This window comes from Streptomyces sp. TLI_146, from assembly GCF_002846415.1.
Lineage (GTDB): Bacteria > Actinomycetota > Actinomycetes > Streptomycetales > Streptomycetaceae > Streptomyces.
In genome coordinates, this window is the sequence record NZ_PJMX01000001.1 from 57,672 (window position 1) to 115,342 (window position 57,671).

A 57,671-nucleotide genomic window follows, 5' to 3' on the forward strand; every position below is an offset into this window, starting at 1 on the left:
ACTGCTCAAAATCCGCCCGCATACGCTTCGCCACAGATGCGAGAATCCTACCGAGTTTCTCTTGAGTCATAGACGAATCCTAAACCCCACCGCTGACAGCATGCTCAACACCCGGCAAAACGCGGGGAACCCGCGCCCCGGCCGGCGCAGGGCCGACGGCACGACCTCGAGAAGCCGGTACTACTGCCAGTACTCGGTGTCGTCCGCGTTGTTGGCGCTGTTGCTCCCAGGGGGGCGCCGACGACGGTGCCCAGGGTGCTGATGACGGGCGCGGTGTAGCTGACGGTCTCGAACTCGGTGTTCTCCACGGCATACCCCCACGAGTCGGTCGGTCGGGTTGGTCCGTCGGCCACACGGGGCGGTGCCGGCTCCCGTGCGGCGTCCTAGAGACGGAACGGTGGCCAGCACGTGATCAGCTCGACACGCGTGGGTGCCGGTCCGGGGAACTCTGCGTCGAGTTCGTCGACGGCCTTGCGAACCAGGGTCTCGGCGTCCTGATCGTCAAAGGCGGGGGTGGTGCGCATGTCCAGGTTCAGCTCGCACCGGTCCGGGGACACGAGAAACGCTGCCCGCCATGGATCGCGGTGACGGACAGCTTCGGCGGCAGCGGGAATCCCGAGTCCCCGGCCGCAGAGCCCGGCAGGTCAGTGGAATCGAGGAGTTGGACCAGGCGAACGGCACGGGAGATAGCGCCGAGCACGCTGCGGCTGGATCCAGAGTGCCCAGACGGCGCGTAGGCGGTGGTCGTGGCCCGCCACAGGCCACGGCCGCCGACAACGACCTCGTCCATGCCGAGGTAGCCGATCATCACCCCGGCGGGGCGGGCAGCCTCGGGGGCGGCCAGGTAGGAGGGGGCGCCCCCGAAGCCCCCCGAGTCTTCGTCGGCGTCAAGGAGAACGGCCCGGCCGTCGTGGAGCGATGCGGCGCGGGCGTGAACATCCGCAGCGATGTGCACGAAGGCCGATGCCGCCACCCGCGGACCGGCCATCCCTCACCCCACCAAGGCGCCTCGGATGGGCGGGGCATCGGCGAGCCACCTCCTTGCAAAGGAGCGGCTCGGCTGTGCCGGTTCGGCTCCTGCCTCATCCACCGCGACAACAACCCCGTCATACGGCGGCCTTCAACCGATGCCGCGCGTACGAGCGGAGATCGCGCACCGTCGCAGCGTCCCGGTGCGGTTCCAGCAACGTCCCCAGGGTGTTCCGCACCAAGTCGAGGCAGCGTGAGGCACCCGTGCCCAGGGCGGTGTCCAGTGCCGTGCGGGTGTCCGCCACCGCGGCGTCCACGTCGTGGCTGGCGAGCGCGGTGTGGGCGCGGTAGGTGAGCATGATGGCCCGGGTTCTCTCACGCACGGGGTCCAGCAGGCCCAGACCCTCGTCGAGGGCGGACGCGGCGCGTTGCGGATCGTCCAGATCCAGCCAGCAGCGGCCCGCGTCGACAGCGACGTCCGCGGGGCTCATCCATGACACCCAGGGAGGGGCCGTACCCGCGTGGCCGCGTTCCAGCTCGCGCTCGGCGTCACTTAGGGCACGGGCCGTGCCGACCTCATCGTGCAGGAGGGCGAGAGCGCGGGCGCGGCGCACGTCCAGCAGGGATCGAGCGGTCGCGTGACGGGTACGCGTGCGGGCGTGGGCGAGAATGTTCACGGCGTCACGGGGGTGGCCGAGCCAGGTGGCGGAGTAGGCGAGATCAGACAGGACCCCGGCCCCCAGGTCACGATCGTCGGCGGTGTGCGCGGCATGCAGGGCGGTGCGCCAATGGCGCTGCGCCGAGGCATGGCGGCCCTGGTCGAAGTGGAGCCAAGCGGCGCACTGCGCAGCCTGGGCGAGCACGGTGCACAGACGCCGCTCGGTGGGATCGTCATAGCGGCTGGTGTCCAGCAGGTTGATCGTGACGCGCATGGCGGCGCCTAACAGGCCGGCGCACTCCGGCGCAGAGGTGTTCGCCAGCTCTGGAAGGGTGTTGACGCTGTCCTCCAGCCACATCAGCAGACCCTCGTCCACGCGCCGCCCGGCTAGCGCTCCGACCAGACGCTCAGGCTCGACGCTCGCCCAGGCGGCCGCCATGCCGACCAGCGACCCTACAGTCAGGACCAGGAAGGTACGGCGGTCGGGTCGGTCAAGTTCCACCAGTACCTCCGAGTGGGCTGCGCGGGCGCCGGCAGGGCTGAAAGGGAACGGATGATCGTAGGCGGGCAGCCACCACGGCCACCCCATGGCTCGGACGAGCTCTGGAGCGACGCAGAGCACGTCGGCCAGCAACTCCTGGTAGAGGTCGCTCGGTACGCCGACCCTCCCGTGCTCCCAGCGGTAGATCCGGCTGCGGTCGGCGGACACGATCAGCCCGCGTCGCGCCGCGGCCACGTGCAGGTGACGAGCGAGCTTTTCCATGCTCCACCCGCGCTGTTCGCGCGTGTAGGTCAGCGGATGTGGTACGGCTTCGGTAGTCACGCACACCCCCAACTCTGGCCTTTGCACAGCACCGTAGCGACCGGCTTGGGTCAACGGGACCACATCGGGGATACAGACCGGCCGCCGCGCGCGCCTCACTGTGGAAGCTGCTCGGCCAGACGCCGGGCACTCTCGACGTCTCCGGTTTCCCTGCCTGCGCGCACGCAACCGGAGCCGCCCACCTCCCGGGAGGCACCCATGAGACGTGTGCTCGTCACCGGCGGCGCCGGCTTCATCGGCTCGCACTTCGTCAAGCGCATCATCAAGGCCGAGGACGTCACTCACGTGATCGTCCTCGACGCCCTCACCTACGCCGGTCACATCGAGAACCTGGGCACGGCCTTCCTCTCCGACAAGCTGCGGTTCGTCCACGGCAGCATCCAGGACGCCGCAGTCGTCAACGCGCTGATGGGAGCCGGCACCACCGACGTGGTGCACTTCGCGGCCGAGTCCCACGTCGACCGCTCCTACCACGCGGCCGCCGGGTTCCTGTCGACGAACGTGCTCGGCACCCAGAACCTCGTGGACGCCGCGCACCGCCACGACATCGAAAAGTTCGTCCACGTCTCGACCGACGAGGTCTACGGCCCGCTCGCACAGGGCACGGCAACCGAGGAGGCGCCGCTGCGCCCCACCGTCCCCTACGCGGTGTCCAAGGCGGCCAGCGACCTGGTCGCCCTGGGTGCCCACCAGACGCTCGGGCTCCCGGTGTGCGTGACCCGCAGCAGCAACAACTACGGGCCCTACCAGCACCCCGAGAAGATCATCCCCCTGTTCGTCACCCGGCTACTGCGCAGCCTGCCCGTCACCCTCCACGACCGCGGCCAGCACGTGCGCAACTGGCTGCACGTCGAGGACAACTGCGCCGGCATCGAGGCGGTGCTACGCCACGGCAGGCCCGGCGAGATCTACAATCTCGGCGGCGGCACCGACCTCTCCAGCAAGGAGCTCACCGGCCACCTGCTGAACCTCTGCGACGCCACCTGGGACGCGGTCACCTACATCCCCGACCGGCCGGCCAACGACGTCCGCTACTCCATCGACTGGGCCAAGGCCCGTGACCAGCTCGGCTACCGGCCGCAGCACCGCCTGGAGGACGGCCTCGCCGAGACCGCCGAGTGGTACCGCCGCAATCCGGACCGCTGGGCCCCGCTGGCGGCTGCCGGCCTGCGCACCGTCCTGTCTTCCGCCCGCCCGCTGCTCGCCCCGCTGGAGACGCCCCGTGGCCACTGACCAGATCGAGCCGCGCCGGATTCTCGTCACGGGCGTCGGCGCTAATCCCGGATTCGGCCTCACCCGCAGCCTCACCCGCCTGGGCCACCACGTCGTCGCCGCCGACGCCAGTCCGCTCGCGCCTGGCTTCCTCCTCCCCGACGTCACCCCCCACCTCATCCCGCTGGCAGACAACCCCGGCTACTGCACCCGCCTGGAGGAGCTGTGCCGGGACCTCAAGGTCGACGCGATCGTGCCCGCCATCGAGGACGACCTCCCGCCGCTGCTGTGCATGGCCGCGCGCCTGGAGGAGACAGGTGTACGCCTGTGGCTGCCCGAGCCCGCGTCCGTCCACGCGTGCATCGATAAGGGCGCCTTCCACGAGGTACTCACGGAGCACGGCGTGCCCACCCCCCGCGCCTGGTGGGGTGACGCTCTCGACCAGGTCCCCGACGACACCGAGCTGGTGGTCAAGCCCCGGCGCGGCCACGGCGCCCAGCACGTCCACTTCGTCGACAACCGGCGCCACGCCCTGCTGCTGCACGAGTTGGTGCCCGGCGCACTGGTGCAACAGCGGGTGCACGGCATCGAGTTCACCGCAGACTGCCTCGTGGACCGCTCCAAACAGGTGTCGGTGATCCTGCGCCGCCGGGACCTGGTGAAGGCCGGGCTCGCCACGGTCTCCACCACCTTCCACGACCCCGCCGTCCTCGGCCTCGTCCGGGCCACGCTGCGCGCGGTTTGCGCCGAGGGGCTGTGCTGTGTGCAGGGCTTCATCCAGGACAGCGGCGCCATCACCATCACCGAGCTGAACGTACGGGTGGCCGGCGGCTTCCCGCTGGCCGAAGCGGCCGGAGCCGACCTCGTCGGCCAGATGGTACGCGGCCTGTTCCACCTGCCGGTCGACCACGACACGCTCACCTACCGGCCCGGGATGTTCCTGACCAACTACGTCGAGACGCTGGCTATCGGTAACGCCGCTGACCTGGAGCGCATCGTCACCGCCGAGGAGGCTGGCGCATGACCGCGACCCGTCCCGACCACCGACGCAACGCCAGTCCCTTCCTCTACGGGGCAGAGGCGGCCGCCGTCGCTCGCGTGCTGGAGAGCGGCCATTACGGGCACACCGATCTCACCGAGGAGTTCGAGCGGCGGGTCGCCGCCTACCTTGGCGCGCCCGACGTGGTGGCCGTCTCCTCCGGCACGGCCGCCCTCCACAGTGCCCTGCTCGCCGTCGGCATCGGCGCCGGTGACGAGGTGGTCGTGCCGTCCATGACCTTCTGCGCCACCGTGCAGGCCGTCCTCGCCGTTGGAGCGACCCCGCGGTTCGTCGACGTCGACGCCGCCACCCTTTGCGTTACCCCGCAGCTGGTCATGGAGGCGGTCACTGACTCCACGGCCGCCGTCCTCCCGGTCTTCTTCGGCGGCCGGGCCGTCGACCTCGCCCCGATCCGCGCGGACCTCAGCGAGCGGGGCATCGTCGTCATCGAGGACGCCGCGCACGCCTTCGGTTCCCGCAACCGCACGGGCGCCGGCCTCGTTGGTGGCGACGGAACGGCCCTGACGTGCTTCTCCTTCGGGCCGATCAAGAACCTGACCTGCGGCCAAGGCGGCGCGGTCATCCCCCGCACACCCGAGGAGGCCGCGACCATCCGCCAACTCCGCCTCCTGGGGGTCGTGCAGTCGCAGAGTGAGCGCGCGGAGAGAACCGCGTACCAGGTGGCCAGTTTCGGCCTGCGCTACCAGCTCTCGGCCATCAACGCCGCCATCGGCCTGGCCCAGTTGAACGGCTTCGACACCGCGGCGGCGACCCGGCGCCACCTCTGGCGCACCTACCGGAGCGCACTCGCCGAGCTGGACGGCGTGACGCTCATCGACGTCGACCCCGACCACGCGGTGCCGCACCTGTGCCAGGTCCGCGTGCAGCGGCGCAACGAGGTCTTCGTGCACCTGCGGGCAGCGAACGTCGGGGTCGGGGTGCACTACCCGCCCAACCATCTCCAGCCCGCGTTCGCGTCCTGGCGGCGCCCCCTGCCGGTCACCGAGCAAGTCGGCGCGGAGATCCTGAGCCTGCCCTTCCACCAGCACCTCACCGGGGCCGACGTTCACCACGTCGTGAGCACCCTGCGCGATGCCCTCCAGCACGCCGGGGGCTCGTGATGCCTGCCAAGGTACTCACCGTATGCCTGGGCAACTACTGCCGCTCGCCGTTCGCCCAGCTCGCCCTTACTCGCCGGGGCGGATCGCGACTGGCGGTCCGCTCTGCCGGGCTCATCAGCAAGTGGCAGGACCAGCCAGCCAACCCAGCCATGATCAACGCGGCCCGGCGGCTGGGCTACGACCTCAGCGCCCACCGCGGCCAGCACATCACGCTGGAGATGCTGGGATGGGCGGACACCGTCCTCGCCATGGACGCTTCTGTCCTCACCGTGCTGCGGGCTGTCTTCGGTCCGGAGCACGAGAGCAAGCTGCGCCTCTACCTCGGCGACCGCGACGTCCCCGACCCGATAGGCCAGGACGACGCTGCGTTCGTCGACTGCGCGGTGATGATCGAGGCCGGAACCGCCCTGCACGGCGGCGGCCGCATCACCTGACGCCCTTGCCGCTCGGGGCGGTCACCCGGATGCTGCGGACAGGAGCACGTCTACGAGCCTGGCTGCGGCATCCGGGCGTCCGTGCGACCTGGCCGCAGCCGCCATCGCCTTCCGGCGCACCGGGTCCTCAAGGAGCGGGCCCACCGCGTCACGCAGGTGGCGGCCGGTGACCTCACCAAGGAGCGCGACCGCCGCACCGGACTCCTCCAAGTGCGCCGCGTTGTGCGCCTGCTCGTTGCCGGCTGCCGAGGCGAGCGGGAGGAAGACGGCGGGCTTGCCCAGGGCAGTCAGCTCGGCCAGCGTGCCCGCGCCGCTGCGCGAGATCACCAGATCGGCCAGCGCCAGCACATCGGGCAACTCCGGCCCGACGAACGGGGTGAGGTAATACCGGGCAGCCAGAGCCGCGGGCAGCCCGGCCGCGCGCGCGGACAGCGTCTCCCGGTGGGCAGGACCGCATTGGTGCACCACGTTCGCCCGCTCCAGCAGCCACGGCAACTCGCCGCCGACCACGTCGTTGATCTGCTGCGAGCCCTGCGCTCCGCCGGTGACATACACCGTCGGCAGGCGGCGCTCGAACTGGAGGCCCAGCGCGGTCACTGCCTTGTCAGGTTGGCCAGACAGGACCTCCGGGCGCACCGGATTGCCGGTGACCACCGCCGCGGAGCGCACACTCTGCGGAAGGAGCGGCAAGCTCGACTCCGAGGACAGCGCGATCCGTGTGGCGGAACCGGCGAGCTTGCGGTTGGCGAGGCCGAGCCTCACGGTCTGCTCGTGCAGGACCAGCGGGACCTTGCACATGCGTGCAGCCAGCCCCGTCGGCACGGCCACGTAGCCGCCCGTCGCAAGCACGACGTCCGGCCGGAAGCCCGCAACTGCCTTGCGGGCCTGGGCGACCCCAAGCGGAACACGCGCCATATCACGGACATTGGCGGGCGACACCATCTTCAACGGGTTCGACGACCGCCGGATCTTCCCCGTCGCGACCGTCGTGAACGCGATGCCCTCCGCACTCGTCACCCGTGCCTCCAGGCCCTCGGCGGTGCCGATCCACAGCACATCAAGCGGGCGGCCGTCGGCGGCCAGGCGAGCCTGCAACGTGCGGATCGCGGTGAGCGCGGGATAGGTATGACCGCCGGTACCTCCTCCCGTGACGATCAAACGGAAAGCGGCCGGAGACTGAGAAGCGCTGTTCACTTCGAGCACCTTAGTGCTTACCGGCCGGGCACGAAGCCGCTTCCCGCGTGCACCACCGGATTCCGGCCGCTGCGGGGCGCGCCATATGGGTGTGCGAAATCGAGAGAGGCTCGTCGACGGTTCTCAGCGGGCCTTTCCTTGCTTGGGCGTGGTGAGGTCTACGACGGCCCACAGGCGTGTGCCGTCCGGGGCGTGGTCGCTGCCGCAGGCGGCAACTGAAGGGCAGTCAGCGACCGTGGTCAGGGACAGCTGGGCGGTCGTGTCGTGGAGGGACTGGTGGCTGAGCACGAGGATGCAGGCACGGCCCCCTTCATCAGCCAGGTGCACGCTGATCCGCCGGCCCGCATCCGCCACCGCCGGCGCGATCAGCACGGCCGCCACCTGGCGGACCGCAGTCTCGTCGGGCCGGTAGCCCCAGGCACGGAGCTGTTCGACGATGCGGCGCTGGGCGGTGGAAGCGGTCCACAAGGCGGACTCCATCGGCCAGTTCACGCACCGGCGGTTCGACAGCCGCACGCGCGCACGCGACCCCTGCACCAGCGGTGCGGGGGCGTGCTGGGTGCCGGGTTCGGGCGGGAACGGGGACGGCGGCTTCTTCGGCGGCGGTGGGGATTTCGGCGGGAAATCCGGCCGGTGCTCCCGTGCGGCACTCTCGGAGGTCTCGGACATTGCTAGGTCCTCCTCGCCTGCCGCACGAGCCGCAACCGACTCCGTACAGCCCATGCTAGGCCTGACAGTGGCAGGCCGTCAGCGCCTCCCCCGAACGGGTGACTACACCAGCACCAGGAACCGGGCCGGTGAGCCCGCCGCCTTGGGCTGGCTACGGATGGGCGCTTGACCGTGCCCATGGGAAAGCCGCACGCGGACATGCCGCCGCTGCTGCGGTCATGCAGCCTCCAGGCGGACGGCGGCGGGTCAAGAACTCCTAACGATGCCCCCATACCGGCCGAGTGGTGGTGTGCGTGCATCATGACGGCAGTTGATGTGCGTGGGGGGGGGGAGCGAGGATGGCCGAGGACAACGCTGTGGATCTCATTTGTCTGGCCGACGGGGAGAGCTGTCTCCTGGTGCGGGTGCTGAGCCGTCACCTGCCCCGGGGTGTTGCCCCGGCACGATTTCCTCGACGCTGAGATCGTCGTCACCAGCGGGTTCGCCCGGGGACCCCTGGAGGTGTGTCTGGCCCCGGACGACTTGGACAGCTGGCAGCAGGTCTTGGACGCGCTTGCCGCCGGGCAGGGTGCCATCTGGATGGACGACGGGCGCAACCCCGAAATCCGATTCGAAATGTCCAGCCAGGCCGGGATCGTCGTGGTTGTGGTGGAGGACCTCGCTGATACGGGGACGCCCGTGCGGGTTCCGGTGCGTCTGGCTGATGGGTGGGCTGATGATCACTACGAACGGCTGCAGCGCGTCAGGGCGACGTGGCCCCAAGAAGTGGTGGAGAGAGCCCCGGGTGCCTATGAGTGGCGGCGCTAAGCCGCCGACAACCCACGCCATCAGATCAGTACGCATCCAGGGTGAGAAAGCCCTCGTGGTGTCGTCCCGGCTCTCCCAGCGGGGCCGATGCGTACCGTAGCAACCCGAACGTCGACTGCGGGGGCGACGAACGCCAAGCCGCAGCAGGTAAATCTCCCCGCAGGTCAGAGCGCGATCGGCCGGTACTTCATCGCCTCGTCCACGATCTGCTCGGCAGACGCATCCTTCAGGGCGTCCGACGGGTGGAAGACCAGGTCACTCACCCCGGGATGCGGCACGTTCGCTTCCAGGAGCCGCAGATAGTAGCTGCTCTCCGGGGAGGCCGTCAGCAGTCTGCGGACACACTCAACGAGTTCGTCGCGGGAAATGTCCGCCACTACGGGGCGGGCCGGCCGGGCCGCCTCCTTCGCGAAGTCCTCCAGGCTCCTGCTGCCGTGGTACCCCGCGAAGTCGAAAGCCTCGTAGGCGTGCCCCGTCATCGCGTTGAAGGCCGCGATCGCCTCGTCTGCCGCCTCCGGGCGCGACGTCACCAGACCATCGATGCGTTCGATCTCCGTACACAGCTCGTCCAACCACTGCCGATCCACGGGTGGGGGCAACAACTCCGGTCTCAGGTCCACAGCCCGCATTATGTCCCCCGGCACCGACACAGGCCCGCGACAGTGCGTTGCGGACCGGCCAGAGCAGCCAGAGCCGGCCAGTTGTCGTGGTGGGGCCCACCACGCCCCCCACCACGCCCCTGTGAGAGACCGGATCCCTCCAGACTGCGCAACCGGCACGTCATATGGAGTTGCGCAACACGGCGCGGCCCGGCCCACCGGGCACACGTGACCGGGTGCGCAGCCGGAGCGACGGTCCGCGCAACGACTGCGCACGCCCTCCCCTGTTGCCCCCGTCGGACGGCATCCGCGCGGCGTGGTGGGGGCGCGAGTGGGCCCACCATGGCCCCCACCACGGTTTCTGTGTCCTGTTCGTGACTGTGGTGGGGGTCTGGTGGTGGGTGGTGTGGTGGGGGCCGGAGGGTTTCCTCAAGGTCAGCAATCACCCATTCTGACCTGGGAGTTCGACCATGTCCTCTGGCATGCAGGCTTCGCCTGGCGCGGCTGCCGCTCCGACGGCGGGGGGCGCGCGGCTGGAGGTGATGCGGCGGCGTGTCCGCTTCTCGCGCCTCGCCCTGTGGGCCGCCATCGCCTCCGGTCCCATCGCCCTGGCGGTCGCCGTCGCCTCCAGCACACCCACGGTGAGGGCGGCCACCCCGGCCCAGCCCGCGCCGTCGCGCAGTACGACGGCCGCCGCTGAGGCGGCCCCGGCGGGCTATGCGCAGCTGTTCGTCAGCGCGTGGCTGCGCAGCACGACGAGTGATCCGTCGAGTGCGCAGGCGCGGCTTGCGCAGTCGATGGCGCCCAGCGTCGAGTTGCCCGAATCGGCGGGTGCGCAAGCAGGGCCCGCGTCGGTGACCGTGCTGCGCAGTGCGCGGCGGGGTAGCGGCGTGTGGTCGGTGACGGTGGCCGCGCAGTACACCGACGGCACGGTGCGCTACTACGCGGTCCCGGTTGCCGCCGGTGCCTCGGGCACCTCGTTCGCCGTGACGGGTGCGCCGGGTGTGGTTGCCGGACCAGGCCGGGCCGCGGTGGCGAAGTCGCCGTACGGCGTGTCGGTCCGGGCCGGTGATCTCACGTCCGCCATCGGGCGGTTCCTCGGCGCCTACCTCACCGGGGCCGGCGAGGTCGAGCGTTACCTCGCGCCCGGCGTGAAGCTCAGTGCTGTCTCCCCCGCCCCGTTCCAAGGGGCCACAGTGCAGCGGATATCCGCCGCCGAGACCGCAGCGGCAGCTGAGCGCGTCCCGGCCGACGGCACCACGGTCCGGGTCCTGGCCACGGTGGAGGCCCGCGACCGCGGCGGCCGGTGGCCGCTGGCGTACGAACTCGCCCTCAAGGCCCGCTCAGGCCGCTGGGAGATCACGGCGCTGGAATCCGGGGCCGCCCAGGACGGGGGTTCCCGGTGAACACGGTGCACACTCTGATGCTCGCCGGAGAGCTCAACGACCTCGGTGACAGCTGGATCAGCATGTTCAAGGAGTGGGCGACCAAGAGCCTGCAGACCGGCCTGGTTTGCTTGGTGGTCGTCATCATGATCCAGAAATTCAGTCTCAAGGCCGGGATCGGCGCGTTGCTCTTGATGATCATCGCGCTCGGGCTGTACAACTCCCGCGACAGCCTGGCGAAGATGTTCGAAGACGAGGTGAACAACCCGTCCAAGGGCGCCCCCGCCATCCCCGGCATCGTCCAACAGGTCGACCCCACGGCCTCCCTCGAGCTTGCGCCGAGCGACGGGGGTTGGCTGTGAGCGCGGCCGCGGCGCGGGTGGGCCGCTTCTACACCACGGCGCGCCGCCACCCGTGGGTGCTGGGCAAGGTCGCCGACTGGCGAATCCCCCTCGGCCCCTACACTCCCGCGCAGATAGCGGTCGTCGTCGGCGGGGGCCTGCTCCTGGTCAAGACGATCAGCTGGTGGTCGTGGATGGGACCAGTGCCGGTCGCGGCCTGGGTCCTGGCCGTCTGGACCGTACGCCGACCCACGATGAGGGGGCGCGCCCCGATCCAGGCCGCTGTGGGCTGGGCGATGCTCAGCTGGCAGCCGCGGGGCGGGCGGATCGGCGGGCGGGCCGCCCGCGACCGCGCTCCACGGGCGCTGCTCGGCGGCTTCACCATCGAGGCGGAGCCCGCACCAGTCGCTTCGGCCGCTCCGCCGTCCGCGCGGGCGCCCCGCCGGAGCAGGGCCGCCGCACGGCGTGCGTCTTCGCCCCGCCCTTCTGTCCGGACCGCTCCCGCAGCTCCGGTGGGGCCGGTGTCGGCTGTGCAGCAGCTGCTCGCACGGTCCGAGTACGGGGGTGTGCGGTGAGGGTGCCGATCCGTCACATCGCCGGGCACCTGGTGTGGTCGACGCAGGGCAGCGTCTGGGCCCTGTACCGCCTGCGCCCCGGTCCCGACGCCCAAGGACAGCACGCCGAGAGTGTCCAGGGCACCTACGTGCCCGCTGCGGTCCGCGACGAACAGCTCGCCCACATCACCCACTTGGTTCGCTCGCTGTCCGGCAGCCCGCGTCTGTTCGGGCTGTGCGCCCAGCTCGACCCGGGGGAGGTCGCCCTCAAGATGATCGAGGGCATCGAACCGGTCGAGCAGGCGTCGGGCGGGGGCCCGCATCCGTGGGTGGAGAGCGTCGATGCCGTCCTGGATCTGCTGGACCAAGAGGAGATGCACCGCCGCACCCTATGGCTGGCCGTGCCCCTGCGCACCGACGCCGCTCAGCTGCAGGTCTCGGCGCAGCTGGGCGCGGTGTGGGCGGAGATTTCCCCGAAGCTGGGCCTGCGTCCGGTGCCGGTGGCGCGGCGCGAGGTGATGGCGTATCGCGAGCAGGCCTCCCGGGTGGAGGCCGCGCTCGCCGGTGGGATCGCTTTTCGTCCGGCCCGTCCGGCGGAGGTCGTGTGGATGATCCAGCACGCCCTGCACCGCGGTCTGCCGGAGCCGCTGCTGGCCGAGGCCGAGAGCAGCGAGCTGTACAACGGGCAGATCCGCGAGGGTGTACTGCGGTCCCCCAGCTATGCCGACCTCGGCCAGGTCCGCCTGCACGAAGGGGGCATCGACCCGGCGATCGACGAGGCCGACAAGCTCACGAACGCGGGCCAGATCACCCGCACAGGCCGTGGCTCCTGGTGGCGGCTGAAGGCAAGGTCGCCGCTGGGGCGGCGGTGGCTGCAGGTCGAGTCCGAAACGGGGGCGGGCTATCAGGCGCACCTCGCGCTGGCCGAGTGCCCGCCCACGGTCAGCCAGGGTGCCGCTGATCTGTTCGCCCAGTTGGAGAGTCTCGACTTCCCCGTCGACTACACCGTCGACCTCACCCTCGTGTCCGCGGAAAAGGCGCGTCAGCAGGTACGGCGCAAGAAGACCGAGTTGATCGACCAGGCCGAGCAGTACGACGCCCGCCCCACCGGCATGCCCGCCTCCCTGCCCGACGCCGCCCGCGACCTCGGTGAGCTCGATGCGCGTCTGTCCCGGACCAGTGTCGAGGTGGAGGTGCAGTCGGTCACCGTCCTGACCGTGTGGGGGCCCACCGCCGCTATCTGCGACGCCCGGGCCCGCGCGCTCGCCGCCCTGCTGGCCGGCGCCGACTACCGGGCGGTGCGCCCTACCGGCCTGCAAGAAGCCCTCTTCACGCTCGGCCTGCCCGGCACAGCCCGGCCGGGCCTGGTACGGGAGTTCACCCAGCACCAGGTCTCCGAGGACTGGGCCCTCAACGGGGCCCTCAGCGTGAGCGAGGTCGGCGACCCGAACGGGATGTTCCTCGGCATCGACCTGGACTGCGGCACCACCCGCCCCGTCATGATCAACGTGGCCGACGCGCCCAAGGTCGACGCGTCCGCCTCGATGGGCATCGTCGGGGACCTGGGTGCTGGCAAGAGCGTGCTGCAGAAGCTGATCACGGAGGCGGTGTGGGCGCGCGGCGGCTGCGCGATCTGCATCGACCGCACCCCCGTACGTGAATGGGCGGCCTTCGCCCGCACCGCCACCGACGGCCGTGCGCAGATCATCGACGCCGCCCAGGCCGAAGTCTCCATCGACCCGCTGCGCGCGTTCGACGGCCCCGAAGGCCGCCACTACGCGCTGTCCTACCTCACCCTCCAGCTCGGCATCGGCCCCATGAGCACCAGCGGAGAGGTCCTCCACCATGCGGTCGAACAGGCCGCCGCCAGCGATTCCCCGTCCATGCAGCAGGTCGTGGACGTCCTGGAACAGATGGCCACCACGGGGGCCGGCAAGCGGCAGGACTCGGCCGCCACGCTCGCCGGGCTGATCCGCGTCGTCGCCACCAACCCGCTCGCGCGGATGGTCTTCGACCCGACGCTGGCGCCGGTGCGCCTGGACGCGTCCAGCACCACCGACATGATCGTGATCACCACGGCCGGTCTGACACTTCCCCCCAAAGCCGCCTTCGACAAGCCCGAGGTGCTCCAGCAGCAGCCGCTGGAGGCGCTGATCGGCCGCGCCGTGCTCTACCTGATCGCCGCCCTCGCCCGCCAGACCGCCTTCGCGGACCCTGATCGGTTCACCGCAGTGGTGCTCGACGAGCTGTACTGGCTCACCTCCTCCACCGAAGGCACCGCCCTGGTCCACGAGATCCTCCACGACGGCCGCAAACACGGCGCCGGCCTACTGGGCGCCTCCCACGACGCCCTCGAACTCGGCCCCGACCGCGGCCTGATGGCCTACCGGGCACTGGCCCGCACGGCCGATCGCGAACGGGCCCGCCACGGCCTGGAATTCGTCGGACTCGACCCGAACGACCCGGAGCTGCTGCGGCTGGTCACCACCGGCCTGTCCCCCGTCGGCCACCAGGGCCGCGAAGGCGAATTCCTGCTGGCCTGCCCACGCCAGAACACCGGCCGCATCAAAGCCGTCATCCCCCGCATCGCCCGCATCACCGCCTCCATCACCACCACCCCCGGAGGCCACGGCCCGAGGCCTGCCGCGCCGTCAACGCCACAGGAAGCCGACCCCCAGGCGCCCGGCCCCCACCCGAAGGCGGCCATCCGATGACCTCCTCACGCTGGGGCCGCATCCGGCAGGGCGCAGCGGCCGCGAGTATGAGCCTCGCGCTGATCACCATCGTCTGTGGTGTCATCGCCCTCGCTGCCACAGGGGGCGTGCCAGCCGGATGGTGGCCCCGCACAGGGCAAGCCTTCGACCCCGTCCCGCAGCCCGGTCGCAAAGACCCGTGCACTCTGGGCGTCGGCGCGGCCTTCGAACCGTTGGGCACGGCCGGGGCGGCTGGGGTTGGGGCGGGTGTGGCCGGCCTGGTGGGGTGCCAGGTGGGGTGCCTGCCTGGACAGGGGCGGGGCTGAGATGCTGCGTCCCCACCGTGCAACCGGGCGTTCGCTCGGCTTCGTCGTCCTGCTCACCGGGGTGTTCGTCGTGGTGAACACCCAAGTCGTCTACGCCGCCAGCAGCACCGGTGAAACGGGGGATCTGCTCGCGCCGCTGAACATCGCCTCGTCCGAGGGCGTGCCGATCGACGGGTACGAGCTGAACGCCTCCGGCGGCTCCATCGTCGCCTTCAAAAGCCAGGCCCTCGCCTTCGCCCTGTCCGGGCTGTTCACCCTGGTCCGGCTGCTGGTGGGCCTGGCCGGATGGGCAGTGGAGGTGGCCTTCCGCTTTCCGCTGCTGAAGATCCTGTCCCGTCCGGCGCAGCAGGCGGCCGACACCTACGCCAACGTCGTGGTCGACACCCTGGGGTTGAAGGGGTTGCTGCTGGCGTGGGCGTTCACTTTCGCCGCCTTCATGCTGGTACGCGGCCGCGTCGGCCGGGGGCTGGGCGAAATCTTCCTCACGCTGCTGATCGGGGCGATCGCCGCCTCCGCGCTCATCCGCCCCGACACCCTGCTCGCCGAGTCCGGGCCGCTGGGGCAGGCGCAGCAGGTCGGTGCCGAGGTCGCCCAGCAGAGCGTGAGCGCCTACAACTGGGGCGGCAAACTCGCCAGCCGCGGCCCCTGCGATGCCATGACCGGCAACGCCGAACGAACCTGCCTCGCCCAACCAGGGCATGAGCCCACCGCCGCGGTGGCAGTGGCCCGACCGCTCCAGGACTCGCTCACCAACGCTCTGATCGTCAAGCCCTTCATGCTGCTGCAGTACGGGCGCATCCTCGACCCCGGCAAAACGTCCGACCGTGCCGCGTATGCGGTGCATCTGAAGTGGGTCACCGGCGGCTACAAGCCCAGGGACGATGTACCGGGCGGGCCGTGCAGCCTGATCAAAGGCCCCGCCAAGCAGTACTGCCTGGCCGGACAAGGCGGCGCGGCACCCGACCGCCGGGACGCCCTGCCGTCGCTGACCGCAGCCGGTGACCTGCTCGATTCACCGCATCCAGTCCTGGGCGAGGACGACCAGGAGTTCGCCGCCTTCCTCACCGACCTCAAGAAGACGGGCCCGGTCGGCAAGGCCTGCGCCGCCTATGCGGAACGGCCCACCTGGTGGCGGGTCGGCGGCGCCGGACTGCTGCTGCTCGCCGCGCTGTTCATCTGCGGCATGCTCCTGTCCTCCGCGGTCGTGCTGCTCGGCACGCAGGGCGTGTGCGTGGCGGCCGCGGCCGCCGGCGGCATCACCTTCGTCGCGGGCATGCTCCCGGGGCCCGCGCGGCAGTCGGTGTGGAAATGGCTGTCTCTGTGGGGCATCGCGATCGTCGCGGTGGTCGGGATCTGCGCGTTCATCCCGTTCTTCGGGATCGCCGTCGACGCCACCGTCACAAACGGCCCCGACCTGATGGTGGAACGGATCCTGCTCATCGATGTCCTGGCCATCGCCGGGGCCGCCGGACACCGCCGCCTGCTTGGCGGCATCAGCTCGTTCGGCCGGCGGATGGCGATGCGGATGCGCTACGCCACGATCGGCGGCACCCACCTGCCGGGCGACACCTCCGAACTCGGGGCCGCCCTCGCCATGAACTCCCCCGCGGCGCTGGGCGGTTACGGCGCCGGGCTGCGCCTGTTCACCGGCACCGGCGGCCGGTACGGGATGCTCGGCACCCGCCAGCGCCTGCTGGGTGCGCTGGGCTCCCTGGCCGACGGTACGGGGATGCCGGTGGACACCGGCGCGATGCTGACCGATGCCACCGCTGAAGCCGGACGCGGACTCGCCCCCCTCACCGCGGCCGCCGCCATCGGCGGGCTCGGTGCGCGGCTCGGCGTCAGGGGCGGGCACTGGCTGCTGATCGGACGACGGCCAGACAAGGAGCAGCTGGCCAAGTGGCGCAAACCCACTGCGGATGGAGATGCGAACGGCGGCGGCCCGTCGGGTGGCGGCAGCGATGGCTCGGGCGGCACGAGTCCGCGTCGGCCCGGCGGACCACCGGACCGCTACCGCGACGCCGACGGCCAGATCATCGACCGCAACAGCGGCAAAGTACTGCACGACCAGCACACCGACCGCACCCTGCTCTCCACCCGGGCACACAACCGGCTGGTCCGCTACCGCGGCTACCGCATCCTGCACCGTGGCAGCCGGACCGCCTACGGGGCCACCGTCGGGCTCCCGGCCAACGTCCGCCGCACCCGCGCGGGCGACACCGCCGCCTCGCGCTACACCCACGACGCCCGCCAGCAGGTGCGGGTGTGGGGCAACACGGTGCGTGAGGACGGCCGCGCCTGGCACGACACCGCACGGCACGTCTCCACTGTCGTGCGGGAGAACACCGACGACCGCGGCGGCCCCGGCCCGTTCCCCAGCCGCCGCCTGCCCACCGCAGGCACCTCGACCGTCGCCTCCCGCCCGGTAACCCCGGCCCAGCCAGCGTCCTCCGGCCGCACCGCGGCGCGTCCGGCCCCCGCCGGACGGACCACCCAAGCAACCGGTGCCCCTTCCGCAACCGCACGAACTACCCAAGCAGGGGGTGCCCCTTCTACAACCGCACCGCCCCCGGCACAGCCGTCGCGCCCGAACAGTCCTGGGCCCCGCTCCCGCCCCGATCTCCACCAGGCCGTACTTCCCGGTGGCGGGAGCGCCCGCGGTCAGGCGCGCCAGGAGGCGCGGGCTCGGATGCAGGAGCTGATGCGCAGGACCGCACCCGAGGCCGAACGCCTGCGCCAGCAACGGGCCCGTCGCCGGAACAAGGGCGGTGAACAGGAGTGACACGCTCTGGACGCCACGTCCGGCGGTGGGCTTGCCTGGTGGCGCTGCTGGTGTTCGCCGCCACGTGCTGCGCGGCCCCCGTATCCAATGCGATCAGCGCGTACGTCGCGCTCACCACGCGCGCCCAGGACGATGAGTCAGTCGCGGGGGGTGGCGACGCCGCGGATATCCCGGCCCGGATGCTGACGGCCTATAAGAGGGCCGTCGAGCACGTCGGCGCGTACGTACCGAAGTGCCAGGGGATGCGCTGGCCCGTCCTGGCGGGGATCGCGAAGGTCGAGTCCAATCACGCCGTCGGCCGGACGATCGCCGCCAATGGCGACATCCGACCCCGGATTTATGGGGTCTTACTCAACGGCTCCGGGCAGGGCGGCAACACCACGACCGTTGCCGACACCGACGGCGGAAAGTGGGACGGCACCGCGACGGGCGAGCGTGCTGTCGGACCGTTCCAGTTCCTGCCCTCCACCTGGGAGACGACCGGCAGGGACTCCAACGACGACGGAATAGCCGATCCGCACAACGCGGACGACGCCGCCCTCGGCTCCGCCATCTACCTGTGTGGCGACGGACGGAATCTGCGGCAGCGTTCACGGCTCGAAGCGGCGATCTGGCAGTACAACCATTCCGCCGCGTACGTGGCGGAGGTGCTGGGCTGGATCGACCAGTACACGGCGGCCGCCACCGGCCCGGCGACGAACAACCTCACCGGCACGGTCCGCACCGTCATCGAGGCCGCCCTCGCGCAGAAGGGTGTGCCGTACTCCTGGGGCGGCGGCGATGCCAGCGGCCCCACCCACGGGATCTGCTGCACCCCCAGCGGCACGAGCGGCACCAGCATCAAAGGGTTCGACTGCTCGGGATTGACGACCTACGCCTACGCCAAGGCCGGGGTACACCTGCCGCGAACCGCCGCCGAGCAGGCCAGGGTCGGCCGACGGATCCCCGCCAGCCTCGGCACCAGCGCCCTCAAGCCCGGCGACCTCGTCTTCTACGCCTACGCCCCTGGCCACGACGCGACGATCTACCACGTCGGGATCTATGTAGGCGGCGGGCAGATGGTCAACGCCGCCCGCCCGGGAACCGTGGTGCGCCTGGACGCCGTTACCGCCATGCCCGGCTACGCGGGAGGAGCCCGGCTGCTGTGACCACCACGCCGCGCTCCCCACAACTACTTGTGCTCAGCACCGTCATGCTGGCCGTCGCCGGGATTGCCCTGCTGAGCGTGCCCGACTGGCGCGGGCCTTTGTCCGAGCCGACGGCACCGACCGGGCACGCCACCACCGGTCGGTCATCGGTCCGTAGTGCGTCTCCCTCGAGCACACTGGCCCCCGACACCTCTGACGCCGCGACGTCGCCCCGGTCATCACCCACGGCCACCGTGTCAGTCTCCGCGCTGCCCCCGCACGGCGAAGGTCTGGGAGGCGACGCGGTGATTCAGGGGAGTCTGGAGTCGGCCTGGCCCGCCGACCTTGCGCCCGCTGATGAGCGGGTGTTGCTCGATGCCGGCCGCGCGCTACTGCGGGCGGATACCACCGGCCTCGGCCGCGCGCAGTGGCCCACCGTCTTCGCCGCCTCGGGCCAGGCGCTCGCCCCGGCGCTCTCTACCGCGCGCTGGCGCGTCCAGGCCGCGATCGCCCGCCGCAACGGAGCTGCTGACCGGGCGGTCGTGCATCTGGTGTGGGCAGCCGTCGATCGCGCCGGGACCTTCAGGGACGGCCGCATCACCAACTGGCACTTCACCCGCACCCTGTCGAAGGAGGAGGGCTCCACGTGGATACCGCAGCCCCGTACATAACCGGAACGGCAGGCGGGGCGGGGTCCGCGCCGTTCCTCGGGCTCGTGGTGGGCGTCGTGCGTGCCGTGGGCTGGGTGATCACTTATTGGTGGGTGGTGGCCGCAGCCACCGTCCTCGTCGCGACAGTGGGAGAGATGGTGGTGCGCCGTCTGGCGCGTAAGGCCTCGGCGCAGCGGATGGCGCTGGCGCTTGTGCCGTCGCGGCACTTCGACCCTGGCATCGAGGAGATTTTCCGCCAGGGTGTCCAACTCGCCCGGGCCTCGACCTCCATGCCGTGGTGGGCACCGCGGCGCTCCAAGACGGTGCAGATCCGGCTGCGCGCCGACGGCTCCAGCCCGCTGCGCTACCGGATCGAAGGACCGGCGGGCGGTGAACGCCTGTTGTCGATCACACCCTTCGGTCCCGGGGTGACGGTGAAGCGGGCCGGTTCGCTGGTGGACAAGCCGCGCACCCATGAGGTGCGGGCGGAGTTCATCCTGCGCGGCAGGCCCACCGAGCCGCTGCGCGAAGTACCCCTCTCCCCCGACCCGCTGCAGCCGCTCGTCGACGCCGTGTCCGATCTACGGGCCGACCTGGGCGACCTGGCCGAGATCCGGCTCGACATCCAGCGCGCCCCCAAAATGGCGCTCCGTGCGCGGCGTCATCAACTGATGACGCAGGCACGCCGCATGGAGCGGCGCGAGGCTCAGCGAGCCGCCCGGTGGATACGACAGGACGCCTTGGGGATCGAGGATTCCCTGGCCTGGCAGGTGCAGCAGCTGGTGGCCGGAAAGAACAGCGGTGGGCGGCGGCTGGTGATGCCGCCAGTCCCCCGCCGCATCGATGCCGCCGACGCGCTGGGCAAACTCGCCGACGACGACCACCTGGTGCGGGTGCAGCTGCTGGTGATGTGCGCCTCCCACACAGAAGGCCGGGCCCGGGCCCGTCTCGCTCAGCTCCAGGCGGCCCTCGATGTTTTCGGCGGCGGGTCGCGGTGGGCGATGCGCGGGCTGCGGGTGGGTCCGTGGCGGTTCGGCGCGGATCGCTGGCCCAGCCGCCGCGGTTTTGAACGCCGCTGGAATCTGGGGCACTGCCAGCCGCCACGCGCCAACTGGGTCCAGCTGGACGAACTGACCGGTCTGCTCAAGCCTCCTACGATTCACTGCCGCCTGCCCCTGCTGGCCGGTGATCTACCGACGTTCGAACACGGCAATCCCGACTTGCTGTTGCAGGGGATCTATCGCGGGCCGGACGGCCGCTGTCGCCTGGTCGCCACCTACGCACGCGAGACGCTGTTCGAGGTCGGGGTCGGCAAAGCAGGCGGCGGAAAAACGGAGCGTGCCCTGGCCCAGGCCATCGGCTGGGCCCACGCCAGCGGCGGACTGATGTTCGTCGACCCGCACCGCGACTCGTGGCCGCGCGCGCTGCCGTTTTTGGCCCACGAGCATCTGATGGAGCGGATCGCGCTCATCGACCTGAACGCCCACGGCCGGGCTCCGCAGATCAGCTGCTGGAACCCGATCGGCATGCACCAGGGACAGGTCGCGCACGAGGTCGTCGAGGCGACCTCCGACGCGTACGCGTCCGTGCTGGGCTGGGACGACGCCACAGCCCCGCGGGCCCTGACCATCTTCACCGCGGCGTTGGCGGTGCTGGTGGCCGTCAACGAAGCCGCCTGCCACGCCGGGAAGCCCGAGGACCAAGCCACCATCTTCCACGTGCGGGCCCTGCTCACCGACCCTGCCTTTCGCGCCGTCGCCCTCACGGCGGTGGAGGGGCGCCTGGATGAGGAGACCCGATCGTGGTGGCACACCGTGTTCCCCACGCTGCCCGCCGACGCGTTCGCCGTGGTCCTCAACCCGATCGCCCGCCTCGCCGCGAATCCGGTGACCCGCGCCTTCCTCGGGCAGCCCGCCGGCGTCTACAACATCCGCGCCGCCATGGACACGAAGATGATCGTGTGGGTGTGCCCGGGCGGCAACGGGCCCACCGACCGGCTCATCACCGCACTCCTCGCCCGCGACCTGCTGCGGGCCGTGCGCTCGCGCCGCGACACCCCCGAAGACCAGCGGGTGCCGTTCCGCGCCTACTTCGACGAACTGATCACGCTGACCGGCGCGGCCCCCGAGACGATCGCCGCGATGTTCGAGGACTTCCGCAAATACCGCGTCCACGTCCACGGCATGACCCAGCTGCTGGGCCGCCTCCCCATGCCGGTGAAACAGTCGCTGGTGCAGAACGCCTCGACCCTGGCCTCGACCGCGGGCTCGCAGTCCGCCATCACCCCGATCACCGCCGAATGGGGCGACCACCCCAGCCCCGAAGTCGTCGCATCCCTGGACCGGTTCGAGCACTACATGTCCCTGACCGTCCACGGGCGCCGCGTCGGCCCCGTCCGCATCACCGGCCCTCACCTCGACGACGTCTTCGCCGACTACGCCCGCCCCCACGACGCGAGCGCACTGGAACGTGCCGCCCAGGCCACCGCGGGCGCCGCACCCCTTCCACAGCTCACCGACCGGGCTGAAAAGCAGCTGACCCGTGTGACCAGCTTCCTCACCCACCACGCCACCGCGACCGGCCCGAGCACCCGGCCGGCCAGGAAGAGGAGGTACCAGCCGTGACCACCCCTTTCGAGTCCCCTCCCGGCAGAAGTGCGCCGAGTCCCGCCGAGACGCTCGCGCACCAGCTCCTGGCCGCGCTCGCCCAGCACCGCATCGCCACCACGCCGCAGCTCCAGGAACTGCTCCGTCCCGAGGCACGGCTTCAGACGCTCTCCGCGCCGCTGAACAAACTGCGCCACGAAGGCCTGGTGGACTTCGCCGTGCTGCCCGCCTCCTACCGGTCCCGCCTGTGGTTCCTCACCCGCGAAGGCGCCCACCTGGCCCGCGACTTCCCCGCCCTGCGCGGCCGGCCCCCCTACCCCATCACCAGCGCGACAGCCGCCTCCCTCAAAACCCCCCACACCCTCACCGTCCTGCGCACCCACCTTGCCTTCCTCACCGACGCCCGACACCGCGGCGACGAGCACGGGCCCTGGGACTGGACCCCGAGGTCTCCCACCCCCTCGGCGACGGCGAGCGTCTCATCGCCGACGCCCTCATGCATTACACCCTCACCACAGGCCAAGAGCGCACCCAGCTCCGCGCGTTCATCGAAGTCGACCGCGCGACCATGAGCAGCGAACGCCTCGCCTCCAAACTCATCGGATACGCACGCCTGTGGACATACGAACCTCAGGTCATCGGCCGCCCCCGTACACGCCAGCCCACTCCTGGGCCGATATGGCTGCGCTGGTACCCCGTCTTCCCCCGCATCCTGGTCGTCCTGACCGGAGCCACCCGCACCGTCCTCGGCAACCGCATCAGCGACCTCCAGGCAATGACAACCGAACACCCCCTCGTCGCCACACTCGCCCGGCAGGTACCCATGGGCGCAGCCATCCTCGACGACCTCGAAAACCCAGGACCCACCAGCAACGTCTGGACACCACTGACCGGAGGCAACCCGCGGCCCTGGACCGCACTCTGAAGCCCCCAGGAAGCAGGGCGTGGCGCTGTTGTGGCACGTTCGGGTTAAGCGCATCAATGATGGGCCTCACCGTTCACCAACAGTCGCGCTCTTGCACCGTCCGCCGGCGCCCCGCGTCGATACCCAGAGCAGCCGTTCACACGGACGAAGGGCCACGCCCCCCGACTGGACGTCGGGTCACTGAACGTCTTTCATCCTGAATAGCTGCAGGTGAGGAGGGTGTGGACGGCGGCGACGATGCGTCCGATGCGGTTGGTGGAGCATCTGGCCCGGCGCAGGATGCGCCATGACTTGAGCCTGGCGAAGGCGCGTTCGCCCGGAGCGCGGAGTCGGGCGTGTACGCGGTTAAACCGCTGGTAGGGCGGCGGTTGGATGCGGTGGTAGTAGTAGGGGGTGCGGACGGTGGCGCCGGCTCCTTGATAGGCCCGGTCGGCCAGGACGAGGATCTGCCGGGTGAGGCAGGCCTGGACGATGCCGTGGGCTCTGGCCGCGGTCAGGTCATGGGTCCGGCCGGGCATCGCCCGCGAGAACCACAGAGGTGTGCCGTCCGGGCGGGCGATGACCTGGACGTTCATGCCGTGCTTCTTGTGCTTCTGCGAGTAGTACGGCTCATCCGCCTTGATGCGGTCGGTGGGGATCAACGTGCCGTCGATGATGACAAAGTCGCCCTCGCCCAGGCCCACCAGGGCCTCGTGCAGGCCCGGCGCCCAGGCGGCCAGGACCTCAACGGTCTCGTCGACATACCGCCAGGCCGTCGCCTCCGACACCCCGAATCCCGCCCCCACCTGCGCGAACGTCTCGTTCTTCCGCAGATGCGCCAGCGCGAGCAGGGCCTGCCTGAAACAGCTCAACTTTCTCCAGGGCGAGCGCAGTTCACGCCTTCGAGCGTAGATCAGCCACGAGACATGCTCCACGAGCTCATGCGGGACGTCGAGCATGGAAGGATACGGAACCAACGAAGCCCCCCGGCCGTCGGCGTGTTGAGTGAGATCACCACACCAACGACGAGGGGCTTCGCCATGTCACCCGTCCCGACCAGCCACATTCACCCCCAGGCCGCAGGATGAAAGAGGTTCACTGTCAGTTACTGACCTTCGGGCGTGATGTCGTGGAGGGTTGGCAGGTGATGGCCGTCGTGGTACGTCCGAACCATGAGGTATCCGCAAGGTGGTGGGTTGACTGCACAGCGGCGGGCGTTTCGGGAGCGCGTCCGCATGGAGGCCGCCGAGATGTTTGCGGCCGGACAGGACAACACGGTGGTGGCCAAGCAGTTGCGGGTCAGCGTGCGTTCGGTGCAGCGATGGCGCGCTGCCTGGCAGGACGGTGGGCAGCAGGCCCTGGAATCCAGGGGTTCGGCTGCCCGGCCGAAGCTGAGCGAGGCCCTGTTTGCAGTCCTGGATCAGGAGTTGGAACGAGGGCCGGTCGCGCACGGGTGGTCGGACCAGACTTGGACCCTGGGCAGGATCAAGACGCTGATCGGGCGCCGGTTCCACAAGACACTCTCGCTGTCGGCCATCGCGGAGATGCTGCACCGCCATGGGTTCAGCCACCAGGTCCCAGCCCGGCGGGCGCTGGAGCGGGACGAAGCCGCAGTCGCAGGCTGGGTGAGGGGCACGTGGCCACAGGTGGAAGCACCGCGGCGGCGCTCGACGGCTGGATCGTCTTCGAGGACGAGGCCGGCTTCTCGATGACGCCGCCCACCTCCCGCACCTGGTCCAGGCGCGGGCGTACCCCCGTGATACGGGTCAGGGGACGATCCCGGGGCCGGGTATCGGTGGCAGCTCTGTGTTGCTACCGTCCCGGCGAACGATCCCGGTTGATCTACCGGTACATCCTCCACGAACCCTGCCGCGGTATGACGAAGTCCGGACGCCGCAGTTTCGCCTGGACCGACTACCGTGACCTGATCAGCGCCGCCCACCAGCAGCTCGGCGCCCCACTCGTTCTCGTGTGGGACAACCTCAACACCCATCGCGCAGCGGGTCTCCGCGACTTCGTCGCCGAGCACGACTGGATCACCATCTTCCAACTGCCGTCCTACGCACCCGATTTCAACCCCGTCGAAGGCATCTGGTCCTCGCTGCGGCGCAGCCACCAGGTCAACACTGCCTTCATCGACCCCAAGCACCTGCAGGGAGCCCTGCGACAGGGACTCCGCCAGATCCAATACCGCAGCGACCTCATCGACGGATGTCTCGCCGCAACCGGCCTCACCCTGGCGACTTCACGCCCGGAAGGTCAGTAGCCACCAGAACTGGAACCCAGGACATGGGGCAGGTCACCCGATCGTGCGGCAGACCCGTCTGACCTGGGCCGGTGGTGGATTTTCGCATCAGACTCCTGTGCGGACGTTAATGTGCGAGATCACCAACGCAACAACCAAGAGCCCTACCACGCCACAGACCAAACCTACTTCTTAATAACCTGTGTACCGCGGGATGAGGAGCTGTCACTCGGAAAGAACATAGACTCTCGGGTTTCCGCTCGGCACGTCACCCGGGAGCCCTCGTCGTTCGATACTTCCATCGATGAGGCCAACAAGGAAGGCGATGACGCCTCCCTCAAACTCCCACCACTCATTATCTCTCGTTCCTACAACAACAGGCCACAAGTCGCTGTCGGGGCTAGAGACTCTCCAATAAAACGTGTCCCCAGATGAGGACTGCCCCCACGGAAGCAGCCCTCCTTCAGCAGGGTACGGAAGGTACCCGCCAGCGAGATCATCCTCACCCTCACCACACAGATCTTCCAGGATTTCCAGCTCATCCCGAACGTCGGCGCAAAATCCATCCTCAGCACCGGGAGTCGGCGACCAAACCCTCAGGAAGTCATCGATCTCGAACGTCGCGTAGGTGGAAACGAGCTCCCGGTAGTCACTCGGGAGGACCACTCCCAACTGCTGACGGATTCGCTCAAATTCAACCTCTCTGGCGCCTCCTGGCCTTGCTTCTACAAGGCCAGGAATCACGCGTTCAAGACTCGACACCGTCAGCATGTGGTCTGCCAATCTGGTTTATTTGCGACAGTTGCATCGAACAGTCGCCCATTCTTCGTGTACGCCGTCATGCGGATTCCATCAACTCCGCCGGGCCCCTTGCCCGGAATGACCTGACCGGAGTAGTAGACGGGATTGTGCGCACCGAGCTCTTTCTCGATTTTGCGCTCACAGCGCCGCATCCCGCTCTTATTCATACGCTCATACCCGGTGAACAGATTCTCGGGAATCCAGGAACCACCCACTTTATCTCCGATTATGTGAGTCCGATTGTAAACTGTTCCCTTCTGCGGCGGAGACTTCTTGTTTGAGTCTGCGTCCGGGAAACCATACACATCGACAGCTCCCTCGTCATCACGCTTGGCACCCGGCGGCTTCAGGTCTGACGGACACAGAAGTGCAGTCGCCCCGGTAGCACGCCCGCTAGGGTCCAGAGGTTGGTAATGGAATCGCTCGTCTTTGGACTTGGAGCACGGGTCATCGCCCGTAGCTGAGCCACCGCCGCCAGGCAGACCCGCGGGCGCACCCCCGCCATTCAGCGCCTGCTGCGGCGTGTACTGAGCACCTCCGAAGAGGTTGAGGATGTTGGCTGCGGTGTAGGCGAGCTTCCAACCGTCGCCAGGCTGCCAGCCGCTGTTCTTCGGGTCCCAGTCCGGCTTGGCAGGCGGTTTAGGCGCTGCCGTCTTGGGGTGCGGGCCATTATTGGGGTTCTGATCGATCGGCTTCGGCTTCGGCTTGGGACGGGTGCGCACCCGAAGACCATGGTGGCCGCCTGCCCGGGATGATCCTCTGTAATACGACGAACCGTAGTCGATATAGCCCTGCGAGTAGCCACCCCAGCGGAGGCGGTCTGCCTGAGCTCCAAGCGAGGACGACATGCCCCCCGCGTAGTCCCAGTCAAGGCCAGTGGAATACGAACCCGTGTAGGAACTCGAGGCTGAGTCGGAGTCACTGTGCCACCATTCCCAGCCCGCTGCTGCGCCGCCGAGACCCGCGATTGTGCCAGCGGTGGCATAGCCCAGGGCCTCTGCCGCTGCGTAACCGCAGAGCACGATGACCGGGCCGATGCAGTGTCCGCTGGGGTCGGTGCCGTTGAGTGGTGCGGCGTTGCCGTAGAGGTAGCGGTTGGTGGCTGCCGAAGGGGTGGGGGCGAGTTGATAGGTGTCACGGGAGTTGAAGCTGCCCGTGGCGGGCTGGTACCAGCGGGCTGCCATGTTGATGTCGCCGGAGGACGGGTCGGTCCAGCCGGACTGGTAGCCGAGGGCCGGGGTGGTTCCGGCGGAGGTCGTCTTGCGGCCGAATGGGTCGTAGGCGGTGGAGCTGGTGAGGGAGTTGCTGCCCAGGGCGAGGCCGGCGACCAGGTCGGTGTGCTGGTCGGTGATGGCCCACTGCTTGGTGGTGCCGTTGGCTATGCCTTGCAGGGTGCCGTCCGGTCGGCGGGTGTACTGGCTGGTGCCGTCGTCGGTGAGGTTGTTGGAGCCTCCGTCGTAGCTGAACGTGGTCTCCCCCGCAGTGCGGACGCGGTCGAGGGAGTCGTAGGCGAAGGTCGAGGCTCCATCGCTGATCTTGCGTTCGAAGGCGTCGAAGGTCAGCGAGCGAGCGCTGCTGGACTGTCCGGCCACTGCGGACAGGGTGCCGCGCGGGGTGTAGCGGTAGGTCGAGGTGCCGTCGGACAGCAAGCGGTTGCGCTCGTCGAACGTCGAGGCCGCGCTGCCGGCCTTGGTGCGGTTGCCCGCGTCGTCCCAGCTGTAGCCCGTGGTGGTGGCCCCGGCGGTCCAGGAGGTCATGCGGCCTGCCTGGTCGTAGCCGTAACTGTTGTCAGCGGCTCCAGCAGTGCCCTTGCTGTTCTTCTTCGTCAGGCGGTCGTCGAGGTCGTAGCCATAGGCGGTGGAGGCTGTTTCGCTCGTCGCCTTCGGGTCAGTGATCTTGTCGCTGGTCAGGCGGCCGAGGCTGTCGTAGCCGTAGGTGCGCTGTGCCGAGACGACGGCGTCCGCCCAGCTCTTCCCGCCCGTGGGTATGAGCGCGTACTGGTTGGCCGTGGGCCGGCCTGCGGCGTCAAAGTACGACCAGATCTGGTTGCCGGTGAGGGCGTCCTGGGTCCAGGCGCTGCGGCCTGCGGCGTCGTAGCCGTACTGGGTGGTGCCTTCCTTGGTGGTGCGCTGGGTCATGTTGGCGTCGGCGTCGTAGGCGTAGGCGGTTTTGCCGCCTGGGCCGTCGGCCGTCAGCAGTTGGCCGCGGTCGTTGTAGGCGTAGGTGTTGCGGCTCAGCAGGCCGTCCGCTGCGGCGGCGGTGATCCGGCCGTCCAGGTCGTAGGTGAGTGACCGGGCGGTGGTGGCGGCTTCGGCGCCGGTACCGGTTTCCGCGGTCAGGCGGCCGAGGGCGTCGAAGGTGCGTTCCCGCTTGACGCCTCCGGGAAGCGTCTCTGCGGTGCTCTGGCCCGCCGCGTCGTAGACGGTGGTCCACGTGCGGTCGGCGGCTGCCGGGTGGGCGGTGGTGGCGGGTTCGATGGTGGACTCCGGCAGGTTCCACGGTGTGTAGGTATACGTCGTGGTGTTGCCGCGGCCGTCGGTCAGGCGGGTGCGGTTACCTGCGGCGTCGTAGCCGAAGCGGGTGGTGATGCTGTGGCCGTCGGCAACGGGTTCGGACTGCTGGGTCATGCGGCCCAGCGCGTCGTAGCCGTAGGTGTTGCGGGCGCCGGTGGCCGAGGTGGCGGCGCTCTTGTTGCCGTCGGCGTCGAACTCGGCCGAGGTCGTGCGCAGCACGTCGGAGCCGGTGCCGTAGTCGCGGCGGGTGGTCTCGTGGCCGAGGGCGTCGTAGGCCATGGTGCTCTTGCGGCCGGTGGCGTCCAGGGTCTGGATGGTGCGGCCGAGGCCGTCGTAGTCAGCCTTGGTCGTGGCGCCCATGGGGTCGGTGACCGTCAGTGCGTCACCTGCCGGGTTGTACGTGGCGGTGGTGGCGTGTCCTGCCGGGGTGGTCGAGGCTGTCTGGTTGCTCGCGTCGTCCCAGGTGTAGCGGGTGGTGAGGTTCTGCAGGGCGGGGTAGCGCTCCACGGTGGTCGCGGTGAGCTGGCGCCCGAGTTCGTCGTAGGTGGCCTCGGTCCTGGCTCCCGTCGGGCTGGTCGCCGACAGCTGCAGGCCTGTGGGCGTCCATGTGGAGCGGCTGACGCCGGCGCCGGCCAAGGAGGTCCCACTGCCCAGCGGCTGGTTGAGGACCGTTCCGGTAGTGGGGGCGGTCTTCGTCAGGATCTGGCCGAACTGGTCGTAGGTGAAGGTGGTGGTGCGCCCCAGGGGGTCCGTGCTGGCCGCGATACGGCCGACGACGTCGTAGCGCGTGCGGGCCGTTGCGGTGATCTTCGTGCCGCCGGGCGGGGTGTAGTCAGGCAGGGTCGTGGCGACCGGACGGCCGAGCTTGTCGAGCTCGGTGCGGGTCACCGCGCCGCGCGCATCCTGGCTTTCGGTGGCCTCGCCGAAGGTGTTGTAGCCAGCGCGCGTGCTGGCCTGAACAGCCTGCGGCGCACCGCCGTTCTCCTCCGCCGGGGCCGGGGGCGCGGTCTGCTGGACCAGGCGGCCCAGGGCGTCGTAACGCATGCGGGTCGTATAGGCGGAGGCATCCGCGCCGGGTGTGTTGCCTCGCGGGCTGACCTGGGAGGTCACCAGGCCACGCTCGTCATAGGCACTGGTGGTGACACGAGGAGTCGCGCCGTCGCTCAGAGTTGACTTCGTGGCGTTGCCCGCCGCGTCGTACTCCGTGGACGTCGTGAGCTTCTTGCCCGCCCCATCGATGACACGGGTCTGCTCGGTGACGCGGTCGTCGCCGTCGTAGGCGTAGCTGGTGGTGCGGTTCAAGCCGTTCGGGTCGAGCGTGGTGGCGGAGGTGCGGCCGAGGTCGTCGATGGTGTGGGTGACGGTGGTGCGGCCGCCGCCGGTGATCTGCTGGGTGAGGTGGCCGGCGCCGTCGTAGATGTTCGCTTCCAGGACGATGTCGTGTTTGGTGCCGTCGGCCTGCGTTACCTGCTTGGCGGTGGTGGTTGCGGGCAGGTTGTCGTCGAAGTAGCTGTAGGCCGTGGTGGCGCCCATCGCGTCGGTGACGCTCGCCAGGCGCCCGGCCGGGTCGTATGCCTTGGAGATGACGGTGAGGTCGCGGGTCTGGCCCGAGGGGTCGCCGGTCCAGTCCTTCAGGATCGTTTCGGCGTGCTGGCCCCGCGGTGTGTAGGCGTAGGTGTAGGTGGTTCCGGCGGCGTCGGTTTGACGGTTCAGCCGGCCCAGGGCGTCGTAGCCGAACGTGGTCTGGTTGCCCGCCGCGTCGCTCAGGCTGTCGTTGAGTCCGTGGTCGTCGTAGTGATTGGCAGTGATGCGCTTGGGGTCGTCGCCAGCGGTGTCCTCGCTGGTTTCGGTGAGGAGGTTGCCGTCGTCGTCGAAGGTGCGGGTGATCTTCGCGGCGTGCGTCGCTCCGGTGATCTCGTTCTTGACCGTCGCCCCCGACTCGCTGATGAGGCGGGAGAGGGAGTCGTAGGCGTAGGTGGTGTTCACTCCGTCGGGGAAGGCCTGGGAGATTTGGGTCTCGGATGTCTTGCGGCCGACTCCGTCGTAGGAGTACTTGGTCACCAGCCCGGAGGGCGCGGTGGTCTGCGCGATATCGCCGTTGGCGTAGTACTTGTATGAGGTCCTGGCGCCGCCCGGCGTGGTCTTGGTCTCGACCAGGCCGGCCGGGACGGTGCCGCCGCCCACGGCGGGCTCACTGCCCACGGTGTAGCTGGTGTTCGCATGGCGGCCGTCGGCGAGGGTGACGACGGTGGGCAGTCCCAGGGAGGTGTAGGCGGTGGTCGTCTTGAAGCGGTTGTCGCTGGCGTTCGCCGAGCGGGCGTCCCGTACGGCGACGGGCTTGTCGTTGCTCAGGTCGTTGGGGTCCGCGGCGTTGAGGTAGTAGTCGGTGAATGAGGTCCAGCATGCGTTGACGTCGCGGCAGGTGCTGGTGGAGATGGTGTTGCCGCGCGCGTCGTGCCCGGTGATCGTGGCGTGGCCGTTCGGGTCGGTCACGGTGTTGAGGAAGCCGCCGGTGTCGTAGGCGAACGAGGTCCGTGCGCCGGTGGCGTCGGTGGCGCTGAGAGGACGCTGGCTGCGGAGCATGTCGTAGGTGGTGCTCTGGGTCTGCCCCAGCGGGTTCGTCACCGTGATGGTCGAGGCCAGCGCGGAGGCGCTGGTGGACCGCATCGCGCGGTAGTGCGCGCTGACCTGGCCGTCCGTGAGGGCGTGGCTGTAGATGGAGGCTTCGGCGAGCTGGCCGGTGAAGTAGCGGGTCGCCGTGGCGCCGCCGTCCCAGCCGGCACTGGAGTAGCCGGCACCCAGATAGGCGCGCGTGACCGTCTCCGACTGCACGGCTCCGGCCACCGTGCCGATCTTGACCCCGTCCAGGTACAGCGACTGCCCGCTGGAGGACCCGGTCAGGACCGCGTGGTGCCACTCGTTGTCGGTGACCTTCTCCGGCGACTTAATCGCAGCGGGCCAGCCGGTCGTGTTCCGCAGACGCCCGCGCAGCAGACCATCAGCGTCCACCACCAAGACGGGGTCCCAGTTGGTGGGCACCGCACCGAGGTCGGCATTTTGCAGACCCAGCAGGACACCCGGCTTGGCCGTGCGGAACCACAGCTCGGCGGAGGTGTCGGTGGGACTGCCGAGGATGTCCATGGGCAGCTTGACGCTGCCGTTGCCGCTGAGGCTGATGGCCGTCTTGTCGCCGGTTCCGGCGGGGCCGGTGGTGGCGAGGGCGGCGTTGGTGTAGGTGCCGTAGCCCCCGTAGACGGCGATCTTGTTGCTGGCCTGGGTCCCCTGGGTCTCATCCAGAGGCCAGTACTGCGAGGGGGCGTCCGCCAGGACAGCTCCCTGGTACGTGTCGCCGTTGCCGGACACCAGCTTGGTGCGGGCACGGTAGTGGTCGGTTACCGCCTGCTGAGGAAGTTCCTTTGTGTAGAAGGCGGCTTCGGCGAGCTGGCCGGTGAAATAGCGGGTCGCCGTGGCGCCGCCGTCCCAGCCCTCGCTGGAATATCCCGCACCGAGGTAAGCGTGGGTCACTGTCTCCCACTGGATAGCCCCGGCTACCGTGCCCAGCTTGGTCCCGTCCAGGTAGAGCGTCTGGCCGCTCGAGGAGCCGGTGAGCACCGCGTGGTGCCACTCGTTGTCGGTGACCTTCTCCGTCGACTTGATCGCGGCAGGCCAGCCACTGGTGTTGCGAAGACGTCCGCGCAGCAAACCGCTGGAGTCCACGGTCAAAATGGGGTCCCAGTTGGTGGGGGCGGTCGAGGCGCCCAGTTCCGCGTTCTGCAGGCCGAGCAGGACGCCGGGTTTGGCCGTGCGGAACCAGAGCTCGGCGGCGAGGGCTTTGGAGGTGCTCAGGGGTGCGGCGGGGACCTCGACGGCGCCCTTGGTCCCGTCCAGGGTGATGGCCGTGCTGTCGCCGTCGGCGAACATGCCGGGGTCGCCTTGCAGGACCCCGTCGGTGTAGGAGCCGTTCTCACCACTGGCGATCTCGTCGTTCGCGACCGCGCCGCCGGATTCGCCCAGGCGCCAGTAGTCAACCGGCCCAGAGGCACGAACTGCGTCCGCGTACGCAGCCGAACCTGCGGAATAGGCGGGGGCGGAGAGCTTCCAGGTGCCGCCCTTTTGGTCACTCACCTGGGCCACGCGACCCGTAGCAGCGTCGTAGGCGACAGTGGCGTGCACGCGCCCGGAGGGGTTGGTGACTTTGGTCATCCGGCTGGTGGACGCGCGGGCCGCGAAGTGCTCGGCGACCGTGTCCCCGGTCAGGGGACGGTGGTAGACGGCGACGTCGTCCATCTGTCCGGTGAAGCGGCGAACGCCCGCAGGGCTGCCGTCCCAGGTGACGCTGGAGTAGCCCGCGCCGAGGTAGGTGTACGACTGATCGAGATGGTCGATGGTGCCCTGGAGGCTGCCGACCGTGGCGCCGTCCAGGTACAGGGTCTGGGTGGTCCCGGCGCCGGTGAGCACGGCCTGGTGCCACTGGTCATCGGTCACCTGGCCGACGCTGGTCACCGGCTGGGCTTTCCCGGTCCAGAACTGGCCGCGCAGCTTGCCGTCGGCTCCGATGGCCAGCGTGGGGGTCCAGTTGCCCGGAGCGTCATCCTCCAAAGGCCGGTTCTGGAAGCCCATCAGGACACCGGGCTTGCTGGTCTTGAACCATAGTTCCACAGAGAGGAACGTGCTCGTGCGCAGCGTGTTCTCGGGCAGCTCCACGGTGGAGGAGGTGCCGTCGAATCCTGCGGCCGTGTCCTTGCTGGAGGCCAGCGCGCCGGGGAGCCCCAGCTCCACGTCGTGGTACTGGGCATTGTTCAGGCCCGTCACCGAGGGCGCTTCGCTTGCCGCCGTGGCGCCTTCGCTCTCCCCCAGGCGCCAGTAGGACGCGGGGCCCTCGTCCAGGACCGTGGAGCGGTAAAGCGAGCCGTCCTCGTAGTCATAGACGGTGCAGGCGGTCGTGGAATCGGGCGGGCACACCTTGGTGAGACGGTCACCGCTGTAGGTGTAGGTCCACGTCAAGCCGGGCGTGTTGGGCGCGGGAGCACTGGTGGTCACGGAGGCGATGTGTCCGTTGGCCCAGGTGAAGGTCAGCGTCCGCCCGGACTCGGCGTCCATCACCGACTTGAGCGGCTCAGGTGCTCCCTCAGCAGGCCGTGACACGTGGAGCTTCTGCACGCGTCCCGCGTTGTCGGTGACGCTCTGCAGTTCGCCCCACTCGCTGAATTGATAGACCACGCCGGAGCGCAGCCGCAGCGTCCAGTAGTTGTACTCGCCCGCTTCCTGATGAACCGTGAGGGTCATGGTGTTCCCGGACGGCCCGGCAAAGGATCCGTCCGGGTTCTTGCCGAACTGGATGCGGGAGCCGTCTTCCATCGTGACCTTGACGAGGGAGCCCGGCGCGCCCCAGGGGATTCCGTCCAGGTGCATGTCGAAGCGCGACGCCCAGCCCAAGCCGAACGCAGTGTTGGTGCGCGAGTCGAGGGAGTTGTACGTGCGGGTCACGGCAAGTTCCGGACCCACGGACGGCATGGCGGCGTCGGTGGAGGAGGTGGAGTAGTTGCCTGCCCGGTAGCCGAACTCGTGCCCCTCATCGCCGCCCAGGTGGGACGTCACGGGGGGCTGCGGTACCTCGGCGGTGAAAAAGGCCGGTCCCGGCCGCGCGGAGGAGTCCTTGCCGTCGTAGGCGTAGGAGTACCAGGCGTAGCGCTTGCCCCACGTCAGCCAGCCCGCGGGCACGGACCACTGCTGCGCGGCGCTGCGCGCGCCGCTGCGGCAGTTCACGCGGGCGTCCTTGCCGTTGACCTCGCATACTTCGAAGGAGTACTGGAGCGAGCTGGGGTAGTGGTCGGGGTCCTTGCCCTGCGCCCACAATGTTGGGGTCACCGAGTTGACGACCACGCCGCTCGCGGGAGCTTCGGCCGTGAGGTACGGCGGGAGGTTGACCGCGTCGAACTTGATCGCGTACCCGGGCACGCCCTCGCTGTTGAAGGCGGCGTTGCCGTAGTCGTCCATCGTCCACACGAGTGTGTAGGTGGCCGGGGTCAGGGGAGCGATTTTGGCTTCCAGCGTGACGCTGGCGCCGGGTGCGACATCGTTGGGCATGGGCGTCCAGCGGATCTTGGCGGCGTCCCGGATGCGGTTGCCGGATGCGTCATACAGGTCGTACTTCAGCTTGATGTTGCCGCCCTTGGGCCATGTCTGCTGGCCCCGGTTGGTGACCGTGACCTTCATCGAGCCCTCGGCCGTCGCGGTCACCGGGCTCACGAATCCGCCGACCTGGTAGGCGGCGCCGTACTTGGTCCAGGTGACGTCCAGGCTCGGCTTGCCGCCGGGGTAGTTGGCCGAGCCGAACTGCTTCCAGCTCTTGCTGTCCGTGACGGACGTCTTCACGGCCAGGCCGTAGTTGGCCTTGCGGCCGTGTGTCCAGTCGTCGACCAGTTGGCGGCCGTCATCGCGCAGCGGAATGCTTTCCCAGGCGGCTGCGCACGCCCAGTTGTTGGTGTCCGGCGGGCGCCAGCCGTGCGCGAAGCTCTTGGACGCCAGCGCGTTGCCCGTCGACGGCCCGGGATACTTCGTGGTCGTCTGCTCCGACCAGTTGGACGTGATCGGGTGGATGGTGACCGGTTTCGCGTCACACGAGTACGACCACGTGTTGTAGAGGCTGAGGCTGGCGTTGACCACCCAGGCGTTCTTGAGGGTTTTTTCCACACCCGCGAAGCGCAGCAGGCCGAGCGCCTTGCTGTCGCCGCCGTCGGGCGTTCCGACCTTCATCACCGTGGAACTGGTGAAGTTCTGGTTGTAGGGGGACTGGAGGTAGGTGGCCACGGTGGCGTCGAAGCGGCTGACCGAGGGGTCCACCTTGACCGGGAAGACCCGCGCGGGGTCCGAGAGCCACTGCTGATCGAGCGTGACGACCAGGATCTGTCGACCGGCCTCCTCAGCGAGGCTGTAGCGGACGCCGGTGGATATCTGCCCCTCGTTGGTGTTCTCACCAAGCTTGGCGTCCTCCATCCAGCCGGACGGCATCCACGCCTGCACGGTGCCCGCGGCATCTACGAACTCCAGCCCGCCGCTGTCGGCGAGCCGCGCTGTCACGCCGTTCAGCGCGAGCGGGAAGCGCCACTGGGTGGGTGCGTCCTTGCTCTTGAGGACCAGGGTCTCCTTGACGGAATCATTGCCCGCCAGCAGTTCCAGATCCGCTGCGGTGCGGATGTCCGGGTAGCGGATCATGCTGCCGTCCGTGCTGCCCTTGACCGCCGCGGCTCCCTCGACCGCGTAGCCCACCGACACACTGTCGCCGTAGGCGATCTGCACGAGGGGGTCGCTGTTGGCATAGTCACCGAAGGAGATCGGTGACTCGGTTGCGGCAGGCGCCCAGCCCTGGTCGGAGGCGGACATCGTGCGCGGCCCCGCCGAGCGGGCCAGCCGTGTGTCCACCTCCTTCCACTGACCATCGGCACCGCGGAAGTTCACCGGCTCGTCGTAGAAGCGCGTCGTACGCGTGCCGTCCTCATTCAGATAGGTACGCGCCTGCCGGTCCCGCTCCCCCACCAGCTCCTTGCTGTTCTTGGCGTCGAAGCCGCTCGGGGCGACGGCATCCGGCGCGTCGACCGGCTCCGCCGTGCCCATCACCGGCGCAGCGGGGACGCCGCTCAGCGGCGATCCCTTGGGCAGCCCGGCATCCTTGGGCAGCTCACCCGGCGCCCTGAGAGCACCGCCGTGCCCGCCCGACGCATCCGCGTCCGTGTCCTCGCCGGACACCTCGTGGTCACGACCGCTCGCCGAACCCCAGCCCTGGCCCGGGACCTTCCCCGCTTGCACAGACCCACCGGGCACGGCGGCCAGCACCGCCTGTTGCGTCCCAGCGAGCACAGCCATCAAGAACGCGACGAAAAGCACAAACGGTCGTGCAGTACGCACAGCGAAGAATCCCCACCCAAAGAACGATCAAGAGAGACATGTTCTACAAGCCGAAACGTCGACCACACAAGCTACGCACAGCTTCTTCTCCAATCCGTTACATTCGCAACCATCCACGAGATCTGATCCAGCACGGAGGGCAATCACCCCTAGCCAGATCAACTCACCGCGCGAGAAAAGGAGTTACTTGACCCAAACCAGATATACGCAAACGCAATGAATATTTGCCGGCCCTCGGGAGGCACCGCGCACAGGCACAGTTGCAGGGCAGCTCGTCACCGATGCCGAGACCACCTGTACCCCGGCCGCGACCAGCCCCGGCCCCGGGGACACCGTCGAACCACAGCCATCTATGATCTGCGCCCCGCCTCGATACCTTGCCGCACAAGGAGGCGATGCAGCCCTCGTAGCCTGGCTCCGGACAGCGACCTGCCTCGTCGCGGCGATCCTGGACGTCAACTGCCAGCAAGAGGCGCGGCGGCCATCGCTGTCACGCAGCCTGCATGAGCCGGGCGGCACCTGCAGGCGGCTGTTCTCAGCAGGGAAGACCTCGCGGCCAGAGCCGCGCTGCGGACCCGCCGTTTACGCATGCGGTACGCACGGCGGTGGGCGGGCAAGGCCCGGACTGGAACGTCGCTGTGGTCGGGTCTCCACCCAAAGCCCGCCCAGTCTGCTGCGACGACGGCATCGTCCCGATATTCCTGGCAGGGCCCCTCTCCGTATCCCTGGAGTCCTGCCTCGATGAAGAGACGCATGCGGGCCGTAGGGCCTGCTGGCGGGGGCCCCGGATCAGGGCTGACGTCCGCCGGTCGCGTCCACGGACGTGGTGTACCGATGCGGTTGGCGGGCGCGGGTTGAGGTGTCACTCAGGTGGCCCGGGGAAGCTCTTGAGGGAGACGGACCGCGTCGTGGTCGTGCAGGGGGTGTGTGGCACTGTGTCCGGGTGACACGCTCCGACGTAGTAGAACTCGATGACTGCTGGCGGCTCCCGCTCGTCGGTCTCACCGTGACCCAGGTGCGGGTGGACCATCAGCTGGGCTTGCAGCTGGGCGAAGACGCCGAGATCAACGTGCAAACCGGCGCCGCCATGGACCAGGGGGGCGGCGGGCAGACGTCGCCGCTCGTTCCGGAGCGGCAGGAGGTGGCGGACGCCTTGGGCCTGTTCGGCAGGGCGGTCACCGAAGCGACAGCCTTCAAGGACGGACGGCTGCTCGTGGAGTTCGACCAGGGCGCCCGGCTGACCGTCGCGCCCGACGCGGACTTCGAAGCATGGAACATCACCGGCCCGGGCGCCCTGCGCGTGGTGTGCATGCCGGGCGGTGAACTCGCGATCTGGAGGTGACCAGCGGGCACCGGCCCGTCGGCTCAGCTGTCGAGAGCGGGTGCCGGGTCACCGGGCTCGAGGCCGGGTTCGTTGGTGCAGGCGGCGAGGATGTCAGGGCCGATACAGCGACGCTGTTCGGTCCATTCGTCGGGTGGACGCGCCCCGGACGTAGCAGGTGGCGATCACGCTCATGAGGGCCTGCTCGGATCGGCGGCGGCGCTCCAGCAGCCACTCGGGGAAGTAGCTGCCGTAAAGCCGGTGATAGCCCGCCGCGGCACTGAGCACGGCTCCGGCCTGGGCACCCAACGCTCGGTCATGGAGCGCGCCTTCGCCCACCTGCACTGGTTCCGCCGCCTGCGCATCCGCTGGGAGATGCGCGACGACATGCACGAAGCCTAATCCTCGGCTGCGCACTCATCTGCTGGCGGCGACTTGTCGCCCTACCCTGACAGCATCGGAACCCAGTGACCCATCACCTGGCGCAGACGCCGGCGGTGGTCAGCAATCCAGTCGTCCGGCGGAACGAGAGGGACCCACACGGTGACCATGGACCGGGACTCGTCCTCCACGACCACCTCTGGGCAGTCACGCTCGCCCGTGAGCTGGATGAAGATGGACGGCCCGCTGCTCATCTGCATCCAGGCCACGTCTTCCCCGGCGTCGAGCCGGTCCAGCGCGTTGGCCCAGCTCTCCAGCCTTGCAACGTACAACGCCAGGTCGATGCGTCCGGACACGAAAGGTGTCTCGACGACGATCTCCGCGTCGAGCCCGGGCGGTCCACCCGGGACTACGCCCCAGAACGTTGACCGAGACACTGTTGCCCTCGTCATCAGCGAGCGAGATGAGCTCCCTCGGGGGGCTGTCGCCCATAGCTGCCCTTTCGTCGGCGACTACTGAGCGATCCTCACCCGACCCGAGGGCATCCTCCATCTCATTTTGCTCTGAGTTCTTAGCGTGGGGGCGCCGTGCAAGGGGAGTCAGGCCGTAGCCGCTGGTGGCTGTGGATCGCCACTGTCTGTGTCCATGTTGCGGCGTACTGGGCCTTGTAGTGGATCTGGCCGGACTCTGGTCGCGTTCTGCCGAGATCCAATGTCCGGTATCCAGAGCGTTCCAGGTCGGCGGTGAGGTGCCGCAGGAGGGCGTGTCCAGGCGCCAGGGCCAAGGCTGCGGGGTTCATGGCGGGGAGGACGGAGTGGACACGCGTTCCGCGTCGCAGGCATAGCTGCGCCGCAACTACGTCCTCATCGACGGTCAGTGTGGCGATGAAGGCTGCGGTGCTGCAGCGTTCGAGGACGGTGCGCCATGGCTGAAGGCCCGGATGGAGGAGGCCTTCCGGCTGGTTTGGTCGCCTCAGCCGGAGCAGGTATTCAAGGGTGGGAAGGGTCTCCAGCAGTTCGGTGACGCTCTGGGTGCGGCGGTAGCGGACGCGGTGGCCGTGCTCTGCCAGGTTGTCCCAGACGCGCTGGCGGCGCCGGTGGCCTCGCTGCGTTGTCCGGGAGAGGCCTGCGTAGCCGACCGGGAGGGCAATCGTGGCGTAGGGCGTCTGGTCCAGGGAGCCGTTCCATTGCACGGCCAGCTGGTGGGCGAGAGCACTGTCGGCGGGAACGTCCGAAAGCTCGACCTGCGTTCCGTCGCGGGCCAGTCCGACCAGGCATCGCACCAGTGCGTTCGCGACGGCCAGGCGTTCACTTCCGGGGCCGACGGCGCGAATACATTCGGCGGCGGGTGCGGACAGTGGAGGCATCCGGTCATGGCCGTCGTCCGTCACCTCCTGTGTCATGGCAATCGCCGCGACCGGTCCACTGCTGTCATGGGCTACCACCATGACCGGGGTGACCGTGAGGGGCAGGTGCTGTGCCCAGCCTCCCAGCCAGGCCCTGGACTGGTACGGCGTGCTGTGCGGGTCGCGGGTGTAGAGGGTGGGCCAGTGGCAGTCGAGGAAGTCCAGGGCACGCCCGCCACTGAGCACGCTGATCCTGATGCCCTGGTGATCGGCTCTGCCAGAGGTGTCGGTGTCGGGGACGGCAGTGGTCATGGCGGTGGACTCCATCAAGGCGGCCGGAGAGGAGTGCGCCCCCTCGGCGCGGCCTTCGGTGTGCTGCCGGGGGCGCGAGCGCAGCGGTGGCGGTGGAGGCGCTGGTGTGGGCCAGGGGCGCTGCCAGCGCACGAATCCATGGGGGTGAGGTCCGCGGTGACGCCAGCGTCTGGCGCTGGCGGTGTCACCCCGTGGTCACAAGGTTTGTGGGTGGGCTGCCGCGCATGTGGTTTGTGTATCCCGTCGACCGGTGTCGGGGAAGTTTCGCTGGTAGGCCCCTAGCTGCTGGTCGTCGTCGGCGAAGAGGTGGTCGTCGCGGGCCATGCGGCGGATGACGATGAGCGGGACCGGCGACCGGTTCACGGCGAAGGAAGCGTTGTGCACGGCCGTGGCCGAGCAGCGCGGGTGGAATCGGCTGATCATGAAGCCTCGCCGCATCACGTCGGCCGTGACCTCGGTGTGGACGCGGTCGAGTTCGCCCCAGTGATCGGGGGCAAGGCCCTGGAGCAGCACGATGAGGCAGTGCAGTTGGCGTGCCTGGGGAGGCCAGGGGTGATGCTCGAAGTCGTCGACGGCGGTGCGTAGAACGGCGTGGAGCCAGGTGCGGGCCTGGGCGGGGCTGGTGTGCTGGCGGTCGCGGGGCACCAGGTCTCCGGTCGGGGTGTCGGTGGCGGCCCGTACGCGGATGACGCCGTGGCGGCGAGCTGCGGTGACGTAGGGGCAGACGGCGCCGGGGCGGCCCAGGAGGGGATGGGTGCGCATGATGTAGCTGTCGAGCCAGGTGTCGATCATGGTGCGCTGGGCGGTGGCTGGGCGAGTGAGAAGGATGCGTTGCATAGGGCTGTTCCTGTCGCTTGATTCGGCCTCTTGTCAGGGGGTGCGCAGGTCGCGGCAGAGGGCATCGATCGAAGTCCGTGTGACGTGGCCGGCGGTAACCAGGCGGGCCAACGAGCCCTCGCAGACAAGGTGCCACTTGCGGGTGATCCATTCGGCGGGCCGGTCGAAGCCGACGGTGAGGGAGTCGGTGGTGCGGGTGGGGTGCACGCCGGCCAGGGTGAGCTGCTCGACGGCGTACTGGGCGGTTGCCAGGCAGCCCAGTACGTGGGCGCGCAGGCCGGAGTGCCCGAGGCGTCGCAGCACACACCAGAGGAGCAGGGCGGCCAGGCCGCTGCGGGAGTGGCCTGGATTCTGCCTGGTGGCCTGGGCGTAGGTGCTGGCTAGCAGGGGTGCCGTGACGTGGTGTCGGCGGGTCAGGACGACGCCGCAGGGGATGAGGGCGCCGAGGATTTCGTGGCCGCTGATGGAGAGGGAGTCGGCGCCGTGGGCGAAGTTCCAGCGGGGTGCGGAAGGCGCATGCGCGGCGATCAGCCCGCCGCAGGCGGCGTCGGCGTGGACATGGACACCCCCCGCCGTTGCGGCCGATTGACGGAGTTCGGTGACGTCGTCGTACGCGCCGCGCATGACCGTCCCGATCGTAGCGACCACGATGGCTCCTGGGCCCCGCCCGAGATGGGGACGGATGCGGCGCTGGAGAAGCGCCGCGCTCTTCAGGGCCTGTGCGTCCATCACCCCGTCACCCGTGGTGGGTATGGTCACGAGCTTCATGCCGAGGAGGTCCGCGGCTGTGGCGACGCTGTCGTGGGCCTGGTCAGAGGCGTAGACGGCGGCGTGAGGCAGCCGACGGCGGCCCGTGGCAAGGCCGAACAGGAGCCCCTCGCTGTCGCTGGGCGTGACGTAGCCGAAGGTGTCCTCGGGTGGCGCTTCCGCCGTCTGGGCGATGAAGCGGACCACGGCCTGCTCGTAGGCCCTGTTGTCGACGTTGCCGGCATTGCTGGTCGGATCAGGTACGTCGTTGAACAGCGCGCCCGGGGCGGGGCCGAGGTCGGTGGAATTGAAGGAACGGTTGTTGGCGAAGCCAGGGATGCGGGGTGTCTTGGTACGCAGTGCGGCGATCAGGGCGAGGACTTGGACGGTGTCGTCGAGCGGGTCCGAGGGGAGTTCACCGATGTGCAGTGCGGTTTCAGCCGGGTATACCGGCGTCCAGGTTGTCCTGTGCTCCGGTATTCCGGGTGCGGGCGGTTTGTTGGCGCGTGTGGGATCGGGTGCCGATGTCATGCGGTTCGCCCGTACAGGCCGAAGTTCTCGGCAGCCCGGATCGCCTGGTGGTCGCGGTTGATGGCCCGCATGTCCTCGGCAGCGAGCAGGAGCCAGCCCGCTACCTGGCCGGCCTTCACGGCGGTGCCTGCGATCAGCGGGGTGTGGGCGGCCACGGTCGGCAGGCTGGTGAGGGTGTGCAGCAGCTCCGGGTTGACCATGCCGTCCTGGCGGGGCAGCAGCGCGACCTTCGTCGTGTGTGTCTTGCGGGCTGGGCGGGGCTCCTCGCGCCGGCCGGTGCGGATCAGGTGCACGGTGTCGGCGACCGGGTCGTGGCCGGTTGCCGCGCGGAGCGCCTCGGGGGCGAACTCCGTGCCCGCATCGGTGCGCAGGGCGGTGAGGGTGGGGCCTCGGTCGGGTGTGTAGACGACGGTGGCCTGGGCGGGGCCGTAGCGCACACCCAAGATGGTGAGGGCGCGCTGGGTGTAGCGGGTGAGCGCGCGGGCCAGGATGCCTCGGCCGCTGACCAGGTCGGCTCGGTGGATCTGCCGCTCGCGCGTGTGGCTCTCGCACCAGATGGCGGTGACAGTGTGGGCGTCGTTGCCGTCGTGGACGGATCCGCTCATGGTGTGGATACGGAACTGGGTGCCGGGGTGGTGCTCACGCAGGACGAGCGGCTGGCTGTCGCGGTGTTGCTGGCGGTGCCAGGCGGCGCGGATGTCGGCGGATGTGCGGCAGAGCGCCCCGGGGTGTGGCCGAGCGGGGTCAGGGTGTTCCAAGACGAGCTGGGGCAGGCGGGTGAACTGGGCCCAGCGCAGGGCCTCCCCGAGGCTGGCCGTGCGCAGCAGGCGTGGGGCACTGAGCCCGGCATCGCGCAGGACCGCGCTGGTCCAGGCGGTATCGCGGCGCATGTCCGCGGTGGCGGGGGCGTTGCCGGGCAGCCCAAGACGGGCGGCGAGACGGTCGGCCAGCTCACATCCCGCCGGTGAGCCTGCCACGACGGCCGTGGTGCCCACGTGGGCGAGGTCACGTGCCGTCCGGCGCAGGCTGCCGGTGTGGGTGATCTGGCCGAGGAGGCGCGACGGAGCGGCGTCGGCCTGGAGCGTCTCGGGCAGCGTGACAGCGATGCAGGACCAGCCGTGCCGGGCCAGGGCGGGTGCGTAGGGGGTACCGGCAACGAGGGGTGCGACCACGGCGGCAACTCCCTTGGCGGTGGGGGCGTTTGATCCGGTGGCGCCGGGGCGGGTGGGGCTGAGAATCATGGCGGGACTCCTGGTGGGTGGTCAGGCCGTGCCGGCCTGGATGTGGATACCGGTGCGCTCTTCGACGAGTTGGAGCCGCTTGCGGCAGGAGGAGGGATCGCCACCGGTGACGACAGCCAGGGCGGTGCGGTCTCGGATGCTGGCGTGGGGCGGCGCGCAGACGTGTTCGCCGGGCAGCGCGGTCCAGACGAGCCGTTCCAGCCACGCAGCCTGAATCCCGCAGTGCACCGCGGTGACCTGACCGGTGACGCAGGGGTAGAGGAACCGTACGGCGGCGCATCGGCTCTGGCGGGGTACCAGATCGGGGTCGGCGCCCGTGGCGAGATCGGCTGCGATCTGCGGCAGGTTGAGGCCCGTGGCCAGGTGCACAAGGTGGGGAATGAGATCGCTGGCGAGAGTGGCGCCGATCTCGGTGATGCGCGGCCCCTGGTAGGTCAGTCGCATCTGGACGTGGATCACGCCGCGCGAGAGGCCCACCGCGGCCACGGCCGACGCGGCGAGCTGGCCGATCCGGGGATCACGCAGGACGGGGTCGGCGGCGTCCACGAGATGTCCGGTTTCCAGGACGGGGGGCTCCCCCTGTGTGAAGGTGCGGCTGACGGCTGCCAGGTGCACGGTGTCGGGGGCGAGGACCACGCACTCCACGCCGATCTCGGGGCCGTCCATGTACGCCTCGATCAGCGCCCCGCCTGCCCCGGCGCACGGCTCTCCCGGCTGGCAGGAATCCCGGACGGTTACGAAGCCCTCGCGTATCTCGCGAGGGCTCTGGGCACGGTGACCTACCGCATCGCCGCTGAGAATGCGGGGTTTGAGGACGACCGGTCCGCCGAGCGCGCTCGCCTGCTCGACGACGGCGTCGACGTCACCAGCAAGGGCGGGGACGGTCGAAGGGATGTCGGCGGCTTCGAGCAAGGACGGGGCACTGTGCTGGTCGCGGCAGGCTGTCGCCGAGGAGGGAGTGTTCCCGGGCACATGGAAGAGGTCGGCCAGCCGGGCTGCGAGTTCAACGTGCTGGTCCTGGTAGGTAAGGACCCCAGCGACCCCGCAGTCCGCAGCGATTGCCTCTACGGCCCTGATGACGTCCTCGTCAGCCGCCAGGTCTACCTCGACCGTCACAGCGCTGACGTCACACGCCCACTGCCCTGGTTTCTCATCGAGCAAGGCAACCGGATAGCGGGCAGCAATGTGCTGGAGAGCGTATCCGCAGTAGACGCGGTCACCAGCGCCGAGAACTACGAGAAGGGGCGTGTCGGGGCAGGTGTGGTCGGAGAACACAAAGGAGTCCTGACGTGAGGCGGACAGGGCCGGGCGACGCCGGGTCCCTGAGTCGTGGTGGAGGGGGGCAGAGGAGTGATGTTGTCCGGGCGCGCGCGAGCAATTCGGTAGGCGGGCAGCACCGTTGGAGTCATCCCGAGACCGGCCGGTCCGGACTGGCTCGCCGGGGCCGGCGGGGTGGGGTGCCGCTCGGGGGCGAGCGGCACCCCGGCAGCCCCGTCCGTGCGACCGTGCGAGGGGAGATCAGCGTGGTCGCTGTTCGGGGGCGAACTGGACGGAGCTGCGGCATGAAGACCACCAAGGTGCCGGTGGCTGAGCGCGCCGGGAACTCAGGAAGGTCAGGTCCCGGAGGGCTCGTGGTCTATCGGGGGCAGTTCTCGGGGATGCAGGTGTGCCCGCCTTCCCCGGGCGTGTGCAGCAGGTCGCCGCGGACCCACCCGAAGACACCCGTGCGGTTCACCCGGATCTTCGCCCATTGCGTGTCGCCCGGGTAGGAGTAGTCCAGGGCGGCACACGACCAGCCCTTGTACGCGACACCCACCGCGACAGCGCGGGTAGTTGCCTTCGCACGGACGTTGGCAGCGGACGCGGTGATGTAGCAGCGATTGTCGACGGCGTGAGCGGACGTGGCGGTCACGGCGGCAGCTCCCGTGACGGCCACCGTGAGGGTGAACGCGGCAGCAGTGCGGCTTAACGGCTTCACAGCAAACACTCCATGATGGATGAGAGGAGGGGTAGGGCCGACGGCGCGGCGAGCGGGCGGGGCAGGCAGTGCCCGGTCCACAGGGCACGGCGCGGGCCCGCCGCAAAGCGGGCCGACTCATGGGCGGCGTCAACGCCTCGTGGACAGCCGGTAGTGCTGGCAGTGACGTGACTGAACGACGGTGTGATCGGATCCTTGGATCTGGGCGGCGAGCCGCCGGATGCGGGGATTGCCGTGGCTCGAGGTACTCAGCCGCCGCTTCGCCCGCATCCTGGCCATCGGCGATCGGCTGACTTGCAGAAGAATTTAGGCGGCAGACGCCGCGTGCCGCCATTGACTGAGTGCACCATCTGCGAGCCGCCACCTGCCAGTTCTGCACTGCCGGCACCGATAGGTTTATCGTCGTGCACTGCCGTCACTCAGGAGGTGCCAGAACTGCCCCATCCACAAATTCAGCGACGTGGCGTCAGGCCTGCGCATCCGCCGCGCCAACGCACTCACTTCTGAGCACATCAGCGCCATGCCGGAAGGGGAATACAGAGCCCAACGAGTCCCTTCCTCCGGGCCGCGGGCAGGCCTGGGCCGCTCGGCGCCTCACCGGTCGGGGCCTTCGGCACCGAACGCAAGGGAAGCTATGCAGCGTAGGCGATCACTCAGCCACCGCCGCGCATCTCCAGGCCATCGGTCACATCTACCAGGCGAATCGCCAGTTAGAGGGTGTCTGAGAAGCCTCGTTCAGGCGGTTCTCGCGGTGCGGTGCAGCAGGAGCATGATGGTGGCCAGGTAGATCGCGTTCTCCTGGCTGCCCGCCAGATACTCGTAGTCCTTGGAGAGCCTGCGATAGCGGCCCAGCCAGGCGAAACTCCGCTCAATCACCCAGCGGCGCGGGACCACCGCGAACATCGGCACCTCGCGCGGTGGTGCGTCGGCCTTGGCCCAAGTTCCGCGAAAACCACCGTCCCTGCGCTGAACCACCTCGACGGTGATTCCGGTCTCTTCACGGACCCACGCCAGGAACTCACGGCCGCGATAGGCCTGGTCAGCCCAGAGATACTGCAGCCGCGGAAACTTCCCGGCGCACCGGGCGAGAAGCACCGCAGCACCGTCGCGGTCATTCACATTCGCGGGGCTGACGCACACGGCCAGGACCAGGCCGAGCGTGTCCACCAACAGGTGGCGTTTGATACCCAGAACCTTCTTGCCGCCGTCGTACCCATGCCAGCCCCCACGCTCGGTGGCCTTGACGCTCTGGCTGTCCAACACCCCCGCACTCGGCGTGGGTTCACGGCCCTTACCTGTGCGTTCGCGAGCCCGCAGGGTGGCGAGGATCTCCTCCCAGCGGCCTTCGATCCGCCACATCCACCAGTAGTGGTACACCGTCTGCCACGGTGGGAAGTCGTGCGGCAGCAAACGCCAGGCGCAGCCGGCCCGCAGCCAGTAGGCGAGGGCATCGATGAGCTCACGCCGCGGGTGTGCGGGCGGACGACCACCCGGCTTCGGCGCCGGCACCAACGGCGCGAGCACCACCCACTCAGCATCGGACAGATCCGTCGGATACACACGCCGACCAGCCATCCCCACCACCCCGACACGCAGTAACCCTCAAGTCACCTGCCCTGAACGAGGCTTCTCAGACACCCTCTAGCCAGGATGAGGGCACCCCGGCTGCACCGACTACGACAGGCCGGCGCGGGCGGCTTGCCAGTGGCTCAGACTGACCTTTCCGCGACTCACATCGGCGCTGGCCCGCCGGTCATTGGCAAGGCAGCGCGTATGCGCGGGGGCGGCTTCCCGGGGTACGCGATCATCGCCACGAGATCCGTCGCCGATAGCGGCAGACAATCATCGTGCCGCTTCATGCTCTTCGGATTCACAGAGTCCGGTTTTTGTTTTGCACGCCAGCGGAGATCCCTCTGAAGGATTCCGTTGTACGCCAGGTAACACCGCTGTGCCGCACTCGCATCTCTGCTTTCAGGAGACGACGTGAGTGCGGCACAGGCGATATTAAGGTCACGGCGCAGGTTTCCTGAGCCGCGTATCGGCGTTCTCGGCATGGCCGTGACCGTGATATAAGCACCGTTGGGCAGGCCTGGCCGGGAACGCTTCTTCGGCACGGCGCCGTCGGACTGAATGCGTCGTCTGACCGGCCCCGTCACGGCACCGCACGAACAACAGGGGCCGTTGCTGGGTTACTACGCCGCGCAGGAAACGCGTGTGCCAGGCGCAACGACGGGGGTCCCGTTGACCACGTGGAGGGCGTAGAGCAGATCGCGCATGCCGCAGGGCGACCTCAGGTCACGGCCGGTGAGGTGCTCCAGAGCCCGCAGCCGGGAGCGGACCGTGGCCTGGGAGATCCCCAGTGTCCGTGCGGTGAGCTCGGTGTGAGCATCGTGGGTCAGCCAGGCCTCGGCCGTGCGGAGTAGCGGGCGCCGGTCCTGCTGCGCGGGACGCAGCAACGACGCGGCCCACGCCGCAACTTCGGGAGCGGCGAGGAGCGACAGCAGACTGGGCGGCGTGGCACAGACATGGTCCGGTACCGGCTGCTGGCGCCGGGTGACAACCTCCAGAGCCAGGGCGACGGCGGTGCGCGTCGTCAGCGCGGCAAGATCCATGTGCAGCAGTTCACTCGCCTTCCCCAGGCGGCGCGTGACGGTGTTGCGGTGCAGACCGAGCCTTCGGGCTGCCTCGGAGTGAGAGTAGGCAAGGGCGAGAGGAAGCGTGTCCCGGAGCTGCTCCCAATCGGCTTCCGCGCGCATCAACGGGCGCAGCAGACAGCACGCCCAGGCGTAGCCCTCGGGTTGCGGCAGGAGGCTGATCAGCTTGGTCTCCTGCGCGGACAGGGCGACAGAGTCCGGCAGGTGGCGGGCCAGAGCCAGGGCGCCGATAGCTTCCTGGAGCGCGTCGGAGAGCAGTTCCATTGAGTAGACGCCACTGCCCCCCAGGCAGGCTGAAGGACCTAACTCTCGCACAACGCCAATGAGTTGCTCAGACAGTGCATCACCCGCATCGGCGTCGGCCCGGATGGGATGGACGATCAGAGTCCGGTAGGCAGTGCGGGAGTCGGGCACCACGAGCGCCTTGCTGGCCGTCAACCCCTCGCATCGCCGTCTGGCCCTGTCGCGGTCGGCCGGGTCAGAATCGAGGACAAAGACCCGGGCGGTCTCGGGGTCGAGCAGCCCCGGGGTGAGCCCGTCAATGATGCGGCGGGCCGTGGCGACCTCGGACTGCAACAGGAGTTCCGCCACGGCTGCGCGCGCGGCCCCGGTGGCGTCGGCGACCCGTCCGTATTCCCGTTGGGCCTGGTCGACCAGGCCGAGGAGCTTGGCGGCATGACGCAGCATCTGCAGCTCGTGGCTGGCGAAGGGAGTGTCTCGGGCGACGGCAAGAACGGATTCGCGGCCGCGCACCCCGCCGAGCGGGACCAACTGGCTGTGACGGGCTGGGGATGCCGGCACGGTGCCGGTGAACGCCTGGCGGATGACCAGCGGAGCCAGGTATTCAGCGGCGCTGGCTGGCGATGCCGCATGGACGCGTTCCGGTTCACTGACCATCACCTGTGCGCGCAGGCTCGTGGCGAGCCAGTCGACAATGCGCTGCATGGCCTGGCGGTCGGCCAGCTGCGCGGGGAGATGCCTAACGAGCGCCGTCATCTGGGAGGCCGTACGCTCGGCGGCAGCCACTCTCCCCTGCTGGATCGTCTCGTGTACGCCGCGCCACGGGTAAGCCGGGGCCGTGGAGGCCATCAGTACGATGGCCAGCTCGTCCGCGAGGTCGCGGACCGCGTGCGGGAGTGCCAGACGCGAGTCGTGGCTGACGGTGAAGACGAGCGCAACAGCGTCGTGTGCGGACATGTGCCGCAACAGCCTGTCCACCGCCGCCAGGTCGCGGCTGTAAAAGCGCCCGGGAGTTCCGGACAGGACAACGATGCTCCCGGCGGGAACGGGCTGCAGCGGGCGCCCTTCGAGGAGTCGGGCGAGCGGCAGGACAACCAGGCCCGTGAACGGCACGTCGTGGTTGGGCTTGCTGTCGCCGGAGATCAGGAATGCGAGCCGTGCTTCCGGGTGATCGGTGGAGAGGGAGCCGAGAGTCGGCATGCGGCACTCCTCGGTGTGGGCCCGTCTACAGGGGGTTGGAGGGTGGAAACAGGACGGTCAGCTCCTGGCAGGCGCAGCCTGGTGGCACTGCGCACGCTGCGTGACGTGCCGGGCGGCTGGACCAAGAACGCGACGGGGCCGGGACGGATGCCTCTCGCGTTGACCTATGTGCGTGGGGCGTTCGCGTTCGCTGCATGCCTCGTCCTAACGGCGCGCTCCGCTGCCGCGTGACCGCTTGGCGTGCCTCATGGGTGGTTGCCGCAGCGAGTCCTTCATGCTCTCCCCCGTCAATCTTTCGTCTGTCCGCCAGTCGGCCCGCCGTCGGCCTAGCCAACAGGGCCCTGGGATCACCTGCTGGCAGCGTGCGGGACGAAGTCGCCATCACGTTCAGCGTGTTGCTGATCCTCGTGTACACAGCGTCATATTGTCAACGATTGTTGAAGTGTTGGTGCGGCGTGTCGCCCTGGACAACCGGTCGAGGATTCGGATCACCCCGGTGACGGGGCGGATCGGGACAGCTAGAGTCAGGGTGTCGCCCCTTGGCGATCTGCGTGCACGACCACGACCTTCTTGGAGACCGCAGCCCCATGGATGCTGATGTGGCGGTGCCAGATGAGCTCGACAGCGTCTGGGAGTCCATCACGGCGCTGCTGGCTGCCGTCGAGCTCACAGCCGACGACGTCATCGACCTCGGGCAGATCTCCCAGTCGTCGGGCTTGCCCGAGGAGCGGATACGGCAGTTGCTGCAGGACCCGGAGGCGGCAGCCGAGGATCCGGACACCCGCTTCCGTGAGCGGCTGGCGCGGCTGCGGGAGGTGCGCCGGCGCCCGGACGGCCGCAAGCTGACCCTTGACGACATCGGGACCGGCATCGGCTGTTCGCACGCCCAGATCGGATACCTCCTCAACGGCGAACGGCAGCCCAGCCTGCGTCACGTCCAGGGTCTTGAGCTCTTCTTCCGAGTTCCGCCCGGATTCTTCACCGCGACCGACCGGCAGAGCCTCGCCCGGGCGCTGGAACCGGTCCACTCCAGTCTCGCCCAAATCGCCGCCCTCAAGGGACACATCGTGCTGAGCTCGGTCCGGCTGCGCGGGAGCGGGGCGCATGCCGAAACAGTGCTCGGGCAGGCACTTGCGGAGGCCATCGCTGCCGCCGAGCCCGACGCCGAGGTGCGGGAGGTCGCCGACGCGATGCGCGCCCTGCCGCCTCCTCACCGGTCCCGTGTGGCCAGCGTCTTCCGAGGGATCCTGGGTCTGACCCATGACCGGTCCGGCCCTTCCGTCAACGATCGTTGAAACTGGGCTTGCCCGGCGGCGAGTCTGAGGGCAGAGTGACGCGTTCCTGGGCCATTTCGAAGCGGGTCCACGCCGCGACGGTGGCGAGTTCGCCTTTGACACCGAGAATCTGGCCGAGGGTACCGATGTGCCTGCGGGCAGTCCGCTCGTTAATGCTCAACGCCCGCGCGATCTGGTCGTAGGTCCACTCGTTCAAGCGCATCTTGATGATGGACCGCTGTATGTCGGTGACTCTTGCCTCTTCGGGGACCGGCTCGGGCAGCGGTGCCACGGCCCAGGGGACCGCCTCCGCCCATTCGCCCTCGAATATCTGGCGCGCGTACGCGACGAGGGCAGGGTGCAGCAGCGCGATCGCACGATCCCGCGATGGCTCACCGTTGGGGCCGAGTTGGGTGTAGTCCGGCACCACCGCCAGGTGGCTGTAGATGACCATGCGCGGGAACCGCCGACTGCTCAGGCGCACCTCCCCGCCGTTCGCGATGACGGTGTCCGCCCACTCCGACTCGCCCGGCCTGGCCCGTGCGGTCACCGGATAGATGGTCCGGATCCCGATGCCCGCCCGCAGGTTCGCCTCCTCCTTGGGCTTGCGCGCCTTGGTCGCGGACTGGGGCCGGTCAAGGGGATGAGCGGTGAGCACTTCGATCTGCTCTTTGGCCTCGGCCTCGCGCAGCAGGCGATTGGCCTCGTCCTTGCTGCTCAGGACACGCAGGCCGCCGACTATGCCGTCGTGCGGGTCGGGCAGCATGTCCAACACCTGACGCAGTTCCCTGAGCCGGCGGGTGAGCGCTTCCAGTTCGTCGAGCCCAGCATCCACCTGTTCCCGATATGCCGTGCCAGCCTCCAAGGCCATCTTGGGCCGCCCCGGCCTGAGTTCATTGGGGACAGTCAGTCCGTACCGCTGCAACTCCGCCAGTTCCGCGCCGAATTCGGCCTCGTCCACCTCCAGCGAGGCGTTGCGGCGCATCGTCAAGTAAAGGTCGTATGCCCGCTGGCTCAGGCGCGCGGACGCTTCACTATTCTCCCGCTTGTCCATGCATGCCTCCTATGCCCGATGTCCGGATGCGGACATACCCGCATCCGGAGCCCTGCTGCGGGTTGATCAGGATTATCAGATACGTCAGCCTCATGGATACGGGGGCTCCGCCGGACGCATGACCGGCGGCGCACACGCGAGGCACCGCGGGGGCGCGGTGCCCGAGGGGAGACATATGAACAGGGTTCGCATCGCTGCGGTGACCGGAATACTCCTGGTCGCCGGTCTGGCGGGCACGGGCGGCAGCCAGCTGGCTGCCGCTGATCCCACGTGGGACTCAACCCGGCCGGTCGTGGCCGCGGACAGCGTGCCCACACCTCCGCCGCCGGCTCCGCTTGATCCCACCTGGGACTGACCGGTCAGGCCAAGGCGCCGCCCCGCACGGGGCGGCGTACGGCTCAAGGCCCCTGTTCACCAACGAAGGGAGATCGCTCGAACCACCAGTCCCCGCGCCCGCCCCGGCTCCGCAATCCCGCCCGCCTGCCGCACGCCAGCTTGCTCAGTTGAGTACTCAGAATGCCTCGCGCCCGGAGACCGCAGTGCCCGACAACGACTCCCGCCCACCGGCGGACGACGCCCCGGTGAAACGATCCGCCGCGCCCGGTGCCGGCGGCCGCTGGGCCGCGCTTCGCGAGCAGTGGTCCATTCAGCGGACCACGTGGGCCATGACCAGGGTCATCCGACGGGACATCGGGCTCCGCCACGTCGCTGACCTCCAAGGCCTGCTCGACGCGGTGGCCGCGAAACTCGGCAAACCGATCACGGTGGTCACCGTCGACCTGCCGCCTGGCGTCTCGGGCTTCAGCGCGCGCGGCCACAACCACTACTACATCGCGGTCGCCCGAACCGTAAGCGAATTCACCCGGATTACCACTACTCTGCACGAACTTGGTCATCTCTGGGTGAATCCTCCCTCTGGCGACGACGCCGGCGGGCCCGTGAACGAGGACATGGTGCGCCAGCTCCTGCCCGGACTCCATCCCGGGCCCGTCCTCAACATCCTTCGCCGCAGCCACTTCGACGACGCGCACGAGCGTGAAGTGGAAGTGTTCGCCACGCTGATCCTGCAACGGCTCCCCCTCGGCGATGACCAGATTCGCAGCGAATCGCTCACCTCGGGACTTGCTCACCGGAGGTCTGGTGTCTGAAAGCATGTCCACGGTGGTGTACCTGTTCATCGCCGTGCTGGTACTCGCCCTGGGGCTGTGGAAGATCACCGCCTTGCTGCGCGACCCCACGCCGGCGCTGGCGCTGATTGCCTCCAACTTCCTTGTCGCGTCGGCTGTCTATGTCATGGCCGCGCCGTTGGTCTACCGCAAAGTCGGCGAAGCCTTCGACCGTCCGTCCTTCGCGACGCTGCCCGTTTACGTCGGGATCCTGGCGTGCTTCGCCCACCTGCACCTTTTGACCCTGGTGTGGGATCCGGACCTGCGCCAGCCCCCGGTCCGCCTCCACCGCACCTTCGCCGCGTGGACCCTCACCTACCTGCTCACGTCGGCCGCCATGACCGTGCTGTTCTGCTCAGCCGACCTGTCAGGGCCCGGTGACGGAGACCCTCTGACCTTCAACACTGACCACGCCGGCGACCCGCTCGTGCTGCTGTTCCTTGCTCTGTTCCTTGCCACTTTGGCCACCGGTTCACTGAGCACCTACCGGCGCTGTCGCAATCTCCAGCCCGACGACCCCCGCATCGAGCACGCTCTGGCCTGGTTCGCGCGTGGCAGCCTGCTGGTAGTCGGGTACGTGCTCTGCAACGCCCCGGCTATCGCCGTCGCGGCCACCGGGTCCCATGCCCTGGACCGCATCGGCGTGCTCGGCTCGACCGCCGGTGCCTCCGGAGCGCTGGTCGCCAGCTACGGTCTGTCGGGGGCCGCGGTCAGCGCCTGGCGACGCGAGCGCCGCGACATCAAGAAATTGCGCCCCCTGTGGAACCTGGTGGTGCGCGATGTCAACGCCTCCCTCGCCTTGAGTGCCCACAGTGCCCGAAGCCACCGGCGTCTGCTGAACCGCCAGTATTTGCTCACGCGCCGGATCATCGAGATCCACGACGGAATGCAGGCACTCGGGCCGTGGATCTCCCCGCTCACCGCCGATGCCCTCGATCGGCTCCAGGCAGCCCGCCTCGAGCAGCTCTCCGAGTCCGAACTCACGGCGGTGGCAACGGCCGCGGCCCTGCGTGACGCGACCGACCTGCTGCGCTCCGCCCGTGCGAAGCAGGCCACCGACGCTCCGGTGCCTCCGCCCGGGGCCGCCCCGCTGCCCGGTCGTCGTACCCGGGCCGTCGACGAGCGCCAGCGACTGCTGCTGGTCTCCGGCGCCCTTGACCACCCGCTGACCAAGGACGTCCTCGCCGAGACCCACGCGCTGCGCAAGGGCGGCATCTCCTCCCCCGGCCACCCCAGTGGGTGACCATTTCTCGCCCCGCCTCACGCCCAGGCTCGTAAGGTGCGCCCATTCGCAGGTTAGGGTCCCTGGGAGCCAACGGGCCTGCGGCACATGGGTATACGGCGCCAAGACGAAGGATACGTACAGGTGAAGCAGGCGATAGTGCTCGGAGGCAGCTTCGGTGGGCTCCTGGCCGCGCGAGTCCTCAGCGATCACACCGACGACGTCGTCGTCATCGACACCGATGACCTGTCCACGAGCGGCACAGGACCTGGCGCCCCACACCGCGACCAGTTGCACGCGCTGCTGGCCATGGGGCACCTCCGGCTCGAACGCTGGTTTCCCGGCATCACCGAGGAGACTGTCGCCGACGGGGCGCTGCTGGGCCAGGGGAGCCAGGTCCAGTTCCATGTCGACGGGGTCCGCAAGGTCGACCTGCCTGAGGCGCGGATGCTGAGTGCGACCCGCCCCTTCCTCGAGAGTCATCTACGCCGCCGCGTCATGGCCCTGCCCAACGTCCGCTTCCTGCACGGCCGGGCCAGCGGCCTCCTCGATGACGGCCGCCGCATCACCGGCGTCCGTATCACCCCGGTGGCCCCCGCCCCGGAACACCCGCACCCCGACGAGTTCACCCTCGACGCCGACCTGGTGGTGGACGCGATGGGCCGCTCCAGCCGGCTCGGCAAATGGCTCCAGGCGAGCGGCTGGGAAGCCCCTCCCCTGGACCGCATGCGCGTCGACCTCGGCTACGCCACCGCGTCCTTCACCCGCGGCGATGAGCTCCCCGGCACGGTGATCGCCCACGCCACCCCCGGCCCCGCCAGCAACTACCGACCCCAGCTCAGCGAACCCGGCGCCCTCGCAGCGGTGGAGGACAGCCAGTGGTCCGTGGTCCTGGCCGGCTACACCGACTACCGCCCGGGCCCCGACCCTGAGCAGTTCCTGGCCCGTATGCGGCGCTGCGTCGCCCCACTGCGCACGGTCGCCGATGTCTGCACCATGGTGGGCGAGGTCCGCCCCTACCACTTCCGCGAGAGCACACGCCGCGAGTTCACCCGCCTCACCCGCTTCCCCGGCGGCCTCGTCGCCCTGGGCGACTCCGTCGCCTCGGTCAACCCCATCTACGGCCAGGGCCTCACCCTCGCCGCCCTCCAGGCCTCCTCGCTCGCCGTCCACCTCGCTTCCGGCGCCCACCCGCACGCCCCGGCCTGGGACTACTTCCGCCGCGCCCGTACCGTCGTCGGCGCAGCCTGGGACTTGGCCACCACCGCCGACCTCGCCCAGCCCCACGTCACCGGCCCCTACCCCCGCGGCTACCGCCTCTCCCGCTGGGCGGGCGACCAGCTCATCACTGCTTCCGTCCACGACAGCCGGGTCAACAGCGCCTTCACGGACGTCCTCCACATGAACGCCCACCCCCGCACCCTGACCCGCCCCTCCCTGCTGCTGCGCGCCGCACTCACCCGAGGACCACGCTGACCTTCATCCCGGCTCCGGGCGCAGCACCCGTACCACCACCCTCAGCGAGGAGCACCAACTGTGACGACGTGGCCGCACACACTAGACCGCGCAGGCATCACCAGCCCCGTTCTGCGCGACGCCTACAGTGCCCAGCGCGGCCTCGTCGCCCGCTACGCCCGCGCTGAATACACGGCCGTACGCCTGCTCCTCCCCGCCCCGCTCGTTCCCCACGTGATCACCGCGACCGCCTTCATGCACCACAGCGACACGCTCATCGACCAAGGCCCGCTCCACCAACGCCTCTCGGCCCACGCCAACTGGAGCACACGGACCCGTGCCGCTCTGGCCGGCAGCCCCGATCACGTGGACCCGCTGCTCGCGGCCTTGCGCCACACCACCCTGGCCTACCCGCAGATACGGCCGCGCATCAGTTCCTACCTCAAGGGCGGCGAACTCGAAGCCAGTTGGACCAGTTTTGCCACCGAGGACGACTTCCAGACCTATGTGGACGCCTACGCGCTGCCCGCCTTCATGATCATCGCCTCCCTGGTCACGCCGCCGCACGAACCGGACGCCTTCGAAGCCGGCTGCCGCACCTTCATCCTCGCCAGCCAGCGCCTCGATTTCCTCGAAGACCTCGCCGAAGACCTGCAGTCCGGACGCTCCGGCATCCCCGACCAGACCCTCACCGACCACGGCCTGACCCGCGAGGGGCTGCTCAAGCGGCCCGACCCTGTTCGCATGCAGAGCCTGATCCGCCATCATGCCGCCCTCATCAGGCGTGACCTCGCGGCTGCCGCGCACTTGGAGGGCCTCGTGCAGATCCCTCACCGGCCGTTCCTGCGCGCGCTCGTCCAGCTCCAGTCCGCCCGTCTTGCCGCCGCGGAATCCCATGGACCGAAACTGCTGGAGTCCGCCCCCAAAGCCCCCGTGGGGCGGGCCTCCTTGATCCTCCTTCGGGCCATCGCCTCCCGGGGTATTCACCGCCGCATCCGCTCTACCGCGCGTAGGCAGCCGTAGACGCAGCGGTTCCCCTCCGGCGGCGCCGAGCTCATCGGCCAGGTCTCGCGCATCGGTCCGCGGCAGCTCCCCCAACGACCCTCCGCAGCTCCAGCAGCAAGGCCCGCGCCCTGCAGCCGTGTGCTGCCAGACTGGCGTCGTGATGGACGAAGAGCATGCGGATCTACTGGGCTATGACTGGGTCGTGTGGGAGCTGGAGGTCCGCGATCCCCACCTACTGACGGAGCCGGGAGTGGGCGAGCGGACGCAGCAAGCTCTGACTGAGCTCGCGGGAGGACTCGGGTGCGTCTTCGACCACTGCGTTGACGATGACTCGTACGACGGCAGCGACGCGGGCACGTACTACGCGTGGCTGGTGCGGATCCCCCAGGCCGAGCACCGCCGCCGCGGTGCCGACGGACTGCCTCTCGTGGTGGCGCCCCTGTGGAGGTTCCTGCGCACTTAGCTGCCGCCCGGGCTGGATACGTGGAGGGTGACGCCGCATCTGGACCTCTCCTTCCGCCTAGCTGCTGGTGATCTCCTCAAGGGCACCTACGCGGACCTCCTGGACCCCATCGAGGTGGCTCTGCTGGGCAGTCGCCGCGAGGGTGCCGAACAGATCGAGCCCCAGGTGAACTACGACGTCGGCCTGCCCGCCTACCGCAACACCGACCAGGGCCAGGTCGAAGCCGCCGAATACCGGGTCTGGGTCGAAGCCCCCGCCCACGTCCGCCCCCTCCACGGCATCTCCTACGCGGACGTGCCCACCACCCACCTGCCGGACGACATCCCCGACACACCCACCGGACGACCGGCAGGATGGGTTCTCACCCGGCTGGGCAACGGCCGCGGCCCCGGCCGGGCGGTCCTCCATGCGCCCGACTGCACCGAAGCCCCCACCGGCACCCCCGTCCTCTCCCTGGACCAGGCCCTCGCCCAGGCCGAGAAGCCAGGCGTGCAGCTGTGCACCCTGTGCGGTGCCGCCCAGGAGCTCGACCCCGTCCTGCGCGGCTTCAACGACGGGTTCGACCACTCCGGCGGGACGTGGCCCTGAGCGCCGACCCCGCACTGTTCAGCACCCCGGCGGGAACCCAGGCCCAGCGCTACGGGGTGAGCGCCCCAGCCCCGGTCCTTGGGTGCCTGGTGGCCGGTCTGGTCCAGCCAGTAAACACTCGGCAACTCGGCGCACTGTATGAGCGGCGTCGCATCCTCGCTGTCGTTCACGTTCATGTCAGTGCCAACGCCGGTGACGCGGAGGGGCAACGCCTGCCGGCGCCTCCCCAACCGATCGTGCCGTGCACTGGTGCATTCAGACAGCGACCGGGGCGAGCCGGACGGCTCCCGGTTGAACGCT

General features: G+C 69.3%; 43 protein-coding genes and 4 pseudogenes (1 of these 47 only partly in view). 27 read left to right on the top strand and 20 right to left on the bottom strand.

Annotation, left to right across the window (positions count from 1 at the left end):
* The 3 genes from BX283_RS39880 to BX283_RS00230 form a co-directional block, all read right to left on the bottom strand.
* Nucleotides 1-70, bottom strand: the 5' portion of a protein-coding gene (locus BX283_RS39880) for a DUF6602 domain-containing protein (RefSeq protein ID WP_143676300.1). It extends 737 nt beyond the left edge of the window; the window shows 70 of its 807 coding nt (coding positions 1-70); the start codon lies at nucleotides 68-70; the stop codon falls past the left edge of the window.
* Nucleotides 71-532: 462 nt separating this feature from the next.
* The gene (locus tag BX283_RS00225; RefSeq protein WP_143676301.1) at nucleotides 533-988 is read right to left on the bottom strand and encodes a M20 family metallopeptidase; all 456 of its coding nucleotides are present in this window, start codon (nucleotides 986-988) and stop codon (nucleotides 533-535) included.
* Nucleotides 989-1,106: 118 nt separating this feature from the next.
* On the bottom strand, nucleotides 1,107-2,450 hold the full coding sequence (locus tag BX283_RS00230) for a helix-turn-helix transcriptional regulator (RefSeq protein WP_143676302.1): 1,344 nt from the start codon (nucleotides 2,448-2,450) through the stop codon (nucleotides 1,107-1,109).
* A gap of 198 nt (nucleotides 2,451-2,648) precedes the next feature.
* Here BX283_RS00230 and BX283_RS00235 point away from each other — a divergent pair, with 198 nt between their 5' ends.
* Genes BX283_RS00235 through BX283_RS00250 form a run of 4 tightly spaced genes read left to right on the top strand, consistent with a single transcriptional unit; the run spans nucleotide 2,649 to nucleotide 6,256 of the window.
* Entirely contained in the window at nucleotides 2,649-3,683 is a 1,035-nt protein-coding gene (locus tag BX283_RS00235; RefSeq protein ID WP_101385680.1) for a dTDP-glucose 4,6-dehydratase, read from the top strand.
* Nucleotides 3,673-4,686 (top strand): ATP-grasp domain-containing protein, encoded by a 1,014-nt coding sequence (locus BX283_RS00240; RefSeq protein WP_257581559.1) that lies wholly within the window; start codon nucleotides 3,673-3,675, stop codon nucleotides 4,684-4,686. Before BX283_RS00235 ends, BX283_RS00240 begins: the two co-directional genes overlap by 11 nt.
* On the top strand, nucleotides 4,683-5,822 hold the full coding sequence (locus BX283_RS00245) for a DegT/DnrJ/EryC1/StrS aminotransferase family protein (protein WP_101385681.1): 1,140 nt from the start codon (nucleotides 4,683-4,685) through the stop codon (nucleotides 5,820-5,822). The genes BX283_RS00240 and BX283_RS00245 overlap by 4 nt, the downstream gene beginning before the upstream one ends.
* Entirely contained in the window at nucleotides 5,822-6,256 is a 435-nt protein-coding gene (locus BX283_RS00250) for a low molecular weight phosphatase family protein (RefSeq protein WP_101385682.1), read from the top strand. The genes BX283_RS00245 and BX283_RS00250 overlap by 1 nt, the downstream gene beginning before the upstream one ends.
* Before the next feature lie 21 nt (nucleotides 6,257-6,277).
* On the opposite strand, the gene BX283_RS00255 is transcribed toward BX283_RS00250, so the two are convergent.
* Together BX283_RS00255 and BX283_RS41155 are read right to left on the bottom strand one after the other, a co-directional pair.
* Entirely contained in the window at nucleotides 6,278-7,450 is a 1,173-nt protein-coding gene (locus BX283_RS00255; RefSeq protein WP_101392049.1) for a glycosyltransferase, read from the bottom strand.
* A gap of 123 nt (nucleotides 7,451-7,573) precedes the next feature.
* A complete protein-coding gene (locus BX283_RS41155; protein ID WP_257581562.1) occupies nucleotides 7,574-8,119 on the bottom strand; it encodes a hypothetical protein in 546 nt (181 codons plus the stop codon).
* A 429-nt stretch (nucleotides 8,120-8,548) separates the two neighbouring features.
* Between BX283_RS41155 and BX283_RS00265 the strand changes: the two genes are divergently transcribed.
* Complete coding sequence (locus BX283_RS00265) at nucleotides 8,549-8,926, top strand: DUF5959 family protein (RefSeq protein WP_257581564.1); 378 nt, start codon at nucleotides 8,549-8,551, stop codon at nucleotides 8,924-8,926.
* Between the two features lie 164 nt (nucleotides 8,927-9,090).
* Here the strand turns inward: BX283_RS00265 and BX283_RS00270 are convergent, their stop codons facing one another.
* The gene (locus tag BX283_RS00270) at nucleotides 9,091-9,555 is read right to left on the bottom strand and encodes a hypothetical protein (RefSeq protein WP_101385683.1); all 465 of its coding nucleotides are present in this window, start codon (nucleotides 9,553-9,555) and stop codon (nucleotides 9,091-9,093) included.
* Nucleotides 9,556-10,007: 452 nt separating this feature from the next.
* On the opposite strand from BX283_RS00270, the gene BX283_RS00275 reads away from it, so the two are divergent.
* The 10 genes and pseudogenes from BX283_RS00275 (at nucleotide 10,008) to BX283_RS42315 (ending at nucleotide 22,914) form a co-directional block, all read left to right on the top strand.
* Nucleotides 10,008-10,931, top strand: a complete 924-nt coding sequence (locus tag BX283_RS00275; RefSeq protein ID WP_257581568.1) for a conjugal transfer protein — start codon at nucleotides 10,008-10,010, stop codon at nucleotides 10,929-10,931.
* On the top strand, nucleotides 10,928-11,272 hold the full coding sequence (locus BX283_RS00280) for a hypothetical protein (protein WP_101385685.1): 345 nt from the start codon (nucleotides 10,928-10,930) through the stop codon (nucleotides 11,270-11,272). The genes BX283_RS00275 and BX283_RS00280 overlap by 4 nt, the downstream gene beginning before the upstream one ends.
* On the top strand, nucleotides 11,269-11,826 hold the full coding sequence (locus BX283_RS00285) for a hypothetical protein (protein ID WP_101385686.1): 558 nt from the start codon (nucleotides 11,269-11,271) through the stop codon (nucleotides 11,824-11,826). Before BX283_RS00280 ends, BX283_RS00285 begins: the two co-directional genes overlap by 4 nt.
* Nucleotides 11,823-14,519, top strand: coding sequence for an ATP-binding protein (locus tag BX283_RS00290; RefSeq protein ID WP_101385687.1), 2,697 nt, complete (start codon nucleotides 11,823-11,825; stop codon nucleotides 14,517-14,519). Before BX283_RS00285 ends, BX283_RS00290 begins: the two co-directional genes overlap by 4 nt.
* Before the next feature lie 306 nt (nucleotides 14,520-14,825).
* Nucleotides 14,826-17,606, top strand: coding sequence for a hypothetical protein (locus tag BX283_RS00295; protein WP_101385688.1), 2,781 nt, complete (start codon nucleotides 14,826-14,828; stop codon nucleotides 17,604-17,606).
* 38 nt (nucleotides 17,607-17,644) lie between these two features.
* Nucleotides 17,645-18,754 (top strand): C40 family peptidase, encoded by a 1,110-nt coding sequence (locus BX283_RS00300; RefSeq protein WP_257581573.1) that lies wholly within the window; start codon nucleotides 17,645-17,647, stop codon nucleotides 18,752-18,754.
* Nucleotides 18,751-19,404 carry a hypothetical protein gene (locus tag BX283_RS00305; protein WP_101385690.1) on the top strand — a complete coding sequence of 218 codons (654 nt, stop codon included), beginning with the start codon at nucleotides 18,751-18,753 and terminating at the stop codon, nucleotides 19,402-19,404. The genes BX283_RS00300 and BX283_RS00305 overlap by 4 nt, the downstream gene beginning before the upstream one ends.
* Nucleotides 19,380-22,007, top strand: coding sequence for an ATP/GTP-binding protein (locus BX283_RS00310; RefSeq protein WP_101385691.1), 2,628 nt, complete (start codon nucleotides 19,380-19,382; stop codon nucleotides 22,005-22,007). Before BX283_RS00305 ends, BX283_RS00310 begins: the two co-directional genes overlap by 25 nt.
* Nucleotides 22,004-22,557, top strand: a pseudogene (locus BX283_RS42310) (replication-relaxation family protein); the annotation flags it as partial. The gene BX283_RS00310 and the pseudogene BX283_RS42310, both read left to right, overlap by 4 nt.
* The gene (locus tag BX283_RS42315; protein ID WP_373979671.1) at nucleotides 22,558-22,914 is read left to right on the top strand and encodes a hypothetical protein; all 357 of its coding nucleotides are present in this window, start codon (nucleotides 22,558-22,560) and stop codon (nucleotides 22,912-22,914) included.
* Between the two features lie 191 nt (nucleotides 22,915-23,105).
* Here the strand turns inward: BX283_RS42315 and BX283_RS00320 are convergent.
* Nucleotides 23,106-23,911: pseudogene (locus tag BX283_RS00320) on the bottom strand (transposase family protein).
* Nucleotides 23,912-24,065: 154 nt separating this feature from the next.
* Between BX283_RS00320 and BX283_RS00325 the strand changes: the two are divergent.
* Nucleotides 24,066-24,605, top strand: a complete 540-nt coding sequence (locus BX283_RS00325; RefSeq protein WP_101385693.1) for a winged helix-turn-helix domain-containing protein — start codon at nucleotides 24,066-24,068, stop codon at nucleotides 24,603-24,605.
* A complete protein-coding gene (locus BX283_RS00330; RefSeq protein ID WP_257584208.1) occupies nucleotides 24,602-25,159 on the top strand; it encodes a transposase in 558 nt (185 codons plus the stop codon). Before BX283_RS00325 ends, BX283_RS00330 begins: the two co-directional genes overlap by 4 nt.
* A 204-nt stretch (nucleotides 25,160-25,363) precedes the next feature.
* Here BX283_RS00330 and BX283_RS39885 read toward each other — a convergent pair whose 3' ends face one another.
* Complete coding sequence (locus tag BX283_RS39885) at nucleotides 25,364-25,909, bottom strand: SMI1/KNR4 family protein (protein WP_143676303.1); 546 nt, start codon at nucleotides 25,907-25,909, stop codon at nucleotides 25,364-25,366.
* Nucleotides 25,903-36,066, bottom strand: coding sequence for a LamG-like jellyroll fold domain-containing protein (locus tag BX283_RS00335; protein WP_373979508.1), 10,164 nt, complete (start codon nucleotides 36,064-36,066; stop codon nucleotides 25,903-25,905). The genes BX283_RS39885 and BX283_RS00335 overlap by 7 nt, the downstream gene beginning before the upstream one ends.
* 1,234 nt (nucleotides 36,067-37,300) lie before the next feature.
* On the opposite strand from BX283_RS00335, the gene BX283_RS00340 reads away from it, so the two are divergent.
* Nucleotides 37,301-37,699: a DUF6188 family protein gene (locus BX283_RS00340; protein WP_143676305.1), complete on the top strand. Its 399-nt coding sequence runs from the start codon at nucleotides 37,301-37,303 to the stop codon at nucleotides 37,697-37,699.
* A gap of 117 nt (nucleotides 37,700-37,816) precedes the next feature.
* Here BX283_RS00340 and BX283_RS00345 read toward each other — a convergent pair.
* A pseudogene (locus BX283_RS00345) lies at nucleotides 37,817-37,930 on the bottom strand (transposase); the annotation flags it as partial.
* Here BX283_RS00345 and BX283_RS40280 point away from each other — a divergent pair.
* Nucleotides 37,931-38,130: pseudogene (locus BX283_RS40280) on the top strand (IS5/IS1182 family transposase); the annotation flags it as partial. It abuts the pseudogene before it with no gap.
* Here the strand turns inward: BX283_RS40280 and BX283_RS00355 are convergent.
* The 6 genes from BX283_RS00355 to BX283_RS00380 all read right to left on the bottom strand — a co-directional run bounded on the left by BX283_RS00355 (nucleotide 38,122) and on the right by BX283_RS00380 (nucleotide 43,966).
* The gene (locus tag BX283_RS00355; RefSeq protein WP_257581574.1) at nucleotides 38,122-38,511 is read right to left on the bottom strand and encodes a DUF5959 family protein; all 390 of its coding nucleotides are present in this window, start codon (nucleotides 38,509-38,511) and stop codon (nucleotides 38,122-38,124) included. The pseudogene BX283_RS40280 and the gene BX283_RS00355 sit on opposite strands and share 9 nt — an antisense overlap.
* Before the next feature lie 119 nt (nucleotides 38,512-38,630).
* The gene (locus BX283_RS00360; protein ID WP_180356974.1) at nucleotides 38,631-39,716 is read right to left on the bottom strand and encodes a GNAT family N-acetyltransferase; all 1,086 of its coding nucleotides are present in this window, start codon (nucleotides 39,714-39,716) and stop codon (nucleotides 38,631-38,633) included.
* Between the two features lie 195 nt (nucleotides 39,717-39,911).
* Nucleotides 39,912-40,553: a DUF6875 domain-containing protein gene (locus BX283_RS00365; RefSeq protein WP_101385698.1), complete on the bottom strand. Its 642-nt coding sequence runs from the start codon at nucleotides 40,551-40,553 to the stop codon at nucleotides 39,912-39,914.
* A 33-nt stretch (nucleotides 40,554-40,586) separates the two neighbouring features.
* Nucleotides 40,587-41,831: a pyridoxal-dependent decarboxylase gene (locus BX283_RS00370; RefSeq protein WP_101385699.1), complete on the bottom strand. Its 1,245-nt coding sequence runs from the start codon at nucleotides 41,829-41,831 to the stop codon at nucleotides 40,587-40,589.
* On the bottom strand, nucleotides 41,828-43,072 hold the full coding sequence (locus BX283_RS00375) for a glutathione synthetase (protein WP_101385700.1): 1,245 nt from the start codon (nucleotides 43,070-43,072) through the stop codon (nucleotides 41,828-41,830). The genes BX283_RS00370 and BX283_RS00375 overlap by 4 nt, the downstream gene beginning before the upstream one ends.
* A 21-nt stretch (nucleotides 43,073-43,093) precedes the next feature.
* Complete coding sequence (locus tag BX283_RS00380; RefSeq protein WP_257584209.1) at nucleotides 43,094-43,966, bottom strand: ATP-grasp domain-containing protein; 873 nt, start codon at nucleotides 43,964-43,966, stop codon at nucleotides 43,094-43,096.
* On the opposite strand from BX283_RS00380, the gene BX283_RS41160 reads away from it, so the two are divergent.
* Nucleotides 43,847-44,365: a hypothetical protein gene (locus tag BX283_RS41160; RefSeq protein ID WP_257584465.1), complete on the top strand. Its 519-nt coding sequence runs from the start codon at nucleotides 43,847-43,849 to the stop codon at nucleotides 44,363-44,365. The two genes, BX283_RS00380 and BX283_RS41160, sit on opposite strands and share 120 nt — an antisense overlap.
* A 343-nt stretch (nucleotides 44,366-44,708) precedes the next feature.
* Here BX283_RS41160 and BX283_RS00385 read toward each other — a convergent pair whose 3' ends face one another.
* The 3 genes from BX283_RS00385 to BX283_RS00395 all read right to left on the bottom strand — a co-directional run bounded on the left by BX283_RS00385 (nucleotide 44,709) and on the right by BX283_RS00395 (nucleotide 49,144).
* Nucleotides 44,709-45,050 (bottom strand): SH3 domain-containing protein, encoded by a 342-nt coding sequence (locus BX283_RS00385; protein ID WP_143676307.1) that lies wholly within the window; start codon nucleotides 45,048-45,050, stop codon nucleotides 44,709-44,711.
* A 735-nt stretch (nucleotides 45,051-45,785) separates the two neighbouring features.
* Complete coding sequence (locus tag BX283_RS00390) at nucleotides 45,786-46,625, bottom strand: IS5 family transposase (RefSeq protein ID WP_101392052.1); 840 nt, start codon at nucleotides 46,623-46,625, stop codon at nucleotides 45,786-45,788.
* A 617-nt stretch (nucleotides 46,626-47,242) separates the two neighbouring features.
* Nucleotides 47,243-49,144 carry a helix-turn-helix domain-containing protein gene (locus BX283_RS00395; protein WP_101385703.1) on the bottom strand — a complete coding sequence of 634 codons (1,902 nt, stop codon included), beginning with the start codon at nucleotides 49,142-49,144 and terminating at the stop codon, nucleotides 47,243-47,245.
* Between the two features lie 587 nt (nucleotides 49,145-49,731).
* Here BX283_RS00395 and BX283_RS00400 point away from each other — a divergent pair.
* Nucleotides 49,732-50,439 carry a helix-turn-helix transcriptional regulator gene (locus tag BX283_RS00400; protein ID WP_143676308.1) on the top strand — a complete coding sequence of 236 codons (708 nt, stop codon included), beginning with the start codon at nucleotides 49,732-49,734 and terminating at the stop codon, nucleotides 50,437-50,439.
* On the opposite strand, the gene BX283_RS00405 is transcribed toward BX283_RS00400, so the two are convergent.
* Nucleotides 50,426-51,472 (bottom strand): sigma factor-like helix-turn-helix DNA-binding protein, encoded by a 1,047-nt coding sequence (locus BX283_RS00405; RefSeq protein WP_101385705.1) that lies wholly within the window; start codon nucleotides 51,470-51,472, stop codon nucleotides 50,426-50,428. The genes BX283_RS00400 and BX283_RS00405 overlap by 14 nt on opposite strands.
* A gap of 539 nt (nucleotides 51,473-52,011) precedes the next feature.
* On the opposite strand from BX283_RS00405, the gene BX283_RS00410 reads away from it, so the two are divergent.
* The 6 genes from BX283_RS00410 to BX283_RS00435 all read left to right on the top strand — a co-directional run bounded on the left by BX283_RS00410 (nucleotide 52,012) and on the right by BX283_RS00435 (nucleotide 57,371).
* Complete coding sequence (locus BX283_RS00410; RefSeq protein ID WP_101385706.1) at nucleotides 52,012-52,620, top strand: hypothetical protein; 609 nt, start codon at nucleotides 52,012-52,014, stop codon at nucleotides 52,618-52,620.
* Nucleotides 52,621-52,624: 4 nt separating this feature from the next.
* Nucleotides 52,625-53,881: an MAB_1171c family putative transporter gene (locus tag BX283_RS00415; RefSeq protein ID WP_101385707.1), complete on the top strand. Its 1,257-nt coding sequence runs from the start codon at nucleotides 52,625-52,627 to the stop codon at nucleotides 53,879-53,881.
* A 123-nt stretch (nucleotides 53,882-54,004) separates the two neighbouring features.
* On the top strand, nucleotides 54,005-55,336 hold the full coding sequence (locus BX283_RS00420) for an NAD(P)/FAD-dependent oxidoreductase (RefSeq protein WP_180356975.1): 1,332 nt from the start codon (nucleotides 54,005-54,007) through the stop codon (nucleotides 55,334-55,336).
* 60 nt (nucleotides 55,337-55,396) lie between these two features.
* A complete protein-coding gene (locus tag BX283_RS00425) occupies nucleotides 55,397-56,338 on the top strand; it encodes a squalene/phytoene synthase family protein (protein WP_101385709.1) in 942 nt (313 codons plus the stop codon).
* A 139-nt stretch (nucleotides 56,339-56,477) separates the two neighbouring features.
* Entirely contained in the window at nucleotides 56,478-56,783 is a 306-nt protein-coding gene (locus BX283_RS00430) for a hypothetical protein (RefSeq protein ID WP_101385710.1), read from the top strand.
* Between the two features lie 27 nt (nucleotides 56,784-56,810).
* A complete protein-coding gene (locus BX283_RS00435; protein WP_101385711.1) occupies nucleotides 56,811-57,371 on the top strand; it encodes a DUF6233 domain-containing protein in 561 nt (186 codons plus the stop codon).
* Nucleotides 57,372-57,671: the final 300 nt, after the last annotated feature.

Coding starts and splice junctions, on each gene's coding strand:
- BX283_RS00275 (WP_257581568.1), top strand. CDS start 10,008: ATGCAGGCTTCGCCTGGCGCGGCTGCCGCTCCGACGGCGGGGGGCGCG.
- BX283_RS00335 (WP_373979508.1), bottom strand. CDS start 36,066: ATGGGCACGGCGGAGCCGGTCGACGCGCCGGATGCCGTCGCCCCGAGC.
- BX283_RS00365 (WP_101385698.1), bottom strand. CDS start 40,553: ATGCAACGCATCCTTCTCACTCGCCCAGCCACCGCCCAGCGCACCATG.
- BX283_RS00295 (WP_101385688.1), top strand. CDS start 14,826: ATGCTGCGTCCCCACCGTGCAACCGGGCGTTCGCTCGGCTTCGTCGTC.
- BX283_RS00225 (WP_143676301.1), bottom strand. CDS start 988: ATGGCCGGTCCGCGGGTGGCGGCATCGGCCTTCGTGCACATCGCTGCG.
- BX283_RS00325 (WP_101385693.1), top strand. CDS start 24,066: ATGAGGTATCCGCAAGGTGGTGGGTTGACTGCACAGCGGCGGGCGTTT.
- BX283_RS00405 (WP_101385705.1), bottom strand. CDS start 51,472: ATGGACAAGCGGGAGAATAGTGAAGCGTCCGCGCGCCTGAGCCAGCGG.
- BX283_RS00250 (WP_101385682.1), top strand. CDS start 5,822: ATGCCTGCCAAGGTACTCACCGTATGCCTGGGCAACTACTGCCGCTCG.
- BX283_RS00245 (WP_101385681.1), top strand. CDS start 4,683: ATGACCGCGACCCGTCCCGACCACCGACGCAACGCCAGTCCCTTCCTC.
- BX283_RS39885 (WP_143676303.1), bottom strand. CDS start 25,909: ATGCTGACGGTGTCGAGTCTTGAACGCGTGATTCCTGGCCTTGTAGAA.
- BX283_RS00375 (WP_101385700.1), bottom strand. CDS start 43,072: ATGATTCTCAGCCCCACCCGCCCCGGCGCCACCGGATCAAACGCCCCC.
- BX283_RS00400 (WP_143676308.1), top strand. CDS start 49,732: ATGGATGCTGATGTGGCGGTGCCAGATGAGCTCGACAGCGTCTGGGAG.
- BX283_RS00235 (WP_101385680.1), top strand. CDS start 2,649: ATGAGACGTGTGCTCGTCACCGGCGGCGCCGGCTTCATCGGCTCGCAC.
- BX283_RS42315 (WP_373979671.1), top strand. CDS start 22,558: ATGAGCAGCGAACGCCTCGCCTCCAAACTCATCGGATACGCACGCCTG.
- BX283_RS00330 (WP_257584208.1), top strand. CDS start 24,602: ATGACGCCGCCCACCTCCCGCACCTGGTCCAGGCGCGGGCGTACCCCC.
- BX283_RS00395 (WP_101385703.1), bottom strand. CDS start 49,144: ATGCCGACTCTCGGCTCCCTCTCCACCGATCACCCGGAAGCACGGCTC.
- BX283_RS00390 (WP_101392052.1), bottom strand. CDS start 46,625: ATGGCTGGTCGGCGTGTGTATCCGACGGATCTGTCCGATGCTGAGTGG.
- BX283_RS00370 (WP_101385699.1), bottom strand. CDS start 41,831: ATGACATCGGCACCCGATCCCACACGCGCCAACAAACCGCCCGCACCC.
- BX283_RS00355 (WP_257581574.1), bottom strand. CDS start 38,511: ATGACGAGGGCAACAGTGTCTCGGTCAACGTTCTGGGGCGTAGTCCCG.
- BX283_RS41155 (WP_257581562.1), bottom strand. CDS start 8,119: ATGTCCGAGACCTCCGAGAGTGCCGCACGGGAGCACCGGCCGGATTTC.
- BX283_RS00415 (WP_101385707.1), top strand. CDS start 52,625: ATGTCCACGGTGGTGTACCTGTTCATCGCCGTGCTGGTACTCGCCCTG.
- BX283_RS00270 (WP_101385683.1), bottom strand. CDS start 9,555: ATGCGGGCTGTGGACCTGAGACCGGAGTTGTTGCCCCCACCCGTGGAT.
- BX283_RS00360 (WP_180356974.1), bottom strand. CDS start 39,716: ATGACCACTGCCGTCCCCGACACCGACACCTCTGGCAGAGCCGATCAC.